The following is a 56401-nucleotide window of genomic DNA, read 5'->3' on the forward strand; positions in this document are numbered from 1 at the left end:
AGTAGGGCAGGCCGATGGCCAGCAGCGTGTCGACCAGGCCGAGCTTCGCCATGGTCTTGTAGTTTTCGACCAGCAGGATGTCCGGCATGATCATCAACTGCACCAGCACCAGGGCGAAGGCGACGCCGCGGCCCTTGAACCGGTAGCGCGCGAAGGCAAAGGCCGCGAGCGTGCCCAGCACCAGTTGCACCACCAGCACCATCGCCACCAGCAGCGTGGTGTTGAGGAAGTAGCGCGCGAACGGCGCGGCCTCCCAGGCGCGGCGGAAGTTGTCGAGCGTGAGCGGCGCCGCGAGCGCGAAGCGGGTCGAGAATTCGGCCGGGTGGAAGGCGGTCCAGACCGCGTAGGCCAGCGGCAGGATCCACAGCAGCGCGAGCAGCCAGGCGGCCAGCGTGTCGAGCAGCGTGGGCTCGTTGTAGGCCAGGCGTTGGGCCGGCGCGCTCACTTGTAGTGCACCTTGCGGTCGAGCACGAAGAACTGGAACAGCGCGATGCCGGCCAGCACCACCACCAGCACCACGGTGATCGCCGAGGCGTAGGCCGTGTCCCAGAAGCTGAAGCCCACCTCGTACAGGTGGTAGAGCAGCAGGATCGAGGCGTTGTCGGGCCCGCCGCGGGTCAGCACGAACAGGTGGTCGACCATCCGGAAGGCGTTGATGAAGGCATTGACCAGCACGAACAGCGTGGTCGGCATCAGGAGCGGCCACTGCACCCGGCGGAAGAAATACCAGCGCGAGGCGCCTTCGATCGCCGCCGCCTCGCGCAGGCTCGGATTGAGGCTCTGCAGCGCCGCCAGGTAGAAGATCATGAAGAAACCGGCCTCTTTCCAGATCGCCACCAGCGTGACCGCGCCGAGTGCCGTCGCCGGGCTGCCGAGCCAGTTGTGCGAGGGCAGGCCCAGCGCGCCGGTGATCTGCTCGAGCAGGCCGTATTGCGGCGTGTAGAAAAACAGCCAGATGTTGGCCACCGCGATCATCGGCAGCACCGTCGGCGTGAAGTAGGCCATGCGCAGGAAGGCGCGGCCCGCGATGCGCTCGTTGACCCACAGCGCCATCACCAGCGCCAGCGCTATCGACATCGGAATGGTCGCGCCCGCGAACCAGAGGTTGTTGCGCACCGCCTTCCAGAACACCGGGTCGCCGACCATGACCTGGTAGTTCTCGAGCCCGACCCAGACGCCGGCGCGGCTGCCCTTGGGCGTCGAGTAGAAGCTGTCGACCAGCGTCGAGACCGCCGGCCAGTGCGTGAACGCGACCAGCAGCACCAGCGCCGGCAACAGCAGCAGCCAGGCGTGCGCCGCCTCGCGGGCGGTGCTGCTGCCGGCGGTGGTGCCTTGCCTCACTTGGACGCGCGCAGGATCCGGTCGGCCTCGCGCTGCGCGTCCTGCATGGCCTGCGCCGGCGTCTTGCTGCCGGTCAGCGCGGCCTGCAGCCCGTCGTTGAGCGCCTTGGTCACGCGCTGGTTGTCGTGGGTGGAGAACTCGGCGACCGACACCGGCAGCTGGTCGCGCGCCACCAGTGCGGCGGGGAAGTCGCGGCCGTCCTTGCGCAGCGTGTCGGTCTCGTAGGCGGCCGGCGAGACGGCGACGTAGCCGGTGTCCATGCTCCATTGCGCAGCCCGCTCGGGCTGGGTGATCCACTTGATGAACTTGAAGGCGGCATCCTGCTGCGCCGGCGTCGACTTCTTGAAGATGTAGAAGTTGCCGCCGCCGGTGGGCGAGCCCTTGCGCTTGTTGCCCGGGATCATGCCGACGCCGAAGTCGAACTTGGCGTTGGCCTTGATGTTGGTCAGGTTGCCGGTGGTGGTGTAGATGATGGCGGCCTTCTTCTCGAAGAAGTCCTTGGGCGTGGTGCCCCACTCGACCACGCCGGGCGGGTGGATGCCGGCCTTGCCGAGGTCGACCCAGTACTGAAGCGCCTCGATCACCTTGGGATCGTCGAACTTCACGGCGGTGCCAGCCTCGTTGGCGAGGATGGCGTCGTTCGGCGTCGTCAGGGTCTGGAACAGCCAGTAGGGGAAGCCGCTCGACGGGATCTGCACCCCCCATTGCGTGACCTTGCCGCTGGCGTCCTTCCTGGTCAGCTGGGTGGCGGCGTCTTTCAGCTCGGCCCAGGTGGCCGGCGGCTTGTTCAGGTCGAGCCCGGCTTCCTTGAACAGCTCCTTGTTCCAGTACATGACCACGGTCGAGCGCTGGAACGGAATGCCCCAGGTCTTGCCGCCGGTCTGGCTGTTCATCATGAAGGCCTTGTAGAAGCCGCCCAGCCAGGCCTTGTCCTCGGCCGTCTTCACGAAGTCGTCGAAGGGGACGATCGCCTCCTCGTCGATCAGCGTGAACATGTCGGTCGACAGCAGCACCGAGGTGACCGGCGGCGTGCCCGACTTGTGCGCGGTCAGGGCCTTGACGATGGTCTCCTGGTAGGTGCCGGCGTAGATCGGCGAGACCTTCACGCCCGGGTTCTCCTTCATGAAGCCGGCCGCGAAGCCGTCGATGGTCTTGGCGATCGGGCCGCCGACCGCGACCGGGTAGTAGAACTGGAGCTCTACCGGTGCCTGGGCGTGCACGAGGCCGGTGCCGGCGCCGAACAGGCCGCCAGCGGCCAGCAGGGGCAGGGCCAGGCCCCGGACGAAAGTCTTGCGTTTCATGGTCTTCTTCCTCGGGAGTGAAATTCAGTCGATGCGGTGGCCGGCGGCATCGAAGCCGTGGCTGTCTTCGGGCGCCCAGTACAGGCCGACCTGGTCGCCCGGCGCGGCCTCGCAGCCGCCCGCGGTGCGCACCAGCAGCACCTGGCTGCCGATCGCGCAGCGCAGCACCAGGTCGGCGCCCAGGTATTCGAGGCCCCGGACCGTGGCAGGGATGCCGCGCGGAGCGAGCGCGATGGCTTCCGGCCGGACGCCGAGCATCGCGGCGTCATGGCCGGTGGCGACCTCGCTGCCGGCGATGCAGCCGCCTTCCAGCGCCACCAGGTTCATGGCCGGGGTGCCGATGAAGCGGGCCGCGAAGGTGGTGGCGGGGCGGGCGTAGAGCGTGCGCGGCAGGCCGGCCTGCTCGATGCGGCCGCGATTCAGCAGAACCACCTGGTCGGCCATGCTCATGGCCTCGGTCTGGTCGTGGGTGACGTAGACCACCGTCAGCCCAAGCTGGCGCTGCAGCTCGCGCAGCTCGCGCCGCATGTCCTGGCGCAATTGGGCGTCCAGGTTGGACAGCGGTTCATCCATGAGACAGACCTTGGCCTGCGCCACCAGCGCCCGGCCCAGGGCCACCCGCTGCTGCTGGCCGCCCGAGAGCTGCGAGGGCTTGCGATCGAGCAGGGCGTCGAGGCCCAGCAGGGCGGCGACCTCGCGCAGCCGGCGCGCGCTTTCGGCCGCCGGCGTCTTTCGCACCGACAGGCCGAAGCCGATGTTGTCGGCCACGCTCAGGTGCGGGAAGAGGGCGTAGTTCTGGAACACCATCGCGATCCCGCGCTGGGCCGGCGGCAGGGCGGTGACGTCGCGGCCGTCGATGACCACCCGGCCTTCGGTGGCGGTTTCCAGCCCGGCCAGGATCCGCAGCGTGGTCGACTTGCCGCAGCCGGACGGGCCGAGCAGCACGCAGAATGAGCCGGGTTCGATTTGCAGGTTGACCGACTGCAGGGCGGTGGCGTCGCCCCATGATTTGGCGATGTCGATCAGCTCGATAGAGGACATCGACTCAGTATATGGACGGCTTGTGACACCCGGTTGCATTGAGGGGTCAGTGTTTTCCTCATCGGGCGGGCTCCAAAAACTTCGATAAAGTGGTCAACGCCTGTTCAGGCTCGCAAATACCAAGGAAACTTCATGAGCAAAAAAGTCGCATACGTCACCGGGGGCATGGGGGGCATCGGAACGGCCATTTGCCAGCGCCTGGCCAAGGACGGTTTCACCGTCATCGCCGGCTGCGGCCCCACCCGCGATCACGCCAAATGGCTGGCGGAGCAGAAGGCCGAGGGCTACGAGTTCCATGCCTCGGTCGGCAACGTCGGAGACTGGCAGTCCACCGTCGAGGCCTTCACCAAGGCCAAGGCCGAGCACGGCAGCATCGACGTCCTGGTCAACAACGCGGGTATCACGCGCGACCGGATGTTCCTCAAGATGACACCGGAAGACTGGAGCTCGGTGATCGAGACCAACCTCAACAGCATGTTCAACGTCACCAAGCAGGTGGTCGGCGACATGGTCGAAAAGGGCTGGGGCCGGATCATCAACATCAGCTCTGTCAACGGCGCCAAGGGGCAGGCCGGGCAGACCAACTATTCGGCCGCCAAGGCCGGCATGCACGGCTTCACGATGGCGCTGGCACAGGAGCTCGCCGCCAAGGGCGTGACCGTCAACACCGTCAGCCCGGGCTACATCGGTACCGACATGGTGAAGGCGATCCGCCAGGAAGTGCTCGACAAGATCGTCGGCACGATCCCGGTCAAACGCCTCGGCGAGCCGAGCGAGATCGCCTCCATCATCGCGTGGCTGGCGACCGACGAAGGCGGGTATTCCACCGGGGCCGACTTCTCGGTCAATGGTGGGCTCCACATGCACTGAGGCGCCGCCACGGATGACGCTGCGAAAAAACCCGCCACGGCGGGTTTTTTCATGTGCGCGGCGCGTGCGCCGGTTCCTGTCTCCCATTCCAAACACACCACATCTGGAGATCACCGCATGACACCCACACCGATGCCAGCCACCCTGCCAGCGAAGCCCCCCATCTACAAGTCCCTCTATGTCCAGGTCATCACCGCGGTGATCATCGGCGTGCTGCTCGGCCACTTCTACCCCGCGCTCGGCGAATCGATGAAGCCGCTGGGCGACGGCTTCATCAAGCTGATCAAGATGATGATCGCGCCGATCATCTTCTGTACCGTGGTGGTCGGCATCGCGGGCATGGAGGACATGAAGAAGGTCGGCAAGACCGGCGGCCTGGCGCTGCTGTACTTCGAGATCGTGAGCAGCATCGCGCTGGTGGTCGGGCTGGTGCTGGTCAACCTGCTCAAGCCGGGTGCCGGCATGAACATCGATCCGGCGTCGCTGGACACCCGGGCGCTGGCCGCCTACACCGGGCCGGGCAAGATGGAGGGCACGGTCGACTTCCTGATGCACGTCATCCCGAACACCCTGGTCGATGCCTTCGCCAAGGGCGAGATCCTGCAGGTGCTGCTGATCGCGGTGCTGTTCGGCTTCGCGCTGCACCGCTTCGGCGGCCGCGGCACGCTGGTGTTCGATGTCATCGAGAAGGGCTCGCACGTGCTCTTCGTGATCGTCAACTACATCATGAAGCTGGCGCCGATCGGTGCCTTCGGCGCCATGGCCTTCACGATCGGCAAGTACGGCATCGGCTCGCTGTTCTCCCTCGGCAAGCTGATGGGCACCTTCTACCTGACCTGCCTGCTGTTCATCTTCGTGGTGCTCGGCACGATCGCCCGGCTGCACGGATTCAGCATCTGGAAGTTCATCAAGTACATCAAGGAAGAACTGCTGATCGTGCTGGGCACCTCGTCGTCCGAGTCGGTGCTGCCGCGGATGATGGAGAAGTTGGAGAACCTGGGCGCCAACAAGACCACCGTCGGCCTGGTGATCCCGACCGGCTACTCGTTCAATCTCGACGGCACCTCGATCTATCTGACGATGGCGGCAGTTTTCATCGCCCAGGCGACCAACACGCCGATGACGCTGATGCAGGAGATCACGCTGCTCGGTGTGCTGCTGCTGACTTCGAAGGGCGCCGCGGGCGTGACCGGCAGCGGCTTCATCGTGCTGGCGGCCACGCTGTCGGCGGTCGGCCATGTGCCGGTGGCGGGCCTGGCGCTGATTCTCGGCATCGACCGCTTCATGTCCGAGGCACGGGCGCTGACCAACCTGATCGGCAATGGCGTCGCCACCCTGGTGGTCGCCAAGTGGACCGACGCGCTGGACATGGAGCGCCTGCAGGCCGGGCTCAACAACGAGACCTGGATCGAGGCCCAGGAGCCCGAGGTGCTGATCAACGCCCGTACGGAAAAGATGGCCTCGTGACCTTGCCGGGGTGTCGTTCTTGCAGAATGCAAGTCGATGCCCCACAGCGTTTCACTGATCAACACCATCGCCGCCGGCCTCGGCCTGGCGCTGGTGCTCGGCTTCCTGGCGACGCGGCTGCGGCTGCCGGCGCTGGTCGGCTACCTGCTGGCGGGCGTGATCATCGGGCCGTTCACCCCGGGCTTCGTCGCCGACGCCGGCATCGCCGCCCAGCTCGCCGAGATCGGCGTGATGCTGCTGATGTTCGGCGTCGGCCTTCATTTCTCGCTCGACGACCTGCTGGCCGTGCGCAAGGTCGCGCTGCCGGGCGCGCTGGTGCAGATGGCGGTGGCGACGCTGTTCGGTGCCGGGCTCGCCAGCTGGTGGGGCTGGAGTCCGGGCGGGGCGCTGGTGTTCGGGCTGGCGCTCTCGGTGGCCAGCACGGTGGTGCTGCTGCGCGCGCTCGAGAGCCTGGGCATCCTGGAGACCTTCACCGGCCGGATCGCTGTCGGCTGGCTGGTGGTGGAAGACCTGGCGATGGTGCTGGTGCTGGTGCTGCTGCCGCCGCTCGCGGGCGCGCTGGACGGTGCCGCGCCGGTCGACACCGGCGCGCCGGTCTGGCAGACGCTGGGCCTCACGCTGCTGCAGGTCGGCGGCTTCGTGCTGCTGATGCTGGTGGTCGGCCGGCGGCTGTTCCCGTGGATCCTGTGGCAGGTGGCGCGCACCAACTCGCGCGAGCTCTTCACGCTCTGCGTGGTGGCGGCCGCGGTCAGCATCGCCTTCGCCTCGGCGGCGCTGTTCGGCGTCTCGTTCGCGCTGGGCGCCTTCTTCGCCGGCGTGGTGATGCGCGAGTCCGAGTTCAGCCACCGCGCCGCCCAGGAGTCGCTGCCGCTGCGCGATGCCTTCGCGGTGCTGTTCTTCGTCTCGGTCGGCATGCTGTTCGACCCGGCGGTGCTGATCGAGCGGCCGTTGCAGGTGCTGGCGGTGGTGCTGGTGATCGTGGTCGGCAAGTCGGTCGCGGCCTGTGCCCTGGTGCTGCTGCTGCGCTACCCGCTGGGCACCGCGCTCACGGTCAGCGCCAGCCTGGCCCAGATCGGCGAGTTCTCCTTCATCCTGGCGGCGCTCGGCGGCTCGCTCGGGCTGCTGCCGCCCGAGGGCCAGAGCCTGCTGCTGGCCGGGGCGCTGATCTCGATCGCCAGCAATCCGCTCTGGTTCAGCCTGATCGGGCCGGTGCAGCAGTGGCTGCACGCGCATTCGTCCTTCGCGCGCGGGCTGGCGTCGCGCGACGATCCGCTGGCCGAACTGCCGATGCACACCGAGGCCAGGTACCTCTCGCGCCAGGTGGTGCTGGTGGGCTACGGCCGCGTCGGCCGGCGCATCGCGGCCGCGCTGGCGGCGCACGACATTCCGTTCGTGGTGGCCGAGCAGAACCGCGCCATCGTGGAGCAGCTGCGCGGCGAGGGCATGGCGGCGGTGTGGGGCGATGCGGCCGATCCCGCGGTGCTGATCCAGGCCCACATCGCGCGCGCCCGGGTGCTGGTGATCGCCACCGCGGATGCGATCAACGTGCGTCAGATGATCGAGGCGGCGCGGACCCTGAATCCGTCGATCGAGACCGTGATCCGAAGCCACAACGAGGACGAGGCACGCCTCCTGACCCAGCAGGACGCGGTCACGGTCTGCCTGGGCGAGCAGGAACTGGCGCAGGCGATGGCCCGCACCGTGCTGCTGCGCGCGGCCGGCACCTGAGCTCGAGGCGCCGCCTTCAGTTCAGAGATCCTCGATCACCAGCATCCGGTAGCGCTGGGCGATCGAGAACGTCACCATGCGCACATGCTCCATCAAGCGGTTCGCGGCGGCCTCGTCGCGAGTCTTGACCAAGAGCGCCGTGTGCCCTTCGCGCGCCAGCTTGGTGTAGGCGCGGACCGTGGCGGCGTCGGTGCCGGCCGAGGGCAGCGGGCTGTCGCCATCGCGGACGGTGGGCGTGATCTGCTCCAGCACGACGTGGGGCGGAATCAGGTATATCTCGTCGCCGCTGAAACCGTTCTCGAGCAGCCGATGGCCCACGACGCTGGCGTCCGTTGCATCCGGAAACATTACGAAGGTATGACCGGTAGGGTAAAAGGCGCCGCCCACGGCCGCGGTCATGTGGGGGTCCAGGGTGAAGTGCTTCATGTCTCCTCCTTGCGGGTTGGACGCTTCAGCTTAGGTCGCCTGCGCAGGGAGGGGTGTAGGCGAAGCCCCCTGGCTCAAGTTGCAATCCGCATACAAATACGCATTTGGCGCACAGAGTGCTTGCGTTTTTAATTACTAGTAGTCACATTTGCAACGATTCGTGAAATTGTGACTAGGCGTTGTCGATGGCGCTGCATAGGATCGATTCGTCCGATCCCCAAGCCCTCCCAACTCCATGCCCCAATTGCGGAATATCGCGCTGACCGTGCAAGAACTCGAAGAGGGCGAGTTCTATTGGGTGTTGCTGGAAGCCAGCGACTACGTGATGGATGAAGCACTTCCCTATCTGCCCATCGAGGCGGCCATGGACCCGCACTCGACCTATGCCAATGCCCTGGTGGCCGGTGTGGCGGCGGTCCGGAAGATGTTCGGCAAGGCGGGGCCGCGCTCTTGAGCGCCGCGGCCCCCGGATCGGGAGCGACCATGCAGAAAATTGGCGCGGCGTTGGCCGCCGGCGGCGCGGGCCTGGCGGTCGTGGCGTGGTTCTACCGGCCGTCGACCTCGGCCGAATGGGCGGCCTGGGTGCAGACCGTGGGCGTGCTGCTGGCGATCGCCTGGGCGGCGCGGCTGCAGCTCCAGGGCTCCCGGCAAGGGCTTCGGCAGGCCGCCCAGGTGGCGGTCATGTTCGCCAACAACATGCACTGGGTGTTCCGCGAGCTCAACGATGCCTGCGTGAAGCGCAGCTGGGCCGACTACGCGGTGCACCGGCGCGTCCTCGAGGAGATCCTGGCCCAGGGGCGGGAGGTCACCTTGCAACTGCTGGACGGACGCTCGCTGGCGATGGTGAGCAGCCTGCGCAGCATCGCCGTCGAGGCACTGGAAATCACTGAGGCCCATACCGCCGCCGGCAGCTGGCCGCAGCTGCAGCTTTATTTCGACCGCCGGCTGCCGAGCATCGCGGCCTGGCTGTCGGCCACCGGCCATCCGCCGGAAAGCAGCGGGCCGACGGACTATGCGGGGCTGCGGACTTCGTTCGGGCCCATCGGCGGGTCGTGAGCGCCTACGCGGCGCGGTTGCGAAACGACGGGCGCAGCGCCGCATAGAGCGCCTGAAAGCGGCCGTGCCGCGAGGCCAGCGCGTCTTGCGGCGGGCGGGACGGTTCGAAGCGCCGGCGCGTCTCGGGCCGCCGGCAGACCTCCGCTTCCGAGCCGCCATCGGCCAGCCATGCGAGCCGTGCAGCGCCCAAGGCGCCACCGGCTTCGCTGCCCTCGCAGAGCGCCAGCGGCACATCGAGCACGTCGGCCAGCAGCTGGGCCCACCAGGCGCTGCGCGCGCCGCCGCCGACCAGCACCAGCTCGCCGACGGGCCGGGCGAGCGTGTCCAGCCCGTCGCGCAGCCCGAAGCTCACGCCCTCGACCACCGCATAGGCGATTTGCGCCGGCCCGTGCGCGTGCGTCAGCCCGAACAGCACGCCCTGGGCCCCGGGGTCGTTGTGCGGCGAACGCTCGCCAGACAGGTAGGGCAGGAACAGCGGCGCGCCGTGGCGGCCATCGGCGTCGAGGGTCGCGGCGGCGGCGAGCAGCGCGGGCGCGTCGCCGAGCCCGAAGCAGCGCGCCGCCCAATCCACCGCGCTGGTGGCCGACAGCATCACCGCCATCTGGTGCCAGCGGCCCGGCAGCGCATGGCAGAACGCGTGCACGGCGCGTGCCGGGTCTGGCGCGAAACGCTCGCCGCTGACGAAGATGACGCCCGAGGTGCCGAGGGAGACGAAGCCCTGGCCGGCGCCGACCAGGCCCATGCCGACGGCGCTGGCCGCGTTGTCGCCGGCGCCGCCGGCGATCGGGATGCCGGCCGGCAAACCCCAGCGCGCCGCCGGTCCGGCCGCGAGATGGCCCGCCACCGCGCTGCCCTCGACCAATTCGGGCATCTGCCGGCGCGTCAGCCCGCAGCTGGCCAGCAGGCCGTCGGACCAGTCGCGCGCGCCGACGTCGAGCCACAGCGTGCCCGAGGCGTCCGACATGTCGCTGGCCCGCGCACCGCTCAGCATGAAGCGCAGCCAGTCCTTCGGCAACAGCACGCAGGCGGTGCGGGCGAACAGCTCCGGTTCGTGGGCGCGCATCCAGAGCAGCTTGGGCGCGGTGAAGCCCGGCATGGCGAGGTTGCCGGCGATGGCGGCCAGGCGAGGGACCCGGGCGGCCAATTCGTCGCACTCGGCGGCGCTGCGGCCATCGTTCCAGAGGATCGCCGGGCGCAGCACCTGGCCGTCGGCATCGAGCGCGACCGCCCCGTGCATCTGGCCCGACAGGCCGATGGCGCGCACCGCGGCCAACGCGCCGGCATCGGTCGCGCGCAGCGAAGCCATCGCGGCCTCGAGCGCGGCCCACCACTGCGCGGGCTCCTGCTCGGACCACAGCGGCGCCGGCCGGCTGACCGTCAGCGGGGCGCGTGCCAGGGCGACGATCCGGTGCTCGCGGTCCAGCAGCAGCGCCTTCAGCTCCGTGGTCCCGAGATCGAGCCCGAGGTACATGCGCAGCCCTATCCGGCGAGGCTGCCGAAGCGGCTGTCGCTCTGCCGGCGGAATTCGGTCGGCGTCATGCCCTTGATCTCGAGGAAGCGGCGGTTGAAGTTGGCGACGTTGTTGAAGCCGACCTGGTAGCAGATGTCGGTCACGTAGTGGTCGGTCTGCATCAGCAGGTGGCAGGCGCTGTTGATGCGCACCCGGTTGACGAAATCGGTGAAGCTGTTGCCGGTCGAGCGCTTGAAGAAGCGGCTGAAGCGGCTCTCGCTCATGCCGAGCTCGCCCGCGATGTCCGCCATCGCCACCGGCTCGGCGAGGTTCGAGGTGATGCGGTTGACGATGGCATTGACCTGGTCGACCTCGGTGTCGCCTTCGACACCCTGCATCTGCACGTTCGACAGCAGCCGGTAGTCGCTGCAGCGCGCCAGTTCGCACAGGTAGTCCAGGAACAGCGCCAGCCGGTGCAGGCCGCGGGCGGCCTTGATCGCGTCCCAGTGCGCCAGCGCGCGCTCCTCGAAGCCGAAGAACTCGATGCCGTGGCGGGCCCGCCCGAGCAGTTGCAGCGCCTCGCGCAACTCCGGGATCTCGGCCGCCGCGCGCTCGATCGGATCGTGGCGGAACTGGATCACGCGGTCGCGGCCGGTGGCGCCGCCCTCGGGGATGTCCAGCGAGATCCAGTTGTGCGGCAGGCGCGGCCCGCACAGCACCAGGTGGCCGGGGTGGAAGGGCCCGATCCAGTCGCCGACGAAGGCCCGGCCCGAGGTCTCGGTGATGAGGTGCAGTTCGTACTCTTCGTGGAAGTGCCAGCGCACCAGCGGGCTCGGGAAGCCGTGGGCCAGGCAGCGCACCAGGCCGGCGTCCTCGGGGGCCTCGTAGCCCAGCGAAGGCGAACGTGTGATGTCGCGCTCGAGTTCGGGTTTGCGATCGCGGGGCAGATGGCGTTGGCGCGGCGATGTCATGGCGTGGTCCTTTCCCCTGAACCTTCAGCTCATGACATTACCACCGTCGACATTGAGCGTCTGCGCCGTGATGTAGCGCGCCTCGTCGCTGGCCAGGAACACCGCCACGCCGGCGATGTCGGCCGGCGTTCCCATCCGGCCGAGCGGAACCTCGCGCCCGACCCGCTGCTTCTTTTCCCCCGGGCGCAGGCCTTCGTGCTTCGCGAACAGGGCGTCGACCTGGTTCCACATCGGCGTGTCCACCACGCCCGGCGCGATGGCGTTGACCCGGATGCCGTGCGGCGCCATCGCCAGCGCGGCGCTCTGCGTGTAGCTGATGACCGCCGCCTTGGTCGCGCAGTAGTGCGACACCAGCGCCTCGCCGCGGCGGCCGGCCTGCGAGGCCATGTTGATGACCGAGCCGCCCGCGACGCCGGCATCCACCATGTGCTGCAGCACGCGCTGCATCACGAAGAACATGCCCTTGACGTTGACCGCGAACAGGCGGTCGAAGGAGGCCGCGTCGCTCTCGAGCAGCGGCGCCATGTCGAACAGCGCCGCATTGTTGACCAGGGCGTGGATGTCGCCGTGCGCCGCCCGCGCCGCGTAGAGCATGCCGCCCACCGATGCGCTGTCGCTGACGTCCGCCGCCACGTAGGCGGCCGCGTCGGGGTGCCGGCGCCGCAACTGCGCCACGCCATCGGCCGGGGTGTCGGCACGGTCGGCCAGTGTGCAGACGGCGCCTTCGGCGAGGCAGGCCTCTGCGATCGCGAGCCCGATCCCGCCGCCGGCACCGGTGATCAGCACATGGCGCTGCGCCAGACGGCCGGTCATGGCCGTGCTCCGGCGATGAAGCGCTGCACCCGCAGGTCGGCGTCCCGCAGCGCATCGACCAGCCGGGCGTCGCCGGCGGCGTCGCCCCACAGGCCGCGGTCGGCGCCCAGCGCCGCCACCGGATCGGCGGCCGCGCAGATCGCATGGGCGAGCGCCTCGTCCATGCCCTGGTCTTGGTATGCGTAGGGCAGCGTGCCCTGGTGCCAGCGCTGCAGGAAGGCCAGGAACAGGGCCGGCAGCAGGGCGACGCTGGCGATGGGCTCGCCGCGCGACAGCCGCTCGCGCACGGTCGGCGCGATGAAGCCCGGGATCTTCGAGAAGCCGTCCATCGCCACCCGCTGGTTGGTGTCGCGGATCGCAGGATTGCCGAAGCGCTCGAGCACCACGTCGCGATAGGCCGGCAGGTCGACCGGGCTCGGCTGCCCCGGGCGGTCGAGGCAGGGGATGACATCGTCCGTGACGTAGTCGAAGGCCATGCGCCGGATCGTCGCGTCCTGCGTGCCTTCATGGATGTAGTTCAGCCCGGCCAGGGTGCCGGCCCAGGCGATGCAGCTGTGGCTGGCGTTGAGGATCCGGATCTTCGCCTCCTCGTAGGGCGAGACCGAATCGACCAGCTGCACGCCGACCTTTTCCCATGCGGGCCGGCCGTGGATGAAGCGGTCCTCGATCACCCACTGGATGAAGCTCTCGCCGGTGACCGGCGCGGCGTCGTCCCAGCCGGTGGCGGCGCGCACCCGCTGGTGCAGCTCGGGCGGCGGGCGCGGCGTGATCCGGTCGACCATCGCGTTCGGCGTGCTGGTGTGGGCGTGCGCCCAGGCCAGCAGATCGGTCTCGCCGGCGGCCTCGATGAACGCGCTCAAGCCGCGCTGGAAGCGATCGCCGTTGTGGCGCAGGTTGTCGCAGTTCAGCAGCGTCACCGGCCCGCCATCGGTGGCCCGGCGCGCGCGCAGGATGGCGCAGACCGCGCCGTAGATGGTGCTGCCGGCGAGCCCTTCGCGGGCCCGGTCGAGGTCGCGCGCCAGGTCGGGCGCCGCGACATCGAGCCGGTCGTGCGGGTCGAGGTAGTAGCCGGCCTCGGTCACGGTGAACGAGACGATCCGGGTGCGGGGATCGGCGCCGCGGGCGATCACCGCCGCCAGGCTCGGGTCGTAGGGCAGCACCTCGCGGATCGCCTCGATGCGCTGGTAGCGGTAGGCGCCGGCCGGCGACACCGTTTCCAGCGTGTAGCGGCCGTCTTGTGCGCGCAGGGCGGCTTCGACCTCGGCCATGTCAGGCCGCAGGTTGGCGCCGCTGATCGACCAGCGGGTGTCGCCGGCATCGATCAGCGCTTGCAGATACACCGCCTGGTGGGCCCGGTGGAAGGAGCCGAGCCCGAGGTGGAGCACCACCAAGTCGGCAGGGGCAGGGGAGTTCATGGCGCGAGCGGGTTCAGGCCGCGACCGTGCGGCCTTCGCGGTTGAAGAAATGAAGCACGGCAGGGTCCAGTTCGACGCTCACCGCGTCGCCGGCCTGCAAGTCGGTGCGCTCGTTCTGGCGCGCCACCAGCGGCACGCCGCCGACATCGATGTGGATCAGCGTGTCGGCGCCCAGTGCTTCGATCAGCTCGACGCGGGCCGGTGCGCCGATGCCTTGCCCCTGGTGCACGCGCAGCGCCTCCGGGCGCACGCCGAGAAAGCCGTCGGCCGGCAGCCGGCCGCCGGTCTGGGCCGAGAAGCTGGGGATCGCCTTGGCCTCGACCATGTTCATCGACGGCATGCCGATGAACTGGGCGACGAACTGGTTGGCCGGGCGGTCGTAGAGTTCCATCGGCGTGCCGACCTGCTCGATCAGGCCGTCGCGCAGCACCACCACGCGGTCGGCCAGCGTCATCGCCTCGACCTGGTCGTGCGTCACGTAGATGCTGGTGGCCCCGAGCGCGCGGTGCAGCTTGTGGATCTCGACCCGGGTGTTGCCGCGCAGCGCGGCGTCGAGGTTGGACAGCGGTTCGTCGAACAGGAACACCTTCGGCGCCCGCACGATCGCGCGGCCGATCGCCACCCGCTGGCGCTGGCCGCCCGACAGTTCCTTCGGCGTGCGGGCCAGGTACTGCGTGAGGTTGAGCGTCTTCGCCGCGTAGTCCACCTTGCTCTTGATCACGTCCTTCGACACCCCCGCGAGCTTGAGCGCGAAGGACATGTTGTCGAACACGCTCATGTGCGGATAGAGCGCATAGCTCTGGAACACCATCGCCAGGTCGCGCTTGCCCGAGGGCGTTTGCGTGATGTCCTTGCCGTCGAGCAGGAGCCGGCCGCTGGTGATCGATTCGAGCCCCGCGATCAGCCGCAGCAAGGTCGACTTGCCGCAGCCCGAGGGGCCGACGAAGACGATGAACTCGCCCTTGTCGATCTCCAGGTTCACGCCCTTGATCACGTGCGTGTCGCCGAAGCTCTTCTGGATGTTGTCGAGTTGGAGGTAGGCCATGTGGGTGTACTCTCTGAAGTTCGTTACTTGACCGCACCGAAGGTGAGGCCCTGCACCAGTTGCTTCTGGCTGAACCAGCCGAAGACCACGATCGGCGCGATCGCCATCACCGAGGCGGCCGACAGCTTGGCCCAGAAGAGGCCTTCGGGGCTCGAGTACGAGGCGATCATGGTCGCCAGCGTGCCGGCCTTCGCGGAGCTGAGGTTGAGCGCCCAGAAGGCCTCGTTCCAGCTCAGGATCAGGCACAGCAGGCCGGTAGAGGCGAGCCCGCCGATCGACAGTGGCAGCACCACGTGCCGGAACTCGGTCCACAGGTTCGCGCCGTCCATGCGCGCGGCCTCGAGGATCTCGGGCGGGATGTCCTTGTAGCTCGTGTAGAGCATCCACACCATGATCGGCAGGTTCGACAGCGTGAAGACCACGGTGAGCGCCGTGCGCGTGTCGAGCAGGCCGGCGGTCTGCGCGATCACGTAGATCGGCACCAGTGCGCCGACCGCCGGCATCATCTTGGTGGAGAGCATCCACATCAGGATGTCGCGCGTGCGCTTCGTGCGGAAGAAGGCCATCGAGTACGCGGCTGGTGCTGCGATCGCGAGGCCGATGATCGTGGAGCCGATGCTCGTGATCAGCGAGTTCCGCGCGAACAGCAGATAGTCGCTCCGGCGCTGCACCTCGGTGAAGTTCTCCAGCGTCGGCTCGAAGAAGAAGAGCGGCGGCACGTGGATCGCCTGCAGTTCGGTCTTGAACGAGGTCAGCACCAGCCAGCCGAGCGGAAAGAACAGCAGCAGGGTGACGATCCACGCGCCGACGGCGCGAAGGATCAGGGGGAGTCGGCGTTCGTCCATGGCGTTCGTCCCTTCAGTCGAGGTTCTTGCCGATGATGCGGATCAGGAAGGCCGCCACGATGTTGGCCAGCACCACCGCGAACAGCGCGCCCGCCGATGCGACACCGACGTCGAAGTTCATCAGCGACTGCTTGAAGATCATGTACGTGAGGTTCGTGCTCTCGTTGCCGGGGCCGCCGGCGGTCGTGATCGCGATTTCGGCGAACACGGAGAGCAGGAAGATCATCTCGATCATGATCACCACCGCCATCGGCCGTCCGAGGTGCGGCAGCGTGAGGTAGCCGAAGCGCTGGACGGCAGTCGCGCCGTCCATGCGCGCGGCCTCCATCTGCTCGCGGTCGAGCGATTGCAGCGAGGTGATGAAGATCAGGCAGGCGAAGGGCAGCCACTGCCACGCGACCATGATGATCACGGAGAACAGCGGCAGGTCCGTGAGCCAGTCGACCGGCTCGGCCCCGAAGGCCCGCCAGAGGTCGGCCAGCACGCCATAGATCGGGTTCATCATCATGTGCTTCCACAGCAGCGCGTTCACCGTGGGCATCACGAAGAAGGGCGAGATCAGCAGCACGCGCACGATGCCGCGGCCCGGGAAGGGCTCGTTCACCAGCAGCGCCAGCCCCACGCCCAGCACCACCGTGATGACGATCACGCTGCCGATCAGCACCAGCGTGTTCCACACGGCGGGCCAGAAGTCCGGGTCGGTGACGAAGTAGTGGAAGTTCTCGATCCCGTTGAACGTGCGCTCGCCGGGCTGCATCAGGTTGTAGTTGACGAACGAGAAGTAGATCGACATCAACAGCGGCGCCAGCATCCAGAGGACCAGGACCGCCACGGCCGGCGCCATCAATGCGCGGGGAAGCAGGCGGCTCGCGGCGGCCTCCTTTCGAGCGGACCGGGCGCCGCCGTGGAGCCAGCCTTGCGGGTCCGCCGGCGGGGTCTCCGGGACGGGAGTTGGGAGATGCGACACGGCGAAATGTCCGGTGTCGGGCTACTTGTAGTACCCGGCCTTCTTCATCTCGCGCTCGGCAGTGGTCTGCGAGGTCTTCAAGGCCTGGTCGACCGTCACCTTGCCCGAGAGCGCCGCGCTCATCTGCTGGCCCACGGCCACGCCGATGGCCTGGAATTCCGGAATGGCCGCGTACTGCACGCCGACGTACGGCGACTTGGGCAGCGTGCTGTCGTTCGGGTTCGCGGTGTCGATGGCCTTCTTCTCGGCCTCGGCGAAGCGCGCGGCCTTGACGAACTCCGGCGTGGCATAGGTCGACTTGCGCGTGCCCGTTGGCACCGAGCCCCAGCCTTCTTCCTTCGCGACCAGCTTGATGTAGTCCTTCGAGGTCGCCCACTTGATGAAAGTCTGCGCCGCGTCGACCTTCTGCGAGCCGGCCGGAATCGCGAGCGCCCAGGCCCACAGCCAGTTGGCGCCCTTCGGCGTGACCGCGGTCGGGGCCTGCGCGAACGCCACCTTGTCGGCCACCTTCGACTGCTTGGGATCGCTCACGAACGAGGCCGCGATGGTGGCATCGACCCACATCCCGCACTTGCCTTCGTTGAACAGCGCCAGGTTCTCGTTGAAGCTGTTCGCCGACGCGCCGGGCGGGCCGTAGGCCTTCATGAGGTCGACGTAGAAGCTGATCGCGTCATGCCAGGGCTTGGTGTCGATCTGCGGCTTCCAGCTGGTGTCGAACCACTGGCCGCCGTTGGTGTTGACCATGGTCGTGAGGAGCGCCATGTTGTCGCCCCAGCCCGGCTTGCCGCGCAGGCAGATGCCGTAGACACCGGCCTTCGGGTCGTGGATCTTGCCCGCGAGCTCCTTCACCTGCACCCAGGTCGGCTGGTCGGGCATCTTGAAGCCGACCTTGTCCGCGAGGTCCTTGCGGTACATGAGCATCGAGCTTTCGCCGTAGAAGGGCGCGGCGTAGAGCTTGCCGTCGGCCGAGAGGCCGTTGCGCATCGCCGGCAGCAGGTCGTCGACGTCATACGCCGCGTCGGTCGCGATCGGGTTGAGCCAGCCCTTCTTGGCCCAGATCGGCGTCTCGTACATGCCGATGGTCATGACGTCGAACTGGCCGCCCTTGGTGGCGATGTCGGTCGTCACGCGCTGGCGCAGCGTGCCTTCTTCCAGCGTGACCCACTTGAGCTTGATGTCGGGGTTGGCCTGCTCGAAGAACTTGCCGAGCTTCTGCATCTCGATCATGTGGCCGTTGTTCACGGTCGCGATCACGAGCTCGGTTGCGGCATGGGCCAAGCCCGCACCGGCCATTGCGAGCGCCAGGCCCGCCTTCAGAAAACGCTTCATGAATGTCTCCTTGTGATCGACGACGCGGGTCGCCGTGCGCCGATTGTGGAGACGCGAATTTCCGGGTTTGGTACTTCCTTTGCCCCGGCTGATACTTGGATGCACCGATCATCTCGGTGTCATCCCTAATCCCGCAACCAGGGATGTGCAGGGGGACTTGCTTTGGCGGGCTCAGGCGGTCTGCAGCAGCGCTTCGCGGTCGCCCAGCCGGCTGCTCCAGGCGGCCAGGGCCAGGGCGCCGAGCGAGATGGCCGCGCCGGCCCAGGGCAGGCCGGCCAGCGGCGCGCCCGCGGCCAGCATGCCGCTGCCGATCCAGGCGCCGGCGGCGTTGCCGAGATTGAACGCGCCCTGGTTCAGGGTCGAGGCGAGGTTCGGCGCCGCGCTCGCCTGCTGCACGATCAGCGTCTGCAGCAAGGGCACCAGTGCGAACGAGAGCGTGGTCCACAGCAGCATCAGCAGCACCGTCGGCGCCTTCAGCGGCAGCGCGAAATGCAGCAGCCCCAGCACCAACGCGTTGAGCCCCAGCACCCCCAGCATCGAGGGCACCAGCCGCCGGTCGCCGAGGCGGCCGCCGATGGTGCTGCCGATCGTCAGCCCGACGCCCAGCAGCAGCAGGACCGGTGCCACGGCCGCGTTCGAGAAGCCGCTGACCTGAGTCAGCAGCGGCGCGATGAAGGTGAAGACGCAGAACAGGCTGGCCGAGGTCAGGGCGCTGGTGGCGAGCGCGAGCAGCACGCGACGGTCGGCCAGCACGCTGAATTCGCGGAGGATATTGCCCCGCTGCATCTCGATCTGCCGCGGCAGCAACGCGACCAGGGCGGCGACGGCGCCCAGCGCAATCACCACGATCGCGGCGAAGGTCATCCGCCATCCGAAGTGCTCGCCGATGATCCGGCCCATCGGCACGCCGAGCACGTTGGCCAGCGTGAGGCCGGTGAACATCAGCGCGATCGCCTGCGAGCGGCGGTTGGGCGGCACCAGTCCTGCGGCGACCACCGATCCGATGCCGAAGAAGGTGCCATGGGCCAGGGCGGTGATGACCCGGGCGGCCATCAGCAGTCCGTAGTCCGGTGCCAGCGCGCACAGCAGGTTGCCCAGCACGAACAGGCAGGCCAGCGCGACCAGCGTGGCCTTGCGCGGCAGCCGTGCCGTCGCCACTGCGAACACCGGCGCTCCGACCACCACGCCCATCGCATAGCCGGTCACCAGCAGGCCGGCCTGCGATAGCGTGACGCCGAGGTCCAGGGCCATGTCGGGCAGCAGGCCCATCACCACGAACTCGCTGGTGCCGATGGCGAAGGCGGCGGCGGCGAGGGCGAGCAGGGCCACGGGCATGCGCGGCGACGCGCGCTGCGAGGAAGGAGCTGTCATCAGGGGGGGGTCGAGGGTTAACCCTTATTATCTCGAAGCGCTGCCGCGGGCGGCGGCGAAAGGGCTTTCCGCCTGAATTCGGTGCCGTAATACAATAGGCCGACCCCCCCGAAGCCGGCGCCCAGGGCGCACAGCGCGCCCCATCCGTGGAAGGTGTAGACCGCCGCCGCCAGCGCCGAAGCCACCGCGGCGCAGAGGAAGATGAAGGTCAGGAACAGCCCGTTGAGCCGGCCTCGCAGTTCCGGCGCCATGATGTAGAGGCTGCGCAGACTCAGCACGTTGCACAGCTGGACCGCGCCGTCGAGCAGCACCGCGGCAGCCACCAGCGCCGCCATCGAATGAAAGCGGAAGCCGAGCGCGGCAACACCGAACGAGAGCAGGGCGACGCCGATGGCCGCGCCCGTGGCGGGTTGCGTGTGTCCCCGGTCGGCCAGCCGGCCGGCCCAGGGGGCGACCAGCGCACCGGCCGCTCCGGCCAGCGCGAACAAGGCGATGCCGCCCTGGCCGAGGCCGAACTCGTGCGCCAGCGCCAGCGGCACGGCGGTCCAGAAGGCCTGGAAAGCCGAGAAGAGCAATCCTTGGTAGAGCGCTCGCCGGCGCAGCAGGGGTGTGCGCCGGACGATGCCCGGCAGCGAGGCGAGGGTGCGGGCATATCCGATCGAGCCATGGGGATGGCGCCGGGGCAGGGCCCGCCAGAGCACCCCGGCCAGCACGGCCATCAGCAGCGCCGAGACCGCGAACACCGCCCGCCAGCCGAAGGCCGAGGCCACCAGGCTGGAGAACGGGCGGGCCAGCATGATTCCGGCCAGCAGCCCGGCCATGATGTTGCCGACCACCTTGCCCCGTGTCGCGTCGGCCACCAGGTGCGAGGCCAGGGGCACCAGCACCTGGGCCGCGACGGCGCAGGTGCCGACCAGGAAGGAGGCCGCCAGAAAGGCGACGGCCGAGTTCGACAAGGCGATCCCGACCAGGCCCACGACCGCGCCGGCCATCGCGGCCAGGATCAGCCGGCGGTTTTCCACCACGTCGGCCAGCGGCACCAGGAAGAGCAGCCCGGCGCCGTAGCCGAGCTGGGTCAGCGTCATGATCAGCCCGGCCAGGCCGGCGTGCATCTGCAGCGTGGCCGCGATGGGGCCGATCAGCGGCTGGGCGAAGTAGATGTTGGCGACGCACAGCCCGCAGGCCACCGCGAACAGCAGCGTGAGTCCGGTCGAGAGCGCGGCAGGCGCGGCGGGAGCCTGCGGCCCGGCATGGCCGGGGGCTGGGTGAGAGGGCACGGGGGAGGGGAAGGTGAAGGGTTAACCCTGGATTCGCACCATAGCATTTCCGCCGAAGGCCTGCAGGCGGGCGCTTCGAGCGCGCGGCATAGAGCGAATGGCGCATGGATTCCGCATCCGCGGCGGACCAGACTGACCGCCGGGCATCTCCGAGAAAAGGACGCAGCATGGCGAAGAACATCGTTTTTTGTGCCGACGGCACCTGGAAGGGCCTGGGCCATTCCCAGGGCGATGGCGACGAGCTGCAGGCCGACGCCACCAACGTGCTGCGACTGTTCGCGGCCCTCGCCGGCGCGGTCACGCCCGACTCGCTGCGCAAGCAGGACGAACAGGAAAAAGTCGCGCTCGGTCCCGACGGCGGCGCCACCCAGGTCGCCAAGTACCTGCATGGCGTGGGCGATTCGGGCAATGCGATCCGCAAGATCCTGGGGGGCGTCTTCGGCGAGGGCTTCATCGAGCGGATCGTGCGCGGCTACACCTTCGTGTCCCGCAACTACCAGCCCGGCGACCGCATCTACCTGGCCGGCTTCAGCCGCGGAGCCTACACGGTGCGCGCCCTGGGCGGCATGATCGCCGCGATGGGCCTGCTGCCGCCGGACGCGATGCGCGCGGACGACGGCAGCTACGACGCCGCCAAGGCCTATGGCCTCGGCATCCATGTCTGGGCCGAGTACCGGCGGCGGGCGGGCAAGGCGAGCACCCTGCTGGGCTACCTGGAGGAATTCAAGTCGCGCCGCATCGACCCGGCGCGGCTGGTGCAGGGTGTCGGCATCGAGGCCATCGGCGTCTGGGACACGGTCGGCTCGCTGGGCGTGCCGCTGTACGACCCGGCCGACGCGAAGAAGATCGACGTCTTCGAGTTCGCCGACCGGGCGTTGTCGCCGAAGGTGCGCAGCGGCTTCCATGCCATCGCCATCGACGAGCAGCGGGGCGACTTCGAACCGACCCTGTGGGACGCCAGGGACGGCGTCCACCAGCGCTGGTTCTGCGGTGCGCACGCGGATGTCGGCGGCGGCTACCCGACGCAGGACCTGTCGGGCTTCGCGCTCGACTGGATGATCGGCCACTTCAGGGACGGCGGCGTGGCGATCTCGCCGCAGTACCAGGCGGTGAAAGCCGGCAACTTCGGGCCGGTCCATACACCGTACAAGGACCCGCCCTTCGCCCTGCTGCCTCACGGGCCGCGGAAGATCCCGCAGGATGCGCTGTTCCATCCGAGCGTGCAGGTCTACCTGGACGGTTTCGCGGGCTACCAGCCGCAGGGACTGGCGGCGCTGTTGCAGGGGCGCCGGCTGGATCCGGGCCTGCTGCGGGCTTAGGGTGGCAAAATTCGGCACTCCGTCCGCCGCCCAGGGCGAGCCAAGTCCCACTTCGAATCCGGAACGCCTCCTTGACTGCACCGAAGATCCTGTCCGTCGCTCCGATGATGGATTGGACCGACCGCCACTGCCGCTACTTCCATCGCCTGCTGACCCGCCGCGCCTTGCTCTACACCGAGATGGTGACCACCGGCGCGCTGATCCATGGCGACGTGCCGCGCCACCTGCGCTTCAACGCCGAGGAGCACCCGGTGGCGCTGCAGCTTGGCGGCAGCGAGCCCGCCGACCTCGCCCACTGCGCGAAGCTGGGCGAGGCCTGGGGCTACGACGAGATCAACATCAACTGCGGCTGCCCGAGCGAGCGGGTGCAGCGCGGCGCCTTCGGGGCCTGCCTCATGAACGAGCCGCAGCTGGTGGCCGACTGCGTGAAGGCGATGGTCGACGTGGTCGACGTCCCGGTCACGGTCAAGCACCGCATCGGCATCGACAAGATCGAGAGCTATGAATTCGTGCGCGACTTCGTCGGCCGGGTCAGCGAGGCCGGTTGCAGCACCTTCATCGTCCATGCCCGCAACGCCTGGCTCAAGGGCCTGTCGCCGAAACAGAACCGCGAGGTGCCGCCGCTGCGCTACGAGCTGGTGCACCGGCTCAAGCACGACTTCCCGACGCTCGCCTTCTCGATCAACGGCGGCTTCGCCGACACGGCGCAGATGCAGGCCCATCTGCGCCTGCTCGACGGCGTGATGATCGGCCGCGAGGCCTACCACAACCCCTGGAGCCTGTCCGAGTGGGATGCGGTGTTCTACGGCGAGCCGCCCTCGACGCTGACGCGCGAAGCGGTCGAGCTGCAGATGTGCGACTACATGGCCCGCGAGGCCGCCGAGCATGGCACGCCCTGGTCCAATATCGCGCGCCACATGCTCGGCCTGCGCAACGGCCTGGCAGGCGCTCGCCGCTGGCGCCAGGTGTGGAGCGACCACAAGCTCAAGACGCTGCCGCCGCACGAAGTGATGGACATCGCGCACGAAACGGTCGCCGCCGCCCAGTGACCTCCGGCCGGCGAAGCCCGGCCGCGTTCGACGAACTCAATTCGCCGCCTGCAGTCCGTTGCGGAAGTGCTCCTGCGTCCGGGCCATCGCGGCGTCCGGGTCGCGCGCCGTGATCGCCGCCATGATCGCCCGGTGCTCGTTCAGCGACTCGTCGATCCGCCCCGCCTTCAGCAGCGAGTTGTGCCGGTTCAGCTTCATCACCTTGCGCAGGTCGGCCACCATCTGGTCGCGCCAGCGGTTGTTGGCGATCGCCAGCAGCCGCATGTGAAAGCGCTCGTTCAGCGCAAAGAAATGCTCGCGGTCGACATGCCCGGGCTTGGCGGCCGCCTCGAGTTCGGCGTGCAGCCGCTCGAGCTCGGCCAGCTCGGCCTCGCTGGCGTGCCCGGCCACGACGCCGGCCGCATCGCTCTCGAGCAGGCTCAGCAGGTGGTAGACGTCCGCCAGGTCCTTTTCCGATACCTCGGTGACGTAGGCGCCGCGCCGCACCTTCATCGTCACCAGCCCCTCGGCGGCCAGCACTTTCAGCGCCTCGCGGAGCGGCGTCCGGCTGATTCCGTATTCCTCGGCCAGCCGGAGTTCGTCGATCCAGCTCCCGGGTTCGAGCTCGCGGCTGAAGATGCGCTGGCGCAGCAGCTCTGCCACTTCTTCATAGAGGGCGCGCGGGGTGAGGGTGACGGCGGACATGCCTGAAATGTACCGCAAACCGGCGACTTGAATTAATAATTATGAATAAGGTACACTCGCTGGCGTTGCGCTGCGACTGCGCAGACACTCGTCCCCGAACCTTTGCATGACCTCCTAAGCGGCGCCCATGAGCAAATCCGACTACACCTTCTCGCCTGCGACCCTCGAAGCCTGGACCAAGGCGGCCGCCAAGTCCGCCCCCGGCGGCAACCTCGAAGCGCTCAACTGGGTCACGCCGGACGGCATCACGGTCAAGCCGCTCTACACCGCGGCCGATCTCCAGGGCCTCCGGTACACCGACACCTTGCCCGGCTTCGAGCCCTACCTGCGCGGCCCCCAGGCCACCATGTACGCGGTGCGGCCATGGACCATCCGCCAATACGCCGGCTTCTCGACCGCCGAGGAATCGAACGCCTTCTACCGCAAGGCCTTGGCGGCAGGCGGGCAGGGCGTATCGGTCGCCTTCGACCTCGCCACCCACCGCGGCTACGACAGCGACCATCCGCGGGTGACGGGCGACGTCGGCAAGGCCGGCGTGGCGATCGACTCGGTCGAGGACATGAAGATCCTGTTCGACCAGATCCCGCTCGACAAGGTCAGCGTCTCGATGACCATGAACGGCGCGGTGCTGCCGGTGCTGGCGGGCTATGTGGTCGCGGCCGAAGAGCAGGGCGTGGCCCAGGACCAGCTGAGCGGAACCATCCAGAACGACATCCTCAAGGAGTTCATGGTCCGCAACACCTACATCTTTCCGCCGGCGCCGAGCATGCGGATCATTGGCGACATCATCGAGTACACGGCGCAGAAGATGCCGAAGTTCAACTCGATCTCGATCAGTGGCTACCACATGCAGGAGGCCGGCGCCAACCAGGCGCTCGAACTGGCCTTCACCCTGGCCGACGGCAAGGAATACGTGAAGACCGCGCTGGCCAAGGGCCTGGACGTCGACGGCTTCGCGGGCCGGCTCAGCTTCTTCTGGGCCATCGGCATGAACTTCTACCTTGAAGTCGCCAAGATGCGCGCGGCGCGCCTGCTGTGGTGCCGGATCATGAAGGAGTTCGAGCCGAAGAACCCCAAGAGCCTGATGCTGCGCACGCACTGCCAGACCTCCGGCTGGTCGCTGACCGAGCAGGACCCCTACAACAACGTGGTGCGCACCACCATCGAGGCCATGGCCGCGGTCTTCGGCGGCACCCAGAGCCTGCACACCAACGCACTCGACGAGGCGATCGCGCTGCCGACCGAGTTCAGCTCGCGCATCGCGCGCAACACCCAGCTCATCATCCAGGAAGAGACCCACATCACCAGCGTGATCGACCCCTGGGCCGGCAGCTACATGATGGAAAAGCTGACGCAGGACATGGCCGATGCGGCCTGGGCGATCATCGAGGAAGTCGAGGCCATGGGCGGCATGACCAAGGCCGTCGACAGCGGCTGGGCCAAGCTCAAGATCGAGGCCGCGGCGGCCGACAAGCAGGCGCGCATCGATTCGGGCCGCGACGTCATCGTCGGCGTCAACAAGTACAAGCTCAAGACCGAAGACACCCACGACATCCTGCAGATCGACAACGTCAAGGTACGCGATGGCCAGATCGCCAAGCTCAAGGCCATCCGCGAGCAGCGCGACAGCGCCGCCGTGCAGGCCGCCCTCGACGCGCTCACCGCCGCCGCGGAAAGCGGCGAGGGCAACCTGCTCGAACTGAGCATCAATGCGGTGCGCCTGCGCGCCACCGTCGGCGAGATCAGCGACGCGCTCGAGAAGATCTACGGCCGTCACCGCGCCGACACGCAGAAAGTCACCGGCGTCTATGCCGCCGCCTACGACTCGGCCGAAGGCTGGGAGGCGCTGCAGCACGAGATCGCGGCGTTCGCCGAGGAACAGGGCCGGCGCCCGCGCGTGATGATCTCCAAGCTCGGCCAGGACGGCCACGACCGCGGCGCCAAGGTCGTCGCCACCGCCTTCGCCGACCTGGGCTTCGACGTCGACATGGGCCCGCTGTTCCAGACCCCCGAGGAATGCGCGCGCCAGGCGATCGAGAACGACGTCCATGCCGTGGGCGTCAGCACCCTCGCCGCCGGCCACAAGACACTGGTGCCGGCGATCATCGCCGAGCTCAGGAAGCAGGGCGCCGACGACATCATCGTCTTCGTCGGCGGCGTGATTCCGCGCCAGGACTACGACTTTCTCTACGAGGCCGGCGTCAAGGGCATCTACGGTCCCGGCACGCCGATCCCGGCGAGCGCCAAGGACGTGCTCGAGCAGATTCGCGCGGCGGTTGCAGCCTGACGATGCCGCCCGCCAAGACACCGGTCACGGTGGACGCCCTGCTGGCCGACGACGGCCCGCCGCAGCGCCGCGCGATCGCCAAGGCGATCACACTGCTCGAGTCGACCCGTGCCGACCATCGCGCGCAGGCCGACGAACTGCTCACTGCCCTGCTGCCGCACACCGGGAAATCGTTCCGGCTCGGCATCTCGGGCGTGCCGGGTGTCGGCAAGTCGACCTTCATCGAAACCCTCGGGCTGTTCCTGATCGGACTGGGGCACCGGGTAGCCGTCCTCACCATCGATCCGTCGTCCACCGTCTCGGGCGGCTCCATCCTCGGCGACAAGACGCGCATGGAGCACCTGTCGGTGCATGAGCGCGCCTATATCCGGCCCAGCCCCTCGAGCGGGACCCTCGGCGGCGTGGCCGAGAAGACGCGCGAGGCGATGCTGGTCTGCGAGGCGGCCGGCTACGACATCGTGATCGTCGAGACCGTCGGCGTCGGCCAGAGCGAGACCGCAGTCTCGGGCATGACCGACATGTTCGTGCTGCTGCAGTTGCCCAACGCCGGCGACGACCTGCAGGCGATCAAGAAGGGCGTGATGGAGCTGGCCGACCTGGTGGTGATCAACAAGGCCGACATCGACAAGGATGCGGCCACCCGCGCCCAGGCCCAGATCACCTCCGCGCTGCGCCTGTTCGGCCACCATGGCAATCCCGCGCATGCCCAGGCCATCCACGCCGCCCACGCGGCGCCCGGCTCGCCCGAGGCCGAAGTGCGCTTCTGGCTGCCCCGCGTGATCCAGCTCAGTGCCCTGCTGGGCACCGGCGTGGATGCCTTCTGGGACGCGGTGCTGCAGTTCAAGTCGCTGCAGGCGGCCAATGGCCGCTTCGCCAGTCGGCGCGAGAAGCAGGCACTGGCCTGGATGTGGGAGCGCATCGACGCCGGCCTCAAGCAAGCCTTCCGCCACCATCCCCAGGTGCGCGAGCTGCTGCCCCAGGCAGTGGCCCAGGTGGCGGCCGGCCGGCTGCCGGCCTCGACGGCTGCGCGCCAACTGCTCGCCGCCCAGGCCGGACAGGCGTAGCCTTCGGCCATCCCTTTCAAAAAAGATCAACTCCTACGACGGAACGTCATGAAAGAAATCCTCGAACAACTCGAAAATCGCCGCGCCCAGGCGCGGCTCGGCGGTGGCCAGAAGCGTATCGACGCCCAGCATGCCAAGGGCAAGCTGACGGCGCGCGAGCGCATCGCGCTGCTGCTCGACGACAACACCTTCGAAGAATGGGACATGTTCGTCGAGCACCGCTCGAGCGACTTCGGCATGGCCGACAACAAGATCCCGGGCGACGGCGTGGTCACCGGCTACGGCATGATCAACGGCCGCCTGGTGTTCGTCTTCAGCCAGGACTTCACGGTCTTCGGCGGCGCGCTCAGCGAAGCCCACGCCGAGAAGATCTGCAAGGTGATGGACCAGGCCATGAAGGTCGGCGCGCCGGTGATCGGTCTCAACGATTCGGGCGGCGCCCGCATCCAGGAGGGCGTGGCGTCGCTCGGCGGCTATGCCGAGGTCTTCCAGCGCAACGTGATGGCTTCGGGCGTGGTGCCGCAAATCAGCATGATCATGGGGCCCTGCGCCGGCGGCGCCGTCTATTCGCCGGCCATGACCGATTTCATCTTCATGGTGAAGGACAGCAGCTACATGTTCGTCACCGGCCCCGAGGTGGTGAAGACCGTGACCCACGAGGACGTCACCGCCGAAGAGCTCGGCGGCGCCTCCACCCACACCACCAAGAGCGGTGTCGCCGACATGGCGTTCGAGAACGACGTCGAGGCGCTGATGATGCTGCGCCGGCTCTACAACTACCTGCCGCTCAACAACCGCGAGAAAGCGCCGGTGCGGCCCAGCGGCGACCCGGCCGAGCGCGCCGACCTGTCGCTCGACACCCTGGTGCCCGACAACCCCAACAAGCCCTACGACATGAAGGAGCTGATCGTGAAGGTGGTCGACGACGGCGACTTCTTCGAGCTCCAGCCCGACTACGCGAAGAACATCGTCATCGGCTTCGCCCGCATGGAGGGCCAGAGCATCGGCATCGTCGCCAACCAGCCGCTGGTGCTGGCGGGCTGCCTGGACATCAAGTCGTCGATCAAGGCGGCGCGCTTCGTGCGCTTCTGCGACGCCTTCAACATCCCGGTCGTGACCTTCGTCGACGTGCCCGGCTTCATGCCCGGCACCAGCCAGGAGTACGGCGGCATCATCAAGCACGGCGCCAAGCTGCTCTACGCCTACGCCGAGTGCACGGTGCCGAAGATCACCGTCATCACGCGCAAGGCCTACGGCGGCGCCTACGACGTGATGGCCTCGAAGCACCTGCGCGGCGACGTCAACCTGGCCTGGCCGCGCGCCGAGATCGCGGTGATGGGGGCCAAGGGCGCGGTCGAGATCATCTTCCGCGAAGACAAGAACGACCCCGAGAAGCTCGCCGCGCGCGAGGCCGAATACAAGGCGCGCTTCGCCAACCCGTACGTGGCCGGCACGCGCGGCTACATCGACGACGTGATCCTGCCGAGCGAGACCCGCAAGCGGATCTGCCGCAGCCTGGTGATGCTGCGCGAGAAGAAACTCGAAAACCCGTGGCGCAAGCACGGCAACATTCCGCTCTGAGACCGGAGAACAACAACATGTTCAAGAAAATCCTGATCGCCAACCGCGGCGAGATCGCTTGCCGCGTCATCAAGACGGCGAAGAAGATGGGCATCCTCACCGTTGCCGTCTATTCCGATGCCGACAAGGACGCGCGCCATGTCGAACTGGCCGACGAGGCGGTGCACATCGGCGGCTCGGCCAGCCGCGACAGCTACCTGCAGGCCGATCGCATCATCGCCGCCTGCAAGGCGAGCGGCGCCGAGGCCGTGCACCCCGGCTACGGCTTCCTGTCCGAGAACGAGGCCTTCTCGCGCAAGGTCGAGGAGGAGGGCATCGTCTTCATCGGCCCGAAGCACTATTCGATCGCCGCGATGGGCGACAAGATCGCCTCGAAGAAGCTCGCCAACGAAGCCAAGGTCAACACCATTCCCGGCTGGAACGACGCCATCGAGAGCGCCGAGCGCGCGGTGCAGATCGCCAAGGACATCGGCTACCCGGTGATGATCAAGGCCTCGGCCGGCGGCGGCGGCAAGGGCCTGCGCGTGGCCTTCAATGACAAGGAAGCTTTCGAGGGCTTCACCTCGTGCCGCAACGAGGCCCGCAACAGCTTCGGCGACGACCGTGTCTTCATCGAGAAGTTCGTCGAGGAGCCGCGACACATCGAGATCCAGGTGCTGGGCGACGCGCACGGCAACGTGATCTACCTGAACGAGCGCGAATGCTCGATCCAGCGCCGCCACCAGAAGGTGATCGAGGAGGCGCCGTCGCCCTTCATCAGCGACGCCACGCGCAAGGCGATGGGCGAGCAGGCCGTGGCACTGGCCAAGGCCGTGAAGTACCAGAGCGCGGGCACGGTGGAGTTCGTGGTCGGCAAGGACCAGAGCTTCTACTTCCTGGAAATGAACACCCGGCTGCAGGTCGAGCACCCGGTGACCGAGGCGATCACCGGCCTGGACCTGGTCGAGCTGATGATCCGCGTCGCCGCCGGCGAGAAGCTGCCGCTGGCGCAGAAGGACGTCAAGCGCGAGGGCTGGGCGATCGAATGCCGCATCAACGCCGAAGACCCGTTCCGCAACTTCCTGCCCTCGACCGGCCGGCTGGTGCGCTTCCAGCCCCCGAAGGAGACCATGTTCTCCGCCGACACCGAGCACCTGTACGGCGTGCGGGTCGACACCGGCGTCTACGACGGCGGCGAGATTCCGATGTTCTACGACTCGATGATCGCCAAGCTGATCGTCCATGGCCGCGACCGCGCCCACGCCATCGCGCTGATGCGCGAGGCGCTCAACGGCTTCGTGATCCGCGGCATCAGCAGCAACATCCCGTTCCAGGCGGCGCTGCTGGCCCATCCCAAGTTCGTCAGCGGCGACTTCAACACCGGCTTCATCGCCGAGCACTACGGCAAGGGCTTCCATGCCGAGGACGTGCCGCACGACGATCCCGATTTCCTGGTCGCGCTGGCGGCCTTCGTGCATCGACGCTACCGGGCGCGCGCGTCGGGCATCAGCGGCCAGCTCGACGGACACGGCGTGAAGGTCGGCGAACAGTTCGTCGTGGTCGTGCTGGACGCGCGGGGCCAGCATGTCCACAAGTCGGTGTCGGTCACCGACTTCCATGGTCAGACCGGCTCCAGCGCGGTGACGGTCGGCAGCAACAGCTACAAGATCGACAGCCGCGCACAGCTCGGGAACATCCGGGTCGATGGCCTGGTCAACGGCCGCACCTTCACCGCGCAGGTCGAGCGCGGCGCGGGCAAGAACCCGCTGGCATTGCGGGTGTCGCACAACGGCACGCAGATCGAGGCGATGGTGCTGTCGCCGCTGGGCGCGCAGCTGCTCTCGCTGATGCCCTACAAGGCGCCGCCGGACCTGAGCAAGTTCCTGATGTCGCCGATGCCTGGCCTCCTGGTCGAGGTCTCGGTCCAGCCTGGCCAGCAAGTGCAGGCCGGCGAGAAGCTCGCCGTCATCGAGGCGATGAAGATGGAGAACGTGCTGTTCGCGACGCAGGACGGCGTGGTCGGCCACATCGCGGCGGCCAGGGGCGAATCGCTGGCGGTCGACCAGATCATCATGGAGTTTGCATAGATGGGGGCTAACGACCTGTCGACGGCCAAGGCCGTCACCCTGCATCGCCCGGCGCCGCCGCCGCTGGCACCGGCCGGGCCATGGTCGATGGAGGCCGTGCAGGCCCTGCTCGACAAGCCCTTCAACGACCTGCTGTTCGAGGCCCAGGCGGTGCACCGCGCCCATTTCCCCGACGGCGACATCGAGCTCGCCACGCTGCTGTCGGTGAAGACCGGCGGCTGTCCCGAGAACTGCGGCTATTGCCCGCAGTCGGCCGAGTTCGACACCGGCGTCAAGGCGCAGAAGCTGATGGAGGTCGACGAGGTGCTGCGCGCCGCCCAGGCCGCCAGGGACGCCGGCGCCACGCGCTTCTGCATGGGCGCCGCCTGGCGCGCGCCCAAGGATCGCGACGTCGAGAAGATCGCGGTGCTGGTCGAGGCCGTCAAGGGCCTGGGCCTGCAGACCTGCGCCACGCTCGGCATGCTCGAGCCGCAGCATGCGCTGCAGCTCAAGGCGGCCGGGCTCGACTACTACAACCACAACCTCGACACGGCGCCCGAGTACTACACCGACATCGTCGACACCCGCACCTACCAGGACCGGCTCGATACGCTGGCCCACGTGCGCGCCGCCGGCATCAGCGTCTGCTGCGGCGGCATCGTCGGCATGGGCGAGGCGCCGGTGCACCGGGCGGGCCTGATCGCCCAGCTCGCCAACCTCGATCCGTATCCGGAGTCGGTGCCGATCAACAGCCTGGTGCGCGTGCCCGGCACACCGCTGGCCGATGCGCCGCCCATCGATCCGCTGGACTTCGTCCGCATGATCGCCGTCGCCCGCATCACGATGCCGAAGGCACGCGTGCGGCTGTCCGCGGGTCGCCAGCAACTCGGCGATGCGGTGCAGGCGCTGTGCTTCCTGGCCGGGGCCAATTCGATCTTCTACGGCGACAAGCTGCTGGTTACGGGCAACCCCGATGTCGAGGCCGACGTCCAGCTGCTGGCCAGGCTGGGCCTCAAGGCCCGTTCGACCACCGAACAAGGAGCATGCGCATGACGCGTCCATTCAAGGTGCTGGGCATCCAGCAGATCGCGATCGGCGGGCCGGACAAGACCCGGCTGCAGAAGCTGTGGGTCGACATGCTGGGCCTGGAGGTCACCGGCACCTTCAAGAGCGAGCGCGAGAACGTCGACGAAGACATCTGCGCGATCGGCAGCGGCCCCTTCAAGGTCGAGGTCGACCTGATGCAGCCACTCGACCCCGAGAAGAAGCCGGCGGTCCACACCACGCCGCTGAATCACGTCGGCCTGTGGATCGACGACCTGCCCAAGGCCGTCGAATGGCTCACGGCCCAGGGCGTTCGCTTCGCGCCCGGCGGCATCCGCAAGGGCGCGGCCGGTTTCGACATCTGCTTCCTGCATCCGAAGAGCAACGACGAATTCCCGATTGCGGGCGAGGGCGTCCTCATCGAAATGGTGCAGGCTCCCCCGGAGGTAGTGACCGCCTTCGCGGCGTTGTCCGGCGGCTGACGCCCTGGCCGGGAGCGAGCAACACCTACCCGGGGCGTCGCCAGATCGCCAGCGTGGCGGCCAGCAGCCACATGCCGACTGCACAGCCGCGGTTGAGCGCGCGCAGGCTGCGCTGCGAAAGCCAGCGGACGGCCTGGGTGCCGGCGGTGGCATAGCTCAGCATCACCAGCGTGTCGATGCAGACGAAGATGACGCCCAGCACCAGGTACTGGGGCCCCTGCGGATGGGCGATGTCGACGAACTGAGGCAGGAAGGCCGCGAAGAAAAGCAGCGACTTCGGATTCGACAGCGCCACCGCCAGGCTGCGCAGCAGCGCCAGCCGGCCGCGCAGCGGCGGGTCCGCCGACACGGCCAGCGCCGCGCCGACATCCGCCGGCGGCGTGCGCCAGAGCTTGACGCCGAGCCAGACCAGGTAGAGCACGCCGGCGACGCGAATCGCATTGAAGAGCCATTCGGACGCCGCCAGCAGCGAGCCCAGTCCCAGCGCCACCGTCGTGATCACGACGCAACTGCCGATCGACGCCCCGGCGATGCCCCAGGCGGCCGCGCGCATGCCGCCCGAGATGCCGTTGGAGAGCGCCAGCAGCATGGTCGGCCCCGGCGTGATGGCGAGCGCGACAGAGGCCAGCGCGTAGAGCAGCAGGGTGTCGAGGCTCATGGCGCGCGGCGCTGGCTGGCGGCGGCACGGGCCCGCGCCAGCGCTGCCTCGATGATCGAGCGCTTGCGGTCGGCCGCCTCGGGTGCCGCGGCCGGCGCCTCGCTCTGAGGCACGGCCGAAGCCGCGCCTGAGGGCTGCCGGGCGGCGTGCGACGCGTAGCGCGCACGCGCGTGGTCGGCCTGCGTCTGCGACCAGGCCTGCCATCCGGTGCGGCCCGGCGTGACCGTCTCCAGCGAGATGCAGTCGACCGGGCAGGCGGGAATGCACAGCTCGCAGCCCGTGCAATGGGCGTCGATGACGGTGTGCATGCGCTTGTGGATGCCGACGATGGCATCGGTCGGGCAGGCATCGAGGCACAGGGTGCAGCCGATGCACCAGGCCTCGTCGATGACCGCCAGGGTGCGCGGCAGCTCGATGCCGAACTGCGGGTCGAGGGCCCGGGCGGGCCGGCCGGTCAGGGCGGACAGCCGCTGCACGCCCTCGGCGCCTCCGGGCGGGCATTGGTTGATGTCGGCCTGGCCGGCCGCGATGGCTTCGGCGTAGCCGGCGCAGTCGGGGTAGCCGCAACGGGTGCACTGCGTCTGCGGCAGGGCGTCCAGCAGGGCGGCAGCGCGCGGGTTCACGGCCTCAGGCGGATTTGCGCGCCACCCGCTTCGTCTGCGTGGCGGGCGCCTTCTTGCGTGCTGCGGCGGTGGCGGGCTCGGCGCTGCGCGTCGCCTTCCTTGCCGTTGCCGGCCGCACCATGTCTTCGGCGACCGGCACCGGCGGCCCCGCGCGCTTCTGGGGCTTGTCGTGCTGGGCAATGAAGGCCTGGACTTCAGGGTAGACCAGTTCGCGCCAGCGGCGACCGCTGAAGATGCCGTAGTGGCCCGCGCCCTTGACCTCGTAGTGGTGCTGCTCGCTGTCGATGACGCCGGTGCAGAGGTCGTGCGCCGCGCGCGTCTGGCCGGAGCCCGAGATGTCGTCCAGCTCGCCTTCGATCGTCAAGAGGCCGATGCCTCGAATGTCCTGCGGGCGCACCAGTTCGCGCTCGCCCTGGGGGTTGGTCACCTGCCAGGTGCCGTTCACCAGGTCGAACTGCTGGAACACGGTGCGGATGGTGTCCAGGTAGTAGTCGGCGTCCATGTCGAGCACGGCGTTGTACTCGTCGTAGAACTTGCGGTGCGCCTCGGCGCTCGCGTCATCGCCCTTGATCAGGTTCTTGAAGTAGTCGTAGTGGCTGCTGGCATGGTTTTCCGGGTTCATCGCGACGAAGCCGGTGTGCTGCAGGAAGCCCGGATAGACGCGGCGTCCGGTACCCGGGAAGCCGTCCGGCACGCGGTAGATGACGTTGTTTTCGAACCACTCGAAGCTCTTGTTCATCGCCAGGTTGTTGACCGCGGTCGGCGACTTGCGGGCGTCGATCGGACCGCCCATCATGGTCATCGACAGCGGAATCTGCTCGCCGCGGCTGGCCATCAGCGACACCGCCGCCAGCACCGGCACCGTCGGCTGGCAGACGCTGATGACATGGCAGTTGCCGTATTCGGTCTGCAGGTAGCGGATGAACTCCTCGACGTAGTTGACGTAGTCGTCGAGACGGAACTTGCCTTCGGACAGCGGCACCAGCCGGGCGTTGGTCCAGTCGGTGATGTAAACCTTGTGGCCCTGCAGCAGGGCGCGCACCGTATCGCGCAGCAAGGTCGCATAGTGGCCCGACAGCGGCGCCACCACCAGCACCACCGGCTGGCTCTTGAGCGTCTTCAGGGTTTCCGGCTGGTCGGTGAAGCGCTTGAAGCGGCGCAGCTTGCAGAACGGCTTCTCGAGTTCGACGCTTTCATGGATCACCACGTCGTGGCCATCGACCTTGACGGTCTTGATGCCGAATTCCGGCTTTTCGTAGTCCTTGCCCAGTCGGTACAGGAGGTCGTAGCCGGCCGCGATGCGCTGTGCCAGCGGCGCCTGTCCGAATGCCGCGCTTTGGCCGTAGAGTTTGGAAGCGGCCTGTGCGAAGTCGGCGAACGGCTCCATGAGGGAGCGCTGCGCTTCGTAGAGTTGGTAAAGCATCGGGAGCCTGAGAGTTGTTGCAATGCAATATATCAGCAGCTCCCCCTCCAAAATAGAGGGGGCGCCCCACTCGGGGGCGCCTGTGTGACATCTTCACGGCAACGGCGCCGGCAGGGCGCCGCGAACGGCCGGAACCGCCGTCAGAGCACCTTGGCGATGCTCTCGCAGACGTAGTCGATGTTCTTGCTGTTGAGCGCCGCCACGCACATCCGGCCGGTGTCGGTGCCGTAGACCCCGAACTCCTCGCGCAGGCGAACCATCTGGTCCTTGGTCAAGCCCGAATAGCTGAACATCCCGATCTGCGAGGTGATGAAGCCCATGTCCTGCTTCACGCCGGCGGCCTTCAGGCCGTCGACCAGCTTCTGGCGCATGGCCTTGATTCGCACGCGCATTTCGGCCAGTTCGGCCTCCCAGACGGCGCGCCGTGCCGGGTCGTTGAGGACGGCCGCCACCACCGCGCCGCCGTGGATCGGCGGGTTGCTGTAGTTGGTGCGGATCGCGATCTTGAGCTGCGACAGCACGCGGGCGGCCTCTTCCTTGTTCTCGCACAGCACCGACAGGGCGCCCACGCGCTCGCCGTACAGGCTGAAGCTCTTCGAGAAGGAGGTCGAGACGAAGAAGGTCAGGCCGGCCTGGACGAACTTGCCGATCACGGCGCCGTCTTCCTGGATGCCGTGGCCGAAGCCCTGGTAGGCCATGTCGAGGAAGGGGGTCAGGCCGCCGGCCTTGACCGCAGCGATGACCTGGTCCCACTGGGCGGGCGTGATGTCGTAGCCGGTCGGGTTGTGGCAGCAGGCGTGCAGCACGACGATGGTGCCGGCCGGCGCTGCCTTGAGCGCCGCCAGCATGCCTTCGAAGTCGATGCCGCGCTTGGCGGCGTCGTAGTAGGGGTAGCTCTCGACCGTGAAACCGGCGTTGGTGAACAGCGCGCGGTGGTTTTCCCAGCTCGGGTCGCTGATCAGCACCTTGGCGCCGGGGGTGAGCTTCTTGAGGAAGTCGGCGCCGACCTTCAGGCCGCCGGTGCCGCCGATGGCCTGGATGGTGGCGACGCGGCCGGATTTCACGGGTTCGCTGTCGGCGCCGAAAACCAGGCCCTTGACCGCATTGTCATAGGCGGCGATGCCGTCGATCGGCAGGTAGCCGCGGGCGCTGGGCGCCTTCATCATGTCTTCTTCCGCGGCCTGCACGCACTTCAGGAGCGGCAGCTTGCCGTTGTCGTCGTAGTACACGCCCACGCCGAGATTGACCTTTTTCGGATTGCCGTCGGCTGCGTATTGCTCGTTGAGGCCCAGGATCGGGTCGCGAGGCGCCATTTCGACGGCGGTGAACATTGACATGGAAAGTCCTTTGGATGAGCGGTTCACGTGAAGCCGGGTCCTGCGTTACGCTGCCCGGTTAGCTTGAATTTTACCGGCCACGCCACCAGCTTCAGCCGTCCACGCCATGCCAGAAACCTCAGAAGTCATTCCCGAACCGCAACATGCCGACCCGGTGGGGCCGCACAAGCCGGGCGAATTCGTCAGCTTTCCCGGGTCGCCGTTCGAGCTTTTCCAGCCCTATCCGCCGGCCGGCGACCAGCCGAAGGCGATCGCGGGGCTGGTCGAGGGCGTGCAGGACGGCGAGGTGTTCCAGACCCTGCTGGGCGTGACCGGTTCCGGCAAGACTTTCACCATGGCCAACGTGATCGCCCGGCTGGGCCGCCCGGCGATCGTCTTCGCGCCCAACAAGACCCTGGCGGCGCAGCTCTACAGCGAATTCCGCGAATTCTTCCCGAAAAACGCGGTCGAGTACTTCGTCAGCTACTACGACTACTACCAGCCCGAGGCCTATGTGCCCCAGCGCGACCTGTTCATCGAGAAGGACAGTTCGATCAACGAGCACATCGAGCAGATGCGCCTGTCGGCCACCAAGAGCGTGCTGGAGCGCCGCGACACGGTCATCGTGGCGACCGTGAGCGCGATCTACGGCATCGGCACGCCCGAGGACTACACGCAGATGCGCTTCATCATGCGCCAGGGCGACAAGATCGGTCAGCGCGACGTGATCGGGCGGCTGATCCGCATGCAGTACACGCGCAACGAGCAGGATTTCTCGCGCGGCACCTTCCGGGTGCGCGGCGACACCATCGACGTCTTCCCGGCCGAGCACAGCGAACTGGCGATCCGCATCGAGCTGTTCGACGACGAGATCGAGTCGCTGCAGCTGTTCGACCCGCTCACCGGCCGTATCCGGCAGAAGATCCCGCGCTTCACGGTCTATCCGTCGAGCCACTACGTGACGCCGCGCGACAAGGTGCTCAGCGCGGTCGAGACCATCAAGCTCGAGCTCGACGAGCGGCTCAAGTTCTTCGTCGCCGAGGGCAAGCTGGTGGAGGCGCAGCGCATCGAGCAGCGCACCCGTTTCGACCTCGAGATGCTGGCCGAGATCGGGCACTGCAAGGGGATCGAGAACTACACCCGGCATCTCTCGGGCGCCGCGCCCGGCGAGCCGCCGGCCACGCTGACCGACTACCTGCCGAAGGACGCCCTGATGTTCCTCGACGAGAGCCACCAGATGATCGGCCAGCTTGGCGGCATGTACAACGGCGACCGGGCGCGCAAGACCACGCTGGTCGAGTACGGCTTCCGGCTGCCGTCGGCGCTGGACAACCGCCCCCTCAAGTTCGAGGAGTTCGAGACCCGGATGCGGCAGTGCATCTTCGTCTCGGCCACCCCGGCGCAGTACGAGAAAGACAACGCCGGCAACGTGGTGGAGCAGCTGGTGCGCCCCACCGGCCTGATCGACCCCGAGGTCGAGGTCCGCCCCGCCACCCACCAGGTCGACGACGTGCTGCAGGAGATCCGCCTGCGGGTCGACAAGAACGAGCGGGTGCTGATCACCACCTTGACCAAGCGCATGGCCGAGCAGCTGACCGACTACCTGAGCGACAACGGCGTCAAGGTGCGCTACCTGCACAGCGACATCGACACGGTCGAGCGGGTCGAGATCCTGCGCGACCTCCGATTGGGCAGCTTCGACGTGCTGGTCGGCATCAACCTGCTGCGCGAAGGCCTGGACATCCCCGAGGTCTCGCTGGTGGCGATCCTCGATGCCGACAAGGAAGGCTTCCTGCGCGCTGAGCGTTCCCTGATCCAGACCATCGGCCGCGCCGCGCGCAACCTGAACGGCAAGGCGATCCTGTACGCCGACCGGATGACGGATTCGATGAAGAAGGCGATCGGCGAGACCGAGCGGCGCCGGGCCCGCCAGATCGCCTACAACGAGACCCACGGCATCACGCCGCGCAGCATCGTGAAACAGGTGCGCGACCTGATCGACGGCGTCTACAGCGAGAAATCGGGCAAGGAGGCGGCCAAGCGCGAACTGGAGCGCGCCAAGGTCGAGGACATGTCCGAAAAGGACGTGGCGCGCGAGATCAAGCGGCTGGAGAAGCTCATGCTGGAGCACGCCCGGAACCTCGAGTTCGAGAAGGCGGCGAGGGTGCGCGACCAGCTGGCGGAACTCCGGGAGCAGGCTTTCGGGGCTTCCGGGCACGACAACATTGCCCTCTGAGACCTTGCGGGACAGACCAAGAAACTGCGAAGCAGTTTTTGCTCTGTCCCCAACTGACCAGGTCTCCCCGGCCGCCACCGGGTTTACCCCAGCAGCCCGCAGGGGCTTCTGCTATACTTGACCGAAATACTCAAGAACAAAAGAACTTCGCGATGAAGGGCGACTCCAACCTTTCGGTTCACCGATCGGACCCGGGTCGTGCAGGGCGGAGACGACGTCACCGCAGCCCCGGGGGTTCGGTGTCCTTTCCACGGTAAGCACTCAAGGAGCTTGCGATGCGTCTCACTACCAAAGGCCGCTTTGCGGTTACGGCCATGATCGATCTGGCACTGCGCCAGAACACCGGTCCGGTCACGCTGGCCGCGATCAGCCAACGGCAGCAGATTTCGCTGTCCTATCTGGAGCAGCTGTTCGGCAAGCTGCGCCGCCATGAACTGGTGGAGTCCACCCGCGGCCCCGGCGGCGGCTATTCGCTCGGCCGCAAGGCGGCTGACATCACGGTGGCCGACATCATCGTCTCGGTCGACGAGCCGATCGACGCCACCCAATGCGGCGGCAAGGAAAACTGCCTCGGCGAGGCCGGACGCTGCATGACGCACGAACTGTGGGCTTCGTTGAACCAGCGGATGGTCGAGTTCCTCGACTCCGTCACCTTGCAGAAGCTGGTCGACGACCAGATCGCCAAGGGCGTGCAGATCGAGAACAAGCCGGCCGTCAAGCGGGCGATCTCGGCCCAGCCGGTGGTCAAGCCGATCCGCGTCAATGCACCGAACTCGGTGTTCGCGCTGGGCAACGCCTTCGCCAAATCCTGATCCGGCGGCGCCTTCGGGCGCCTCGGTTGAAACACCACACACAACGATCAACCCCACGCCAGCCTGAGCCAGCCATGGACGTCACCCCCCATTTCCCCATCTACCTCGACTACGGCGCCACCACGCCAGTGGATCCGCGCGTCGTCGACGCCATGATTCCCTGGTTGCGCGAGCATTTCGGCAATCCGGCGTCGCGCAGCCACGCCTGGGGCTGGGAGGCCGAGGAGGCCGTCGAAAAGGCGCGTGGCGAGGTGGCCGACCTGATCGGTGCCGATCCGCGCGAGATCGTCTGGACTTCCGGCGCCACCGAGTCGAACAACCTCGCCCTGAAGGGCGCGGCGCATTTCTACAAGGGCAAGGGCAAGCACCTCATCACGGTCAAGACCGAGCACAAGGCGGTGCTCGACACGATGCGCGAACTCGAGCGCCAGGGCTTCGAAGTGACTTACCTGGACGTCCAGGAAGACGGACTGCTCGACCTCGAGGCGTTCAAGGCCGCGATCCGTCCCGACACCATCCTGGCGAGCGTGATGTTCGTCAACAACGAGATCGGCGTGATCCAGGACGTGGTCGCGCTGGGCAACATCTGCCGCGAGAAGGGCGTGATCTTCCACGTCGACGCGGCGCAGGCCACGGGCAAGGTCGAGATCGACGTCAAGACGCTGCCGATCGACCTCATGAGCCTGGCTTCGCACAAGACCTACGGCCCCAAGGGCATCGGCGCGCTGTACGTGCGGCGCAAGCCGCGCGTGCGGCTCGAGGCCCAGATGCACGGCGGCGGCCACGAGCGCGGCATGCGCTCGGGCACCCTGCCGACGCACCAGATCGTCGGCATGGGCGAGGCTTTCCGCCTGGCCAAGCTCGAGATGAAGGAAGACATCGCCAAGGCCACCGCGCTGCAGAAGCGGCTGCTCGACGGCCTGAAGGACGTCGAGCAGGTCTTCATCAACGGCAATCTCGAACACCGGGTGCCGCACAACCTGAACATCAGCTTCAACTACGTCGAAGGCGAGTCGCTGATCATGGGCATCAAGGGCCTGGCGGTGTCCAGCGGCTCGGCCTGCACGTCGGCCAGCCTGGAGCCCAGCTACGTGCTGCGTGCACTCGGCCGCAGCGACGAACTGGCCCACAGCAGCCTGCGCATGACCATCGGCCGTTTCACGACCGAAGAAGAAATCGACTACGCGATCTCGACCATCAGGCACAACGTCGCCAAGCTGCGCGAACTCAGCCCGCTGTGGGAGATGTTCAAGGACGGCATCGACATAAGCACGATCCAGTGGTCGGCTCACTGAAAATTCAAAGAGGTACCCCATGGCTTACTCATCCAAGGTCATTGACCACTACGAAAATCCCCGCAACGTCGGCTCCTTCGAAAAGGGCGACGACTCGGTCGGCACCGGCATGGTCGGCGCGCCGGCCTGCGGCGACGTCATGAAGCTGCAGATCAAGGTCAACCCCGAGACCGGCGTGATCGAAGACGCGCGCTTCAAGACCTACGGCTGCGGCTCGGCGATCGCCTCGTCCTCGCTCGTGACCGAGTGGGTCAAGGGCAAGACGCTCGACGAAGCGGCGGCGCTCAAGAATTCGCAGATCGCCGAAGAACTGGCGCTGCCGCCGGTCAAGATCCACTGCTCGATCCTGGCCGAAGACGCGATCAAGGCGGCTGTCAGCGACTACAAGGCCAAACACGGCGTCGCGGCCGCGGCGGCGGAATCCGTTCACTGACATGGCTGTGACCCTGACCGAATCGGCCGCGCGCCACGTCTCCCGCTACCTCGGCAAACGAGGCAAGGGCGTGGGCGTGCGGCTGGGCGTCAAGACCACCGGCTGCTCGGGCCTGGCCTACAAGCTCGAGTACGTGGACGAATTCGCGCCCGAAGACGTGGTGTTCGAAGACCATGGCATCAAGGTGCTGGTCGACCCGAAGAGCCTGGCCTATATCGACGGCACGCAGCTCGACTTCGTGCGCGAGGGCCTCAACGAGGGCTTCAAGTTCAACAACCCGAACGAACGCGACCGTTGCGGCTGCGGCGAGAGTTTTCGCATCTGAGCCCCCGCGTGCGATGCACTCAAGCCGCCCACAGCCATGTGTCGGCGGCTTTTTAACGAGATGAGCCTCCACGATCGGCACTTCGTGTCCTCTCTGCCCCCCGAGGGGGCGCAGGCTGGCCTTGGGGCGGCCCGGCGCCCAGCCTTATGAACCTAAACGACACCGATTTCGTGCTTTTCGCCGTTCCTGCCACGTTCGCGCAGGACCGCGGCGCGCTCGACGCCCGCTGGAAGGAACTGCAGCGCGAGGCCCATCCCGACCGCTTCGCGGCGCAGGGCGGCGCGGCGCAGCGGCTGGCGATGCAGTGGTCGGTGCGCATCAACGAGGCCTACCAGCGGCTCAAGAATCCGATCAAGCGGGCCACCTACCTGTGCCAGCTGAACGGCGCGCCGATCCAGGCCGAGACCAACACGGCGATGCCGGCCGCCTTCCTGATGCAGCAGATGGCGTGGCGCGAGGAGCTCGACGACGCCCAGGATGCGGCCGCGTTCGAGAAGCTGCGCGCGGAAGTCGAAGCGGCCCGCGCGCGCGCGCTGTCTTCTCTCGACTGGCTGATCGACGAGAAGGGCGACTACGCAGAAGCGGCACGCCAAGTGAGAGCCCTCATGTTCATCGAGCGCTTTGCCGAGGACATCGAGGCCAAGGTCGACCAATAGAGAAAATAGCGCGATGGCATTGCTCCAGATTTCAGAACCGGGCCAGGCGCCCGATCCGCACCAGCGTCGCATCGCGGTCGGCATCGACCTCGGCACCACCCATTCGCTCGTCGCGGCGGTCCGCAACGGCGTCGCCGAATGCCTGCCCGACGCCGAAGGCCGCGTGCTGCTGCCCTCCGCCGTGCGCTACCTCGACGCCGAGCGCCGGCAGATCGGCTTCGACGCGCTCGCGGCGCGGGCGAGCGATCCGTCCAACGTCATCACCTCGGTCAAGCGGCTGATGGGCCGCGGCCTGGCGGACATCGCCAACCGCGAGGCGATGGCCTATCACCTGGCGGGCGACGGCGGGATGGTCAAGGTCCAGACGGCGGCCGGCGAGAAGTCGCCGACCGAAGTCAGCGCCGAGATCCTGGCGACCCTGCGCTACCGGGCCGAGGACACCTTCGACGACGACCTCCATGGCGCCGTGATCACGGTGCCGGCCTACTTCGACGAAGGCCAGCGCCAGGCCACCAAGGATGCGGCGCAGCTCGCCGGCCTCCACGTCCTGCGGCTCATCAGCGAGCCGACCGCGGCTGCGATCGCCTACGGGCTGGACAATGCCAGCGAAGGCGTCTACGCCGTCTATGACCTCGGCGGCGGCACCTTCGACATCTCGATCCTGCGGCTCACGCAAGGCGTGTTCGAAGTCATCGCCACCGGCGGCGATTCGGCGCTGGGCGGCGACGACTACGACCATGCACTGGCCGGCCTCGTGCTGTCGCAGTGCGGCCTCGAGGCGCACAGCGACGCCGATCGGGCGGCCCTGCTGGTCGCCGCCCGGACCACCAAGGAGGCCCTCTCGGAGGCGCCATCCGCGCTTTTCGTTGCCCACTTGGCGGATGGCGACATCCGGGTCGACGTGTCGCGCGAGCAGTTCGAAGCTGCCACCGCCGCGCTGACCGCGCGCACCATCGCGGCCGTTCGGCGCGTGCTGCGCGATGCACGGCTGGCGCCCGGCGAACTGCAGGGCATCGTGCTGGTCGGCGGCGCCACGCGCATGCCGCAGGTCCGCCGTGCGGTGGCCGATTGCCTCGGCCGCGAGCCGCTGACCAACCTGGACCCGGACCAGGTCGTGGCGCTGGGCGCCGCGATCCAGGCCAACCAGCTGGCCGGCAACGGCGGCGCCGACGACCTGCTGCTGCTCGACGTGATTCCGCTTTCGCTCGGCATCGAGACCATGGGCGGCCTGGTCGAGCGGATCGTGCCGCGCAACCAGACCATCCCGACCGCGATGGCGCAGGACTTCACCACCTACAAGGACGGCCAGACGGCGCTGGCGCTGCACGTGGTGCAGGGCGAGCGCGACCTGGTCGCCGACTGCCGCAGCCTGGCGCGCTTCGAGCTGCGCGGCATCCCGCCGATGGCCGCCGGCGCGGCGCGCATCCGGGTCACCTTCACCGTCGATGCCGACGGCCTGCTCAGCGTGAGCGCGAAGGAGCAGGGCAGCGGCGTCGAGGCCAGCGTCGCGGTCAAGCCTTCCTACGGGCTGTCGGACGAACAGATCGCGGCGATGCTGAAAGACAGCTTCGCGACCGCGCAGCAGGACATGCAGGCCCGCGCGCTGGTCGAGGCACGCGTCGATGCCGACCGCATGCTGATGGCGACGCAGAGCGCGCTGGACGCCGACGCCTCGCTGCTGTCGGCCGAGGAGCACGCCGCGATCGAGCAGCTGATGGCCGCGCTGCGCAGTGCGCGCTCGGCCGACGATGCTGCCGTGGTCGAGGCCGCCACCAAGGCGCTGGCCGACGGCACCGAAGCCTTCGCGGCCGCTCGAATGAATGCCGGCATCGCGCGTGCGCTCTCCGGCCGACAGATCGAATCCCTCTAGAACATGCCCACGATCAAGATCCTTCCCCATTCCGAGTACTGCCCGCAAGGCGCCGAGATCACGGCGCCGGCCGGCACCTCGATCTGCGAGGCCATGCTGGAGAACCACATCAACATCGAGCATGCCTGCGAGATGAGCTGCGCCTGCACCACTTGCCACGTGATCGTCCGCAAGGGCATCGAGTCGCTGAACGAGGCGGAAGAGGGCGAAGAAGACCTGCTCGACCGCGCCTGGGGTCTGGAGCCGCAATCGCGCCTGAGCTGCCAGGCGATACTCGCCCAGACCGACTTGACGGTCGAGATCCCGAAGTACTCGATCAACCACGCCAAAGAAAACCACTGATGTCCAGGCTCATCGTTCTAGACACCGAGACCACCGGCCTGTCGGCCGAGAACGGCGACCGCATCATTGAACTGGGATGCGTGGAGCTGTTCAATCGCAAGCTGACCGGCAACGACCTGCACATCTACTTCAATCCCGAGCGCGAGAGCCACGAGGACGCGCTGAAGGTGCACGGCCTGACCACCGATTTCCTGCGCGACAAGCCGAAGTTCGCGACCTTGGCGCAGGATGTCGTCGACTACCTGCGCGATGCCGAGCTGATCATCCACAACGCGGCCTTCGACGTCGGCTTCCTCAACAAAGAACTCGAACTCGCCGGCCTGCCCCCGCTCGCCAGCTTCGTTGGCGAGGTGACCGACACGCTCGCCATGGCCAAGGCGGTCTACCCGGGCAAGCGCAACTCGCTCGATGCGCTGTGCGATCGCTTCGGGGTCGACCGGTCGAACCGCACCTTCCACGGCGCCAAGCTCGACGCCCAGCTGCTGGCCGACGTCTACATCAACCTCACACGCGGACAGGATGCGCTGCTGATCGACGTCGCGTCGAACGAGCCCGCGCACGGTGCGGTGGTGACGATCGACCTGAGCGCCTTCGAGCTGCCGGTGCTGGTCGCGACCGAGCATGAGCTCGCCGCGCACGAAGAGGTCTTGGTGCAACTCGACAAGTCCAGCAACGGCCGAACGCTTTTTCGCCAGACAGCCGAAAAAGCTGTGGCATAATCGCAGGCTTCGCATCGCACGGTGCGAAAGACATCCAGAAGGTATCCAAAAAGATACCTAAAGGTATGCGGCCAGATTCACTCTGACGCCGTGTACCGGGGGCGGTTAGCTCAGGGGTAGAGCACAGCATTCACACTGCTGGGGTCGGAGGTTCGAAGCCTCCACCGCCCACCAATCACTTTTTTCATCGTCGGCATCCCGCGCGCTAAGCTTGGCGTATGGACGAATTCGATTGCGCCGTCATCGGCGCCGGCGTGGTGGGTCTGGCCGTGGCGCGCGCGCTGGCCTTGCAGGGACGCGAGGTCATCGTGCTCGAATCCGAGGGCGCGATCGGCACCGGCACCAGTTCGCGCAACAGCGAGGTGATCCACGCCGGCATCTACTATCCCCAGGGCTCCCTGAAGGCGCAGTTGTGCGTCGAGGGCAAGCAGCGTCTGTACGCGTACGCCGAAGACCGCGGGCTTCCGCATCGGCGCTGCGGCAAGCTGATCGTCGCCACCAGCGAAGCGCAGGTCGGGCAGCTCGAGGCGATCGCCGCCAAGGCGCGCGCCAACGGCGTCGACGATCTCGTGCTGCTCTCGCGCACGCAGGCCAGGGCGATGGAGCCGGCGCTCGAATGCCTGGCGGCCCTCCATTCGCCGAGCACCGGCATCGTCGACAGCCACGCGCTGATGCTGAGCCTGCAGGGCGACCTCGAGCATGCCGGCGGCGTGCTGGCGCTGAAGTCCGGTGTCGTCGGCGCCGAGTGCGGCGGCGCCGGCATCGTGCTGAAGGCTTCCGACGGCACGGCCCTGCGCTGCAACAGCGTGGTCAATGCGGCCGGTCTGGCCGCGCCGCTGCTGGCCCGGCAGTTCGACGGCCTGCCTGCGGCCGCGGTGCCGGGAGCCTGGTTCGCCAAGGGCAGCTATTTCACGCTCGCCGGCCGGGCGCCGTTCAGCCGCCTGATCTATCCGGTGCCCGAGGCCGCGGGACTGGGCGTGCACCTGACCCTCGATCTCGGCGGCCAGGCCAAGTTCGGCCCGGACGTGCAGTGGGTGGCATCGCCCGACGACCTGGTGGTGGACCCGGCGCGCGGCGAGGGCTTCTATGCCGAGGTACGCAAGTACTGGCCGGCGCTGCCGGACGGCGCGCTGGTGCCGGGCTATGCCGGCATTCGGCCCAAGATATCCGGCCCCGGGGACGCCGCGGCCGACTTCATGATCCAGGGCCCGGCGGCGCACGGCGTGCCCGGGCTGGTCAACCTGTTCGGGATCGAGTCGCCGGGGCTCACCAGCAGCCTGGCGATCGGCCGCTTCGTCGGTGATCTGCTGTCGTAGAGCCGCGCGGGCATGTACCATGGAACGGCGTGCCGTTTTGTCGGCGCGGTGTCGCCGGCGCGGTGCCGGCGTGAATGAGGAGGACCTTTTTCGATGACTGCTTCCACCAACCTCGAAGCCGCGGCCAACGCCGTGGCCGAAGACATCGCCAGCGACGTGCGCGGCGTGCTCGCCAGCAAGGACCTCGATTCCGTGCCGCACATCAAGGCACTGCGCCAGCGCATCGACAGCAAGCTGGCGATCGCGCGGGAGCTGGCGGCCGAGAAGAGCCGCATCGCTGCGCAGAAGGCCCGTGAAGCCGCCAATACGGCCAATGCCTACGCGCATGACGAACCGTGGCAAATTGCCGGCGCCGCGCTGGCCGTGGGTGTGCTGGTGGGCCTGCTGCTTGGGCGCCGCTGATCAACGCCCCAGGGGCGCGGCGGAGTTCGGAGGATGAGCCTCAGCGCCTTGTTCGGAATCAAGTCCCGCCTGCGGCGCCTGCGCATCCTGGCCGGTGAAGGGGCGCTGGCCGCCAGTGATCGCGCCCAACTCCTGCGGCTGGCCTGGGACGAGGAGAAGCAGCGCCTGCGGCTGATGCTCGGCCTCGGGGTGGCGGTCGCCGGGCTGACCACCGTCGTCATCGCGTTGCTGTCGGTGGCGATCGTGGTGCATTTCTGGGACACGCCGTATCGCGCCACGGTGGCCTGGGTGCTGGCGCTGGCGTGGGGTGGGCTCTGGATCGCGGCCGTGCTGCTGCTCATGGGCACGCTGCGCAAGTCCTCGGCCCTCGATTCGGCGCGCCTGACCTTCGAACGCGATCTGGACTGGTTCCACCACCGCTTCGGTGCCGATCAGGACGAAGATGACGCGCAAGCGCTTTCGCTCACCAGCGAGCAGTTGCTGGCCCGTATCGAGCGCCAGCGCGAGCGCATCGCCACGCTCGAGGCGGCCGCCATCGGCGCCGGCGAAGCGCCGTGCCAGCCCGAAACCGCCTCGGCCGCGGCCCTGCGCATCGCGCGCGAACATCCGATCGCCACCGGGGTTGCGACCGCCACGGTGATCGCCGTGCTGGGTCCGCGTCGCCTGGTCCGATGGGCGACGGTGATCGCCCCGGTGCTCTGGCGGATGCGCGGCTGAAGCCTGGGCGGGCTCGATCTGTCCCGCGCGTCTCAGCCTTTGCTTGCGCGCAGGGCCTGGGCGGCCTGGCGCACCAGCGCCGGGCCGCGGTAGATGAGCCCGGTGTAGATCTGCACCAGGTCGGCGCCGGCCTCGACCTTGGCCAGGGCGTCCGCCGCGCTCAGCACGCCGCCTGCGCCGATGATCGGAAAGCCCTTGCCGAGCGTCGCGCGCAGTTGGCCGATCACCCGGTTGCTGGCTTCGCGCACGGGTGCACCCGACAGGCCGCCGGCTTCCTCGGCATGGGGCAGGCCCGCCACGGCGTCGCGTGCCAGCGTGGTGTTGGTGGCGATGACGCCGTCCATCCGGTGGCGCAGCAGCGTCGCGGCGATCACTTTGACCTGTGCCTCGTCGAGGTCGGGCGCGATCTTGACGAACAGCGGCACCCGCTTGCCCTGGCGTGCCGCCAGCGCTTCGCGCTTGTCGGCCACGGCACCGAGCAGGCCGTCGAGTGCCTCGTCGCTTTGCAGCGAGCGCAGGTTGGCGGTGTTGGGGCTCGAGATGTTGATCGCGACATAGTCGGCGTGCGGATAGACCCCATCGAGGCAGACCAGGTAGTCGTCGACCGCGCGCTCGATCGGGGTGGCGGCGTTCTTGCCGATGTTGAGCCCCAGCAGCATCGGCGGCCTCGATGTGTCGCGCCGGAAGCGGGCCCGCTGCACGTTGGCGATGAAGGCCTCGAGGCCTTCGTTGTTGAAGCCGAGACGGTTGATGAGCGCGTCGCGCTGCGGCAGGCGAAAGATCCGCGGCTTCGCATTGCCCGGCTGCGGCTTGGGCGTGACCGTCCCGACTTCGACGAAGCCGAAGCCCATGGCGCCGAAGGCGTCGATGCAGCGGGCGTTCTTGTCGAGGCCCGCCGCCAGGCCGACCCGGTTCGGGAACGACAGCCCCGCCAGGGTGATCCGATCGGCCACGCGCGGAGCCGCGTAGGCGCAGGCCAGCGGCGTGTTCTGGGTCCGCGCCAGCGCGTCCAGGGTCAGCTCGTGGGCCCGTTCGGCGTCGAATCCGAACAGGAAGGGGCGGGCAAGCGCGTAAAGAGAGGAGGGCAACGGCAGGAGCATCGGATAATTCTCGGCTTCAGACTTCAATCAGCCCAGGATTCTCCCCGATGACTTCCTCCGCACCCGCTCCGGTCCTGACGCAGGACGAACTCAAGGCACTGGTCGGCCGCGCCGCGCTGGACTACGTGCCCAAGGGCGAGATCATCGGCGTCGGCACCGGCTCGACCGTGAACAAGTTCATCGAGGCGCTGGCCGGCGTCAAGGACCAGATCCGGGGGGCGGTGTCGAGTTCGGTGGCCTCGACCGAGCGGCTGCGGGCCTTGGGCATCGAGGTGTTCGACAGCAATGCGGTCGACGAACTGGCGGTCTATATCGACGGGGCCGACGAGATCGATGGCCGCGGCTACATGATCAAGGGCGGCGGCGCCGCGCTCACGCGCGAGAAGATCGTGGCGGCGCAGTCGAAGCGCTTCGTCTGCATCGCCGATGCCTCCAAGCTGGTGAACACGCTGGGCGCCTTCCCGCTGCCGGTCGAAGTCATCCCGATGGCGGCCCGGCGCATCATGCGGCAGTTCTCGCGGCTGGGCGGCCTGGCGCAGGTGCGCGAGAAGGACGGCGCCCCGCTGGTGACCGACAACGGCCAGCACATCGTCGACGTGACCGGCCTGCGGATCACGGATCCGCTCGGCTTCGAGAACGAGGTGAACCGGTGGCCCGGCGTGGTCGAGGTCGGCGTGTTCGCCCACCAGCGTGCCAGCGTCTGCCTGCTGGCGACGCCCTCGGGCGTGCGCACGATGACCTTCGGCTGAGGGAACTCCAGAGGCTGCTAGAACCGGATTCCGGCCGGATTGCTCGGCGTCGGGCCGCTGGCCGCAGCCGGCAGGTCGGCCGCCGGCGAAGGCGCCGGTGCCGCGGCGGCCGGCGCGGGCTCTGCCGCGGGTTGCTGCGCCACCAGCGGCTGGGCCGGAGCATTGCGCCAGCCGGCCGGCAATTGCGAGCTCTTGGGATAGCCGGCCGCATCCAGGTACTGCGACCACTCGGCGTCACCGAAGCCCTTGAGCTGCTGCGATCCGATCGTCAGCAGCGGCAGCGAGCTCTGGCCGCTCAGTCGCTGGAGCGCCGCCACGTCCTCGTTGGACTTGACCGTGCGTTCGTCGAAAGGCACGCCGCGCGTGACCAGCAGCGAGCGGCCGGCGGCGCAAGGGCCGCAGTCCTCGCTGGCGTAGAGCGTGACCGGATAGCGCTGGACCACCTGCCGCAACTCGTAGGGCAGCCCGCCGCCCGCGCTCGCGACGCTGTTGCCGGCCCGGGCCGGCGCCGCCGGCGCGTTGGCACTCGGCGGCTGGTCGGAGAAAGTGACCTTGCCGTTCTTGTCGACGTTGCGGTAGACCGGCTGCGCCAGCGAAGCGCCGGCGACCAGCAGCAAGGTGAGGCCCGCGAAGGCAGTCTGGAGTTTCATTGGTGCTTTCCGGATTCCAATGTAACGAAGTATGTCAGGCTGGCTGCGCCTCGGCCATGCCCTGGTGTCGCAACAATGCATCGAGTTGGGGTTCGCGGCCCCGGAAAGCCTTGAAGGATTCCATCGCGCTGCGGCTGCCGCCGGCTTCGAGGATCGCCTCGCGGTACTTGCGCCCGGTTTCGACGCTCGGCTCGCCATTGGCGCCCGCGGTCTCTTCGAACGCGGCGTAGGCATCCGCGCTCAGCACTTCGGCCCACTTGTAGCTGTAGTAGCCGGCCGCGTAGCCGCCCGAGAAGATGTGGCTGAAGGTGTTCGGCGTGCGGCTGAATACCGGCGCCGGCATCACCGCGACTTCCTGGCGCACCTCGGCCAGCAGCGCCATCACGTCGCCCGGCTGGGCGGTGGCGGCGTCGTAGCGGGTGTGCAGCAGCATGTCGAAGAGCGAGAACTCGATCTGGCGCAGGGTCTGCAGGCCGCTCTGGAAGTTCTTCGCCGCGGTCATCTTGTCGAACAGGGGGCGCGGCAGCGGCGCGCCGGTGTCGACGTGCGAGGTCATGTGGGCGAGCACGTCCCATTCCCAGCAGAAGTTCTCCATGAACTGGCTCGGCAGCTCGACCGCGTCCCATTCGACGCCGCTGATGCCGGAGACGTCGCGTTCGTCGATGCGGGTCAGCATGTGGTGCAGGCCGTGGCCGAACTCGTGGAAGAGGGTGGTGACGTCGTCGTGCGTGAGCAGCGGCGGCTTGCCGTCGACGCCCTCGGCGAAGTTGCAGACCAGCTGGGCGACCGGCGTCTGCAGCCGGCCGGTGTCGGGGCGAAGCCAGCGGGCGCGGACGTCGTCCATCCAGGCGCCGCCGCGCTTGGCGGCGCGGGCCGAGGGATCGAGGTAGAACTGGCCGACCTTCTGGCCGGCGCGCTCGATGCGGTAGAACTCCACGCTGGGGTGCCAGACCGGCGCCGTGTCGCGCTGGATCGACACCTCGAACAGGGTCTCGACGATCTTGAACAGGCCGGCCATCACCTTGGGCGCCGTGAAGTACTGCTTGACCTCCTGCTCGCTGAAGGCGTAGCGCGCTTCCTTGAGCTTCTCGCCGACGTAGGTCCAGTCCCAGGGCTGGGGATCGGCGAGGCCCAGGTGCTCGGCGGCGAAGGCCCGCAGGTCGGCCAGGTCGCGCTCGCCGTAGGGCCGGGCCTTGGCCGCGAGGTCGCGCAGGAACTTGATCACCTGGTCGGCCGATTCGGCCATCTTCGGCACGATCGAGAGTTCGCCGAAGTTGGGGTAGCCGAGGAGCTTGGCTTCTTCCTGGCGCAGCGCGAGGATCTCGCGGATCAGCGCCGTGTTGTCGAAGGCCGGGTCGCCGAATTCGCTGGCCCGCGTGACGTAGGCGCGATAGAGCCGCTCGCGCAGCGCGCTGCTGCGGGCGAACTGCATCACCGGCAGGTAGCAGGGCATCTTGAGCGTGAGCTTGTAGCCATCCTTGCCTTCGGCCTCGGCGGCGGCGCGGGCGGCGCTGACGACGTCCTCGGGCACGCCATCGAGGTCTTCGAGGACGGCGTACCAGGCAAAGGCGTCGGTGGCGTCGAGCGCGTTCTCGCTGAACTTCTGGCTCAGTTCGGCCTGGCGTTCCTGGATCTCGGCAAAGCGGGCCTTGGCCTCGCCCTGCAGCTCGGCGCCGCCGAGCACGAAGTTGCGGATCGCGTTGCGGTGCGCCTGGCGCTGCTCGGGGTTCAGGGTAGCGGGGTCGATGGCCTTGTACTTGGCGTACAGCCGCTCGTCCGAACCCAGGCGGGTCCAGAAGGCGGTGACGCGCGGCATGGCCTCGTTGTAGGCCGCCCGCAGCTCGGGGGTGTCGGCCACGGCGTTGAGGTGGCCGACCGCGCCCCAGGCGCGGCTGAATCGCTCCGACGCCACGTCCAGCACCTTCGCAATGGCCGTCCACTCGGCCGGAAAGGCGGGCTCGGTCACCGCCTGCAAGGCCGACTCGGCGCCGGCGAGCAGGGCGTCGACCGCCGGTGCGACATGCTCCGGCTTGATCTGGTCGAACAGCGGGAGGTCGTTGAAGTCGAGGAGCGGATTGGTCATGGTCTGATTCAGATGGCGGACGGGGGGCGCGAGTTCAAGTGGCGCTGGCGGCGGCGGTGCGTTCTGCGGCCTCGATCGTGTTCACCAGCAGCATCGTGATGGTCATCGGGCCGACGCCGCCCGGCACTGGTGTGATCCAGCCGGCCACCTCGCGCACGCCGGCGAAATCGACGTCGCCGCAGAGCTTGCCTTCGTCGTTGCGGTTCATGCCGACGTCGATGACGACGGCGCCGGGCTTGACCATGTCGGCCGTGAGCACGTTGCGCTTCCCGACCGCCGCCACCACCAAGTCGGCCTGGCGGGTCATGGCGCCCAGGTCGGCAGTCGCGCTGTGGCAGATGGTGACGGTGGCGCTCTTGGCCAGCAGCATCAGGGCCATCGGCTTGCCGACGATGTTGCTGCGGCCGATGACCACCGCGTGCTTGCCGCGCAGCTCGTAGCCGATCGACTCGAGCATCTTCATGCAGCCGTAGGGGGTGCAGGGCCAGAAGCCGGGCGAGCCGGTCATGAGGGCGCCCGCGCTGGCGACGTGGAAGCCGTCGACATCCTTGGCCGGCGCGATCGCCTCGATCACCTTCTGGGCGTCGATGTGGGCCGGCAGGGGGAGCTGGACCAGGATGCCGTGGATGGCCGGGTCGTTGTTGAGGGCCTCGACCCGGGCCAGCAGGTCGGCTTCACTGAGCTCGGCCGGGTGCTTTTCGAGTACCGAGTGCAGGCCGTTGTCCTCGCAGGCCTTGACCTTGTTGCGCACGTAGACCTGGCTGGCCGGGTTTTCGCCGACCAGCACCACCGCCAGGCCGGGCACCACGCCGCGGGCCTTGAGCGCTGCGGCGCGGGTGGCAACCTCGGCGCGCAGCGTCTTGGAGAGCGCGTTGCCGTCAATCAGTTGGGCTGTCATTGCTTTTCGAACTTCAGAAATGGAAACGCCCGCTTGCGCAGGCGTGGAGTTGCAATCGGTGGCGGGAGGTCGCTAGGCCTTGGCGGGTGTGGCCGCCTGGCCGAGGGCGATCTTGAGCAGGTCGGCCACGGTGTTGGCGTTGAGCTTTTCCATGATGTTGGCGCGGTGCGCCTCCACCGTCTTGATGCTGATGCCGAGGTCGTCGGCGATCTGCTTGTTGAGGCGCCCGGCGACGATGCGCTCGAGCACTTGCGCCTCGCGGCCGGTCAGCTTGGACAGCAGGGCGTCGCGGCTGGCCGACTGCTGGTGCTGCGCGAAGGCGCCGCGGGCATGGTCGAGCATGCGCTCGACCAGGGCCACCAGCGCCTCGTCGTTGAAGGGCTTCTGGATGAAGTCCATCGCGCCCTTCTTCATCGAGTCGACCGCCATCGGCACGTCGCCGTGGCCGGTGATGACCACGATCGGCAGCGGCGAACGGCGCTCGATCAGGCGGTCTTGGAGCTCGATGCCGGACATGCCGCCCATGCGGATGTCGACGATCAGGCAGGCCACTTCGCGCGGGTCGTAGCGCGACAGGAAGGACTCGGCCGAATCGAAGCAGCGGACCCGGTAGTCCTTGCCCTCGAGCAGCCATTGCAACGAATCACGAACCGCTTCATCGTCGTCGACGACATAGACAGTGCCCTTCTTCGGAATCAAACTCATGCAGGTACTTTCGCCTCGTTGCTTGCTACGGAATCGATAGCGTCCAACACCGGTAACCAGAAGGAAAAACGGCATCCGACCACATCCGGCCCATTGTAGATGTTCTCGGCCTGCATCCGGCCACGGTGGGACTCGACGATGGTGCGGCAAAGGTTGAGGCCGATCCCCATGCCTTCCGGCTTGGTCGAGAAAAAGGCCTCGTAGAGCCGGTCCATGACTTCGGGCGCCAGGCCCATGCCGGTGTCCTGGACCGAAAACTCGACCGCCGGCTGGCCGTCGATGTTCTTGGGCAGCACCCGCAGCTCGACGCTGCGGCGCGCCAGCGGCCGGTTGGCCAGGTCGATCGACTCGGCGGCGTTCTTCAGCAGGTTGACCATCACCTGCTCGATCAGGATCGGGTCGACCCGCAGGATCGGCAGCCGCGCCGCCACGTAGTGGTTGAGCCGCACGTTGCGCCGGCGCAACTCGATGCCCGCCAGCTCGACCGCCTCGCTGACCATGGTCGAGACCTCGGCCGGCGTGCGGTTGGGCTCGCTGCGCTTCACGAAGGAGCGGATCCGCTGGATGATCTGGCCGGCGCGCTGGGCCTGCTTGGAGGTCTTCTCGAGCGCCGCCAGCAGGGCCTCCGAGTCGATCTGCTGGCCCTTGATGCGCGACACCATCCCGTTGCAGTAGTTGGTGATCGCGGTCAGCGGCTGGTTGAGTTCGTGCGCCACGCTGGAGGCCATCTCGCCCATCGTGATGAGGCGGCTGGCGGCATGGGCGCGGTCGGCCTGGGCCGCCGCCAGGTCCTCGGCGTCGCGCCGCGGCGTGATGTCGGTGGCGATCACCAGCTGCGCCAGCCGGCCGTCGACCCAGGTCAGGTAGCGCGAGCGCACTTCCAGCCACTTGCCCAGTTCGGGCACGAAGATCTCGTTGTTGGCCGGCTGGGCGGTTGTCAGCTGGTCGATCGGCAGGCCGGCGAAGGAGTCGACGTCGTCCATCTCCTCGTCGCGCGCCTGCGTGGCCGGCACGCCGGCCTGCGCCACCATGCCCAGGTGGCCGACGGTGTTCGAGCCGAACCAGAGCCGGTAGAGCTTGTTGGCGAACAGCAGCTCCTCGCTGCCGAGCGGCGCCACCGACACCGAGGCATCCAGCGCCTCGAGCACCGTCGTGAAGCGCTCGTACGAAGCCGACAGCTGCTCCCGGATCCGGGTCGGCTCGGTGATGTCGGTCATCGAGGTCATCCAGCCGGTCTGGTGGCCGCGGGCGTCGATCAGCGGCGACACATAGAGCCGTGCATTGAAGACGCTGCCGTTGCGGCGCTTGACCCGGACCTGGAAGCCGCCGGGCAGGGCGCGGCCGTGCAGCTCTTCCTCGAGCCGCTCGTTCATGACTTCGCGGTCGGACTCGAGCCAGTAGGGGAAGGGCGGCGTCTGGCCGACCAGCTCGTTCTCGCTCCAGCCGGTCATGGCGCAGAAGGCGGCGTTGACGTAGGTGATGCGGCCCTCGAGGTCGAGCACCCGCATGCCGGTCAGCATGGAGTTCTCCATGGCGCGGCGGAAATTGGTCTCGGCCACCAGCGCCTGCTGGGCCTGCAACCGGCGGCGGGTGTGGCGCCAGGTGCCGATCAGCATCCAGCTGGTGAGCACGCTGAGCGCCCCGACCAGCCAGAACAGGCCGTTGCCGACCACGCCCTGCGACGTCCGGTAGGCCTGCGCCCGCAGCAGCAGCGCGTTGCCGACCGGCGATACCGGGACTTCGTATTCGTTGGTGCGCACGGTCCAGGGCAGCAGCCGGGTGCCGGCGCCGCGCGGGCTGGCGACCGTGTTGCCGGCGATCAGCCCGCCCTTGGCGTCGAGCAGAGAGACCGCATAGCGGGCCGACACCTCGGAAGGCATGCCGTAGCGCAACAGGCCGTCGATCGAGAATTCGCCCATCAGCATGCCTGCGAACAGCCCCTGGTCGAACAGCGGGATGTAGAGCCCGAGCATCGGCGGCGGGTCGCCGCCGGCCAACGGCTGCGAGAACACCGGCTGGCGCAGTTCGCGCGCCAGCGCATAGTTGCTTTCGATGTCGCCCGGACGCAGCACATCGCCGACCGCATGCTGCAGCGCCGGGTGGACGCTCGGCGCCGCATAGTTGGCCTTGAAGCGCCGGCGGTCGTCGATCCAGCTGACCGACTGCAACTCGGGGAACTGGCTCACCAGCGACTCCGCCCGGCTGGTGAACTCGGCCGCGTCGATTTCGCGGTTGGAGGCGTCGCGGGCCAGCCGCATCAACTGCTCCTGCCGTTCGAGAAGGCGCAGCCGCACCCGCTGCTGGGCGTATTCCACGTCGCGCTTTACCGATTCCTGGACCCGCTCCACTTCCTCGGCCCGCAAGTACCAGAAGGCCGAGACGATGGCCGCGAGGAACAGCAGCACGGCGGCCAGCGGCGCGAGCATGGCGACCGCGTCCTGCAGTACCGGCGTCTGGCGGCGCCACCAGCGGCGCAGCCAGGACAGCGGCGACGCGGCATTGCGCGCGACGGCGATCGGAGAGGAAAGGGGCATCGTGCAAGTTTAGGTGATGCCCTGTGGCGGGAGAGGGGCGCAGTCCGAGTGCCGGGGACCCACGTGCGGGTGCTTTGTCCTGATGAATTTCACAATAAGAAATCGACAAGCACGATTTGAAATTTCAATAATTCTGTGCGAAACTCCCGCGCACTGCTGGATACGGCACTAAATTACGCCCACAACCCCTCACAAGGAGACAAGCATGTCGGCAAATCCCGAGAACCATTTCGGCTCGGCTGCAAACGACCTGGACGCGCAGGAAACGCGT

The 56401-nt window shown here is 67.9% G+C and carries 53 protein-coding genes and 1 tRNA gene (2 of these 54 only partly in view); 28 read left to right on the plus strand and 26 right to left on the minus strand.

Going from position 1 to position 56401, the window contains the following annotated elements; translation table 11 throughout:
• The 4 genes in view from QTI17_RS10295 to QTI17_RS10310 are tightly spaced (at most 24 nt apart) and all read right to left on the minus strand, a layout consistent with a single transcriptional unit that may run on beyond the window.
• On the minus strand, positions 1–445 hold the 5' portion of the coding sequence (locus QTI17_RS10295) for a carbohydrate ABC transporter permease (protein ID WP_503011034.1). 389 nt of this gene lie to the left of the window's left edge; 445 of the gene's 834 nt are visible here — the first part of the coding sequence; it begins with the start codon at positions 443–445; its stop codon lies beyond the left edge, outside the window.
• On the minus strand, positions 442–1341 hold the full coding sequence (locus tag QTI17_RS10300; protein WP_286532899.1) for a carbohydrate ABC transporter permease: 900 nt from the start codon (positions 1339–1341) through the stop codon (positions 442–444). The genes QTI17_RS10295 and QTI17_RS10300 overlap by 4 nt, the downstream gene beginning before the upstream one ends.
• Entirely contained in the window at positions 1338–2642 is a 1305-nt protein-coding gene (locus QTI17_RS10305) for an ABC transporter substrate-binding protein (protein WP_286532901.1), read from the minus strand. The genes QTI17_RS10300 and QTI17_RS10305 overlap by 4 nt, the downstream gene beginning before the upstream one ends.
• Before the next feature lie 24 nt (positions 2643–2666).
• Complete coding sequence (locus tag QTI17_RS10310; RefSeq protein WP_286532902.1) at positions 2667–3683, minus strand: ABC transporter ATP-binding protein; 1017 nt, start codon at positions 3681–3683, stop codon at positions 2667–2669.
• 132 nt (positions 3684–3815) lie between these two features.
• Here QTI17_RS10310 and phbB point away from each other — a divergent pair, with 132 nt between their 5' ends.
• The 3 genes from phbB to QTI17_RS10325 all read left to right on the plus strand — a co-directional run bounded on the left by phbB (position 3816) and on the right by QTI17_RS10325 (position 7748).
• Entirely contained in the window at positions 3816–4553 is a 738-nt protein-coding gene (gene phbB / locus QTI17_RS10315; RefSeq protein WP_286367376.1) for an acetoacetyl-CoA reductase, read from the plus strand.
• A 117-nt stretch (positions 4554–4670) separates the two neighbouring features.
• A complete protein-coding gene (locus QTI17_RS10320; protein WP_286532904.1) occupies positions 4671–6020 on the plus strand; it encodes a dicarboxylate/amino acid:cation symporter in 1350 nt (449 codons plus the stop codon).
• Positions 6021–6056: 36 nt separating this feature from the next.
• Positions 6057–7748, plus strand: coding sequence for a cation:proton antiporter domain-containing protein (locus tag QTI17_RS10325; RefSeq protein WP_286532906.1), 1692 nt, complete (start codon positions 6057–6059; stop codon positions 7746–7748).
• A gap of 21 nt (positions 7749–7769) precedes the next feature.
• Here QTI17_RS10325 and QTI17_RS10330 read toward each other — a convergent pair whose 3' ends face one another.
• On the minus strand, positions 7770–8174 hold the full coding sequence (locus tag QTI17_RS10330) for a hypothetical protein (RefSeq protein ID WP_286532908.1): 405 nt from the start codon (positions 8172–8174) through the stop codon (positions 7770–7772).
• 235 nt (positions 8175–8409) lie between these two features.
• Between QTI17_RS10330 and QTI17_RS10335 the strand changes: the two genes are divergently transcribed.
• Entirely contained in the window at positions 8410–8628 is a 219-nt protein-coding gene (locus QTI17_RS10335) for a hypothetical protein (RefSeq protein ID WP_286532910.1), read from the plus strand.
• Between the two features lie 29 nt (positions 8629–8657).
• Entirely contained in the window at positions 8658–9230 is a 573-nt protein-coding gene (locus tag QTI17_RS10340; RefSeq protein WP_286532912.1) for a hypothetical protein, read from the plus strand.
• Positions 9231–9234: 4 nt separating this feature from the next.
• On the opposite strand, the gene xylB is transcribed toward QTI17_RS10340, so the two are convergent.
• From xylB to QTI17_RS10390, 10 genes are all read right to left on the minus strand, one after another.
• Complete coding sequence (gene xylB / locus QTI17_RS10345) at positions 9235–10701, minus strand: xylulokinase (RefSeq protein WP_286532914.1); 1467 nt, start codon at positions 10699–10701, stop codon at positions 9235–9237.
• An 8-nt stretch (positions 10702–10709) separates the two neighbouring features.
• Positions 10710–11651: an AraC family transcriptional regulator gene (locus QTI17_RS10350; protein WP_286532915.1), complete on the minus strand. Its 942-nt coding sequence runs from the start codon at positions 11649–11651 to the stop codon at positions 10710–10712.
• Between the two features lie 24 nt (positions 11652–11675).
• A complete protein-coding gene (locus tag QTI17_RS10355) occupies positions 11676–12464 on the minus strand; it encodes an L-iditol 2-dehydrogenase (RefSeq protein WP_286532917.1) in 789 nt (262 codons plus the stop codon).
• Positions 12461–13879: a D-arabinitol 4-dehydrogenase gene (gene dalD, locus QTI17_RS10360; RefSeq protein WP_286532919.1), complete on the minus strand. Its 1419-nt coding sequence runs from the start codon at positions 13877–13879 to the stop codon at positions 12461–12463. Before dalD ends, QTI17_RS10355 begins: the two co-directional genes overlap by 4 nt.
• A gap of 13 nt (positions 13880–13892) precedes the next feature.
• Positions 13893–14924 carry an ABC transporter ATP-binding protein gene (locus tag QTI17_RS10365; RefSeq protein ID WP_286532923.1) on the minus strand — a complete coding sequence of 344 codons (1032 nt, stop codon included), beginning with the start codon at positions 14922–14924 and terminating at the stop codon, positions 13893–13895.
• A gap of 23 nt (positions 14925–14947) precedes the next feature.
• On the minus strand, positions 14948–15769 hold the full coding sequence (locus tag QTI17_RS10370; protein ID WP_286532926.1) for a carbohydrate ABC transporter permease: 822 nt from the start codon (positions 15767–15769) through the stop codon (positions 14948–14950).
• A 13-nt stretch (positions 15770–15782) separates the two neighbouring features.
• On the minus strand, positions 15783–16736 hold the full coding sequence (locus QTI17_RS10375) for a carbohydrate ABC transporter permease (protein ID WP_478139984.1): 954 nt from the start codon (positions 16734–16736) through the stop codon (positions 15783–15785).
• A gap of 21 nt (positions 16737–16757) precedes the next feature.
• The gene (locus tag QTI17_RS10380; RefSeq protein ID WP_286532929.1) at positions 16758–18065 is read right to left on the minus strand and encodes an ABC transporter substrate-binding protein; all 1308 of its coding nucleotides are present in this window, start codon (positions 18063–18065) and stop codon (positions 16758–16760) included.
• Positions 18066–18236: 171 nt separating this feature from the next.
• Positions 18237–19400: an MFS transporter gene (locus tag QTI17_RS10385; RefSeq protein ID WP_286533115.1), complete on the minus strand. Its 1164-nt coding sequence runs from the start codon at positions 19398–19400 to the stop codon at positions 18237–18239.
• A 53-nt stretch (positions 19401–19453) separates the two neighbouring features.
• Positions 19454–20713, minus strand: coding sequence for an MFS transporter (locus QTI17_RS10390; RefSeq protein ID WP_286532931.1), 1260 nt, complete (start codon positions 20711–20713; stop codon positions 19454–19456).
• 167 nt (positions 20714–20880) lie between these two features.
• Between QTI17_RS10390 and QTI17_RS10395 the strand changes: the two genes are divergently transcribed.
• Positions 20881–22032, plus strand: coding sequence for a T6SS phospholipase effector Tle1-like catalytic domain-containing protein (locus QTI17_RS10395; protein WP_286532934.1), 1152 nt, complete (start codon positions 20881–20883; stop codon positions 22030–22032).
• 71 nt (positions 22033–22103) lie between these two features.
• Positions 22104–23081, plus strand: coding sequence for a tRNA dihydrouridine(20/20a) synthase DusA (gene dusA / locus QTI17_RS10400; protein WP_353506699.1), 978 nt, complete (start codon positions 22104–22106; stop codon positions 23079–23081).
• A 36-nt stretch (positions 23082–23117) separates the two neighbouring features.
• Here dusA and QTI17_RS10405 read toward each other — a convergent pair whose 3' ends face one another.
• Complete coding sequence (locus QTI17_RS10405; protein ID WP_286532937.1) at positions 23118–23765, minus strand: GntR family transcriptional regulator; 648 nt, start codon at positions 23763–23765, stop codon at positions 23118–23120.
• A 127-nt stretch (positions 23766–23892) separates the two neighbouring features.
• On the opposite strand from QTI17_RS10405, the gene scpA reads away from it, so the two are divergent.
• The 6 genes from scpA to QTI17_RS10435 are packed head-to-tail and all read left to right on the plus strand — an operon-like array spanning position 23893 to position 32268.
• A complete protein-coding gene (scpA, locus tag QTI17_RS10410) occupies positions 23893–26052 on the plus strand; it encodes a methylmalonyl-CoA mutase (protein ID WP_286532939.1) in 2160 nt (719 codons plus the stop codon).
• A 2-nt stretch (positions 26053–26054) separates the two neighbouring features.
• The gene (meaB, locus tag QTI17_RS10415) at positions 26055–27116 is read left to right on the plus strand and encodes a methylmalonyl Co-A mutase-associated GTPase MeaB (protein WP_286532941.1); all 1062 of its coding nucleotides are present in this window, start codon (positions 26055–26057) and stop codon (positions 27114–27116) included.
• A 48-nt stretch (positions 27117–27164) separates the two neighbouring features.
• Entirely contained in the window at positions 27165–28697 is a 1533-nt protein-coding gene (locus tag QTI17_RS10420) for an acyl-CoA carboxylase subunit beta (protein WP_286532943.1), read from the plus strand.
• Between the two features lie 17 nt (positions 28698–28714).
• Positions 28715–30763, plus strand: coding sequence for an acetyl-CoA carboxylase biotin carboxylase subunit (locus QTI17_RS10425; protein WP_286532945.1), 2049 nt, complete (start codon positions 28715–28717; stop codon positions 30761–30763).
• On the plus strand, positions 30764–31795 hold the full coding sequence (bioB, locus tag QTI17_RS10430; RefSeq protein WP_286532946.1) for a biotin synthase BioB: 1032 nt from the start codon (positions 30764–30766) through the stop codon (positions 31793–31795).
• Positions 31792–32268, plus strand: coding sequence for a VOC family protein (locus QTI17_RS10435; RefSeq protein ID WP_286532948.1), 477 nt, complete (start codon positions 31792–31794; stop codon positions 32266–32268). The genes bioB and QTI17_RS10435 overlap by 4 nt, the downstream gene beginning before the upstream one ends.
• Positions 32269–32293: 25 nt before the next feature.
• On the opposite strand, the gene QTI17_RS10440 is transcribed toward QTI17_RS10435, so the two are convergent.
• The 4 genes from QTI17_RS10440 to QTI17_RS10455 form a co-directional block, all read right to left on the minus strand.
• Positions 32294–32926, minus strand: a complete 633-nt coding sequence (locus QTI17_RS10440; RefSeq protein ID WP_286532950.1) for a LysE family translocator — start codon at positions 32924–32926, stop codon at positions 32294–32296.
• Positions 32923–33549, minus strand: a complete 627-nt coding sequence (locus tag QTI17_RS10445) for an RnfABCDGE type electron transport complex subunit B (protein WP_286532952.1) — start codon at positions 33547–33549, stop codon at positions 32923–32925. The genes QTI17_RS10440 and QTI17_RS10445 overlap by 4 nt, the downstream gene beginning before the upstream one ends.
• Before the next feature lie 4 nt (positions 33550–33553).
• Positions 33554–34972: a polyhydroxyalkanoate depolymerase gene (locus QTI17_RS10450; protein WP_286532953.1), complete on the minus strand. Its 1419-nt coding sequence runs from the start codon at positions 34970–34972 to the stop codon at positions 33554–33556.
• A gap of 140 nt (positions 34973–35112) precedes the next feature.
• Positions 35113–36309: an amino acid aminotransferase gene (locus QTI17_RS10455; RefSeq protein WP_286532954.1), complete on the minus strand. Its 1197-nt coding sequence runs from the start codon at positions 36307–36309 to the stop codon at positions 35113–35115.
• A gap of 106 nt (positions 36310–36415) precedes the next feature.
• On the opposite strand from QTI17_RS10455, the gene uvrB reads away from it, so the two are divergent.
• From uvrB to QTI17_RS10520, 13 genes are all read left to right on the plus strand, one after another.
• Positions 36416–38524: an excinuclease ABC subunit UvrB gene (gene uvrB, locus QTI17_RS10460; protein WP_286532956.1), complete on the plus strand. Its 2109-nt coding sequence runs from the start codon at positions 36416–36418 to the stop codon at positions 38522–38524.
• Between the two features lie 275 nt (positions 38525–38799).
• Positions 38800–39336: a Fe-S cluster assembly transcriptional regulator IscR gene (gene iscR, locus QTI17_RS10465; protein ID WP_158720462.1), complete on the plus strand. Its 537-nt coding sequence runs from the start codon at positions 38800–38802 to the stop codon at positions 39334–39336.
• A gap of 74 nt (positions 39337–39410) precedes the next feature.
• The gene (locus QTI17_RS10470) at positions 39411–40631 is read left to right on the plus strand and encodes an IscS subfamily cysteine desulfurase (protein ID WP_286532958.1); all 1221 of its coding nucleotides are present in this window, start codon (positions 39411–39413) and stop codon (positions 40629–40631) included.
• Between the two features lie 19 nt (positions 40632–40650).
• A complete protein-coding gene (gene iscU, locus QTI17_RS10475; RefSeq protein WP_286532960.1) occupies positions 40651–41064 on the plus strand; it encodes a Fe-S cluster assembly scaffold IscU in 414 nt (137 codons plus the stop codon).
• 1 nt (position 41065) lies between these two features.
• Positions 41066–41389, plus strand: a complete 324-nt coding sequence (gene iscA, locus QTI17_RS10480) for an iron-sulfur cluster assembly protein IscA (RefSeq protein WP_286507593.1) — start codon at positions 41066–41068, stop codon at positions 41387–41389.
• 146 nt (positions 41390–41535) lie between these two features.
• Entirely contained in the window at positions 41536–42045 is a 510-nt protein-coding gene (gene hscB, locus QTI17_RS10485) for a Fe-S protein assembly co-chaperone HscB (protein ID WP_286532962.1), read from the plus strand.
• A gap of 13 nt (positions 42046–42058) precedes the next feature.
• Positions 42059–43915 carry a Fe-S protein assembly chaperone HscA gene (gene hscA / locus QTI17_RS10490; protein ID WP_286532964.1) on the plus strand — a complete coding sequence of 619 codons (1857 nt, stop codon included), beginning with the start codon at positions 42059–42061 and terminating at the stop codon, positions 43913–43915.
• Positions 43916–43918: 3 nt separating this feature from the next.
• Complete coding sequence (fdx, locus tag QTI17_RS10495) at positions 43919–44257, plus strand: ISC system 2Fe-2S type ferredoxin (RefSeq protein ID WP_286524177.1); 339 nt, start codon at positions 43919–43921, stop codon at positions 44255–44257.
• A complete protein-coding gene (gene dnaQ / locus QTI17_RS10500; RefSeq protein ID WP_286532967.1) occupies positions 44257–44976 on the plus strand; it encodes a DNA polymerase III subunit epsilon in 720 nt (239 codons plus the stop codon). Before fdx ends, dnaQ begins: the two co-directional genes overlap by 1 nt.
• Before the next feature lie 99 nt (positions 44977–45075).
• Positions 45076–45150, plus strand: a tRNA-Val gene (locus QTI17_RS10505).
• A 44-nt stretch (positions 45151–45194) separates the two neighbouring features.
• Positions 45195–46292, plus strand: a complete 1098-nt coding sequence (locus tag QTI17_RS10510; protein ID WP_286532970.1) for an NAD(P)/FAD-dependent oxidoreductase — start codon at positions 45195–45197, stop codon at positions 46290–46292.
• 93 nt (positions 46293–46385) lie between these two features.
• Positions 46386–46694, plus strand: a complete 309-nt coding sequence (locus QTI17_RS10515; protein ID WP_286524169.1) for a glycine zipper domain-containing protein — start codon at positions 46386–46388, stop codon at positions 46692–46694.
• A gap of 33 nt (positions 46695–46727) precedes the next feature.
• Positions 46728–47411, plus strand: coding sequence for a phage holin family protein (locus QTI17_RS10520; protein ID WP_286532972.1), 684 nt, complete (start codon positions 46728–46730; stop codon positions 47409–47411).
• 32 nt (positions 47412–47443) lie between these two features.
• Here the strand turns inward: QTI17_RS10520 and QTI17_RS10525 are convergent, their stop codons facing one another.
• Complete coding sequence (locus QTI17_RS10525) at positions 47444–48511, minus strand: quinone-dependent dihydroorotate dehydrogenase (RefSeq protein ID WP_286532974.1); 1068 nt, start codon at positions 48509–48511, stop codon at positions 47444–47446.
• A 47-nt stretch (positions 48512–48558) separates the two neighbouring features.
• On the opposite strand from QTI17_RS10525, the gene rpiA reads away from it, so the two are divergent.
• Positions 48559–49260: a ribose-5-phosphate isomerase RpiA gene (gene rpiA, locus QTI17_RS10530; RefSeq protein WP_286532976.1), complete on the plus strand. Its 702-nt coding sequence runs from the start codon at positions 48559–48561 to the stop codon at positions 49258–49260.
• Between the two features lie 17 nt (positions 49261–49277).
• Here the strand turns inward: rpiA and QTI17_RS10535 are convergent, their stop codons facing one another.
• The 5 genes from QTI17_RS10535 to QTI17_RS10555 form a co-directional block, all read right to left on the minus strand.
• Entirely contained in the window at positions 49278–49910 is a 633-nt protein-coding gene (locus tag QTI17_RS10535; RefSeq protein ID WP_286532978.1) for a glutaredoxin family protein, read from the minus strand.
• Between the two features lie 34 nt (positions 49911–49944).
• On the minus strand, positions 49945–51993 hold the full coding sequence (locus QTI17_RS10540; RefSeq protein ID WP_286532980.1) for a M3 family metallopeptidase: 2049 nt from the start codon (positions 51991–51993) through the stop codon (positions 49945–49947).
• Between the two features lie 34 nt (positions 51994–52027).
• The gene (folD, locus tag QTI17_RS10545) at positions 52028–52891 is read right to left on the minus strand and encodes a bifunctional methylenetetrahydrofolate dehydrogenase/methenyltetrahydrofolate cyclohydrolase FolD (protein ID WP_286532982.1); all 864 of its coding nucleotides are present in this window, start codon (positions 52889–52891) and stop codon (positions 52028–52030) included.
• A 72-nt stretch (positions 52892–52963) separates the two neighbouring features.
• Positions 52964–53596, minus strand: coding sequence for a response regulator transcription factor (locus QTI17_RS10550; RefSeq protein ID WP_286507613.1), 633 nt, complete (start codon positions 53594–53596; stop codon positions 52964–52966).
• On the minus strand, positions 53593–56130 hold the full coding sequence (locus QTI17_RS10555; RefSeq protein ID WP_286532985.1) for a PAS domain-containing sensor histidine kinase: 2538 nt from the start codon (positions 56128–56130) through the stop codon (positions 53593–53595). The genes QTI17_RS10550 and QTI17_RS10555 overlap by 4 nt, the downstream gene beginning before the upstream one ends.
• A gap of 205 nt (positions 56131–56335) precedes the next feature.
• Here QTI17_RS10555 and aceE point away from each other — a divergent pair, with 205 nt between their 5' ends.
• Positions 56336–56401 carry the beginning of a pyruvate dehydrogenase (acetyl-transferring), homodimeric type gene (gene aceE / locus QTI17_RS10560; RefSeq protein WP_286532987.1) on the plus strand. The gene runs 2649 nt beyond the window's last position, so only the first 66 of its 2715 coding nucleotides appear in the window; it begins with the start codon at positions 56336–56338; its stop codon lies off the right edge, out of view.

The sequence above is a fragment of the Variovorax sp. J31P179 genome, from assembly GCF_030316985.1.
Taxonomy (GTDB): domain Bacteria; phylum Pseudomonadota; class Gammaproteobacteria; order Burkholderiales; family Burkholderiaceae_C; genus Variovorax; species Variovorax ginsengisoli_B.

Bases quoted from the DNA above. Each gene is read 5' to 3' on its own strand.
- QTI17_RS10305 (WP_286532901.1), bottom strand. From the start codon at position 2,642: ATGAAACGCAAGACTTTCGTCCGGGGCCTGGCCCTGCCCCTGCTGGCC.
- QTI17_RS10310 (WP_286532902.1), bottom strand. From the start codon at position 3,683: ATGTCCTCTATCGAGCTGATCGACATCGCCAAATCATGGGGCGACGCC.
- phbB (WP_286367376.1), top strand. From the start codon at position 3,816: ATGAGCAAAAAAGTCGCATACGTCACCGGGGGCATGGGGGGCATCGGA.
- QTI17_RS10320 (WP_286532904.1), top strand. From the start codon at position 4,671: ATGACACCCACACCGATGCCAGCCACCCTGCCAGCGAAGCCCCCCATC.
- QTI17_RS10325 (WP_286532906.1), top strand. From the start codon at position 6,057: ATGCCCCACAGCGTTTCACTGATCAACACCATCGCCGCCGGCCTCGGC.
- QTI17_RS10330 (WP_286532908.1), bottom strand. From the start codon at position 8,174: ATGAAGCACTTCACCCTGGACCCCCACATGACCGCGGCCGTGGGCGGC.
- QTI17_RS10335 (WP_286532910.1), top strand. From the start codon at position 8,410: ATGCCCCAATTGCGGAATATCGCGCTGACCGTGCAAGAACTCGAAGAG.
- QTI17_RS10340 (WP_286532912.1), top strand. From the start codon at position 8,658: ATGCAGAAAATTGGCGCGGCGTTGGCCGCCGGCGGCGCGGGCCTGGCG.
- xylB (WP_286532914.1), bottom strand. From the start codon at position 10,701: ATGTACCTCGGGCTCGATCTCGGGACCACGGAGCTGAAGGCGCTGCTG.
- QTI17_RS10350 (WP_286532915.1), bottom strand. From the start codon at position 11,651: ATGACATCGCCGCGCCAACGCCATCTGCCCCGCGATCGCAAACCCGAA.
- QTI17_RS10355 (WP_286532917.1), bottom strand. From the start codon at position 12,464: ATGACCGGCCGTCTGGCGCAGCGCCATGTGCTGATCACCGGTGCCGGC.
- dalD (WP_286532919.1), bottom strand. From the start codon at position 13,879: ATGAACTCCCCTGCCCCTGCCGACTTGGTGGTGCTCCACCTCGGGCTC.
- QTI17_RS10365 (WP_286532923.1), bottom strand. From the start codon at position 14,924: ATGGCCTACCTCCAACTCGACAACATCCAGAAGAGCTTCGGCGACACG.
- QTI17_RS10370 (WP_286532926.1), bottom strand. From the start codon at position 15,769: ATGGACGAACGCCGACTCCCCCTGATCCTTCGCGCCGTCGGCGCGTGG.
- QTI17_RS10380 (WP_286532929.1), bottom strand. From the start codon at position 18,065: ATGAAGCGTTTTCTGAAGGCGGGCCTGGCGCTCGCAATGGCCGGTGCG.
- QTI17_RS10385 (WP_286533115.1), bottom strand. From the start codon at position 19,400: ATGCCCGTGGCCCTGCTCGCCCTCGCCGCCGCCGCCTTCGCCATCGGC.
- QTI17_RS10395 (WP_286532934.1), top strand. From the start codon at position 20,881: ATGGCGAAGAACATCGTTTTTTGTGCCGACGGCACCTGGAAGGGCCTG.
- QTI17_RS10405 (WP_286532937.1), bottom strand. From the start codon at position 23,765: ATGTCCGCCGTCACCCTCACCCCGCGCGCCCTCTATGAAGAAGTGGCA.
- scpA (WP_286532939.1), top strand. From the start codon at position 23,893: ATGAGCAAATCCGACTACACCTTCTCGCCTGCGACCCTCGAAGCCTGG.
- meaB (WP_286532941.1), top strand. From the start codon at position 26,055: ATGCCGCCCGCCAAGACACCGGTCACGGTGGACGCCCTGCTGGCCGAC.
- QTI17_RS10420 (WP_286532943.1), top strand. From the start codon at position 27,165: ATGAAAGAAATCCTCGAACAACTCGAAAATCGCCGCGCCCAGGCGCGG.
- QTI17_RS10425 (WP_286532945.1), top strand. From the start codon at position 28,715: ATGTTCAAGAAAATCCTGATCGCCAACCGCGGCGAGATCGCTTGCCGC.
- bioB (WP_286532946.1), top strand. From the start codon at position 30,764: ATGGGGGCTAACGACCTGTCGACGGCCAAGGCCGTCACCCTGCATCGC.
- QTI17_RS10435 (WP_286532948.1), top strand. From the start codon at position 31,792: ATGACGCGTCCATTCAAGGTGCTGGGCATCCAGCAGATCGCGATCGGC.
- QTI17_RS10440 (WP_286532950.1), bottom strand. From the start codon at position 32,926: ATGAGCCTCGACACCCTGCTGCTCTACGCGCTGGCCTCTGTCGCGCTC.
- QTI17_RS10450 (WP_286532953.1), bottom strand. From the start codon at position 34,972: ATGCTTTACCAACTCTACGAAGCGCAGCGCTCCCTCATGGAGCCGTTC.
- QTI17_RS10455 (WP_286532954.1), bottom strand. From the start codon at position 36,309: ATGTCAATGTTCACCGCCGTCGAAATGGCGCCTCGCGACCCGATCCTG.
- uvrB (WP_286532956.1), top strand. From the start codon at position 36,416: ATGCCAGAAACCTCAGAAGTCATTCCCGAACCGCAACATGCCGACCCG.
- iscR (WP_158720462.1), top strand. From the start codon at position 38,800: ATGCGTCTCACTACCAAAGGCCGCTTTGCGGTTACGGCCATGATCGAT.
- QTI17_RS10470 (WP_286532958.1), top strand. From the start codon at position 39,411: ATGGACGTCACCCCCCATTTCCCCATCTACCTCGACTACGGCGCCACC.
- iscU (WP_286532960.1), top strand. From the start codon at position 40,651: ATGGCTTACTCATCCAAGGTCATTGACCACTACGAAAATCCCCGCAAC.
- iscA (WP_286507593.1), top strand. From the start codon at position 41,066: ATGGCTGTGACCCTGACCGAATCGGCCGCGCGCCACGTCTCCCGCTAC.
- hscB (WP_286532962.1), top strand. From the start codon at position 41,536: ATGAACCTAAACGACACCGATTTCGTGCTTTTCGCCGTTCCTGCCACG.
- hscA (WP_286532964.1), top strand. From the start codon at position 42,059: ATGGCATTGCTCCAGATTTCAGAACCGGGCCAGGCGCCCGATCCGCAC.
- fdx (WP_286524177.1), top strand. From the start codon at position 43,919: ATGCCCACGATCAAGATCCTTCCCCATTCCGAGTACTGCCCGCAAGGC.
- dnaQ (WP_286532967.1), top strand. From the start codon at position 44,257: ATGTCCAGGCTCATCGTTCTAGACACCGAGACCACCGGCCTGTCGGCC.
- QTI17_RS10510 (WP_286532970.1), top strand. From the start codon at position 45,195: ATGGACGAATTCGATTGCGCCGTCATCGGCGCCGGCGTGGTGGGTCTG.
- QTI17_RS10515 (WP_286524169.1), top strand. From the start codon at position 46,386: ATGACTGCTTCCACCAACCTCGAAGCCGCGGCCAACGCCGTGGCCGAA.
- QTI17_RS10520 (WP_286532972.1), top strand. From the start codon at position 46,728: ATGAGCCTCAGCGCCTTGTTCGGAATCAAGTCCCGCCTGCGGCGCCTG.
- QTI17_RS10525 (WP_286532974.1), bottom strand. From the start codon at position 48,511: ATGCTCCTGCCGTTGCCCTCCTCTCTTTACGCGCTTGCCCGCCCCTTC.
- rpiA (WP_286532976.1), top strand. From the start codon at position 48,559: ATGACTTCCTCCGCACCCGCTCCGGTCCTGACGCAGGACGAACTCAAG.
- QTI17_RS10535 (WP_286532978.1), bottom strand. From the start codon at position 49,910: ATGAAACTCCAGACTGCCTTCGCGGGCCTCACCTTGCTGCTGGTCGCC.
- QTI17_RS10540 (WP_286532980.1), bottom strand. From the start codon at position 51,993: ATGACCAATCCGCTCCTCGACTTCAACGACCTCCCGCTGTTCGACCAG.
- folD (WP_286532982.1), bottom strand. From the start codon at position 52,891: ATGACAGCCCAACTGATTGACGGCAACGCGCTCTCCAAGACGCTGCGC.
- QTI17_RS10550 (WP_286507613.1), bottom strand. From the start codon at position 53,596: ATGAGTTTGATTCCGAAGAAGGGCACTGTCTATGTCGTCGACGACGAT.
- QTI17_RS10555 (WP_286532985.1), bottom strand. From the start codon at position 56,130: ATGCCCCTTTCCTCTCCGATCGCCGTCGCGCGCAATGCCGCGTCGCCG.